At 36.2% G+C, this 57,671-nt stretch carries 49 protein-coding genes (1 of these 49 running past the window's edge); 27 read left to right on the plus strand and 22 right to left on the minus strand.

What is annotated here, in order from left to right:
* The 3 genes from AC1W31_RS08365 to AC1W31_RS08375 form a co-directional block, all read left to right on the plus strand.
* A partial coding sequence (locus AC1W31_RS08365) for a TonB-dependent receptor domain-containing protein (RefSeq protein WP_481733974.1) occupies positions 1–1,584 on the plus strand: 1,584 nt, incomplete at its 5' end.
* A gap of 146 nt (positions 1,585–1,730) precedes the next feature.
* The gene (locus AC1W31_RS08370; protein WP_481733975.1) at positions 1,731–3,251 is read left to right on the plus strand and encodes a SusD/RagB family nutrient-binding outer membrane lipoprotein; all 1,521 of its coding nucleotides are present in this window, start codon (positions 1,731–1,733) and stop codon (positions 3,249–3,251) included.
* A 28-nt stretch (positions 3,252–3,279) separates the two neighbouring features.
* Positions 3,280–4,053 (plus strand): DUF4397 domain-containing protein, encoded by a 774-nt coding sequence (locus tag AC1W31_RS08375; protein WP_481733976.1) that lies wholly within the window; start codon positions 3,280–3,282, stop codon positions 4,051–4,053.
* Between the two features lie 124 nt (positions 4,054–4,177).
* Here AC1W31_RS08375 and AC1W31_RS08380 read toward each other — a convergent pair whose 3' ends face one another.
* The 4 genes from AC1W31_RS08380 to AC1W31_RS08395 form a co-directional block, all read right to left on the minus strand.
* Entirely contained in the window at positions 4,178–5,074 is an 897-nt protein-coding gene (locus tag AC1W31_RS08380) for a phosphodiester glycosidase family protein (protein WP_481733977.1), read from the minus strand.
* Positions 5,075–5,242: 168 nt separating this feature from the next.
* Positions 5,243–7,078 carry a glutamine--fructose-6-phosphate transaminase (isomerizing) gene (gene glmS, locus AC1W31_RS08385; protein ID WP_481733978.1) on the minus strand — a complete coding sequence of 612 codons (1,836 nt, stop codon included), beginning with the start codon at positions 7,076–7,078 and terminating at the stop codon, positions 5,243–5,245.
* A gap of 274 nt (positions 7,079–7,352) precedes the next feature.
* Entirely contained in the window at positions 7,353–8,909 is a 1,557-nt protein-coding gene (locus tag AC1W31_RS08390) for a DUF4270 family protein (protein ID WP_481733979.1), read from the minus strand.
* Positions 8,821–9,630 carry a glycogen/starch synthase gene (locus AC1W31_RS08395; RefSeq protein ID WP_481733980.1) on the minus strand — a complete coding sequence of 270 codons (810 nt, stop codon included), beginning with the start codon at positions 9,628–9,630 and terminating at the stop codon, positions 8,821–8,823. The genes AC1W31_RS08390 and AC1W31_RS08395 overlap by 89 nt, the downstream gene beginning before the upstream one ends.
* Positions 9,631–10,011: 381 nt before the next feature.
* On the opposite strand from AC1W31_RS08395, the gene panC reads away from it, so the two are divergent.
* From panC to AC1W31_RS08420, 5 genes are all read left to right on the plus strand, one after another.
* Positions 10,012–10,851: a pantoate--beta-alanine ligase gene (gene panC, locus AC1W31_RS08400; protein WP_481733981.1), complete on the plus strand. Its 840-nt coding sequence runs from the start codon at positions 10,012–10,014 to the stop codon at positions 10,849–10,851.
* Between the two features lie 178 nt (positions 10,852–11,029).
* The gene (gene panD / locus AC1W31_RS08405; protein ID WP_481733982.1) at positions 11,030–11,380 is read left to right on the plus strand and encodes an aspartate 1-decarboxylase; all 351 of its coding nucleotides are present in this window, start codon (positions 11,030–11,032) and stop codon (positions 11,378–11,380) included.
* 3 nt (positions 11,381–11,383) lie between these two features.
* A complete protein-coding gene (locus AC1W31_RS08410) occupies positions 11,384–12,376 on the plus strand; it encodes a lysylphosphatidylglycerol synthase transmembrane domain-containing protein (RefSeq protein ID WP_481733983.1) in 993 nt (330 codons plus the stop codon).
* Positions 12,369–12,845 (plus strand): D-glycero-beta-D-manno-heptose 1-phosphate adenylyltransferase, encoded by a 477-nt coding sequence (rfaE2, locus tag AC1W31_RS08415; protein WP_481733984.1) that lies wholly within the window; start codon positions 12,369–12,371, stop codon positions 12,843–12,845. Before AC1W31_RS08410 ends, rfaE2 begins: the two co-directional genes overlap by 8 nt.
* A 4-nt stretch (positions 12,846–12,849) precedes the next feature.
* Positions 12,850–13,539, plus strand: coding sequence for a zinc metallopeptidase (locus AC1W31_RS08420; RefSeq protein ID WP_481733985.1), 690 nt, complete (start codon positions 12,850–12,852; stop codon positions 13,537–13,539).
* A 56-nt stretch (positions 13,540–13,595) separates the two neighbouring features.
* Here the strand turns inward: AC1W31_RS08420 and AC1W31_RS08425 are convergent, their stop codons facing one another.
* The 9 genes from AC1W31_RS08425 to clpB form a co-directional block, all read right to left on the minus strand.
* Complete coding sequence (locus AC1W31_RS08425) at positions 13,596–14,864, minus strand: hypothetical protein (protein ID WP_481733986.1); 1,269 nt, start codon at positions 14,862–14,864, stop codon at positions 13,596–13,598.
* Complete coding sequence (locus AC1W31_RS08430; protein WP_481733987.1) at positions 14,806–15,162, minus strand: hypothetical protein; 357 nt, start codon at positions 15,160–15,162, stop codon at positions 14,806–14,808. Before AC1W31_RS08430 ends, AC1W31_RS08425 begins: the two co-directional genes overlap by 59 nt.
* Before the next feature lie 138 nt (positions 15,163–15,300).
* Positions 15,301–15,738, minus strand: coding sequence for a D-Ala-D-Ala carboxypeptidase family metallohydrolase (locus tag AC1W31_RS08435; RefSeq protein ID WP_481733988.1), 438 nt, complete (start codon positions 15,736–15,738; stop codon positions 15,301–15,303).
* A gap of 28 nt (positions 15,739–15,766) precedes the next feature.
* Positions 15,767–16,090, minus strand: coding sequence for a hypothetical protein (locus tag AC1W31_RS08440; RefSeq protein WP_481733989.1), 324 nt, complete (start codon positions 16,088–16,090; stop codon positions 15,767–15,769).
* Between the two features lie 235 nt (positions 16,091–16,325).
* Positions 16,326–17,768, minus strand: coding sequence for a TolC family protein (locus tag AC1W31_RS08445; RefSeq protein WP_481733990.1), 1,443 nt, complete (start codon positions 17,766–17,768; stop codon positions 16,326–16,328).
* Positions 17,755–20,919, minus strand: a complete 3,165-nt coding sequence (locus AC1W31_RS08450; protein ID WP_481733991.1) for an efflux RND transporter permease subunit — start codon at positions 20,917–20,919, stop codon at positions 17,755–17,757. Before AC1W31_RS08450 ends, AC1W31_RS08445 begins: the two co-directional genes overlap by 14 nt.
* A gap of 11 nt (positions 20,920–20,930) precedes the next feature.
* Complete coding sequence (locus tag AC1W31_RS08455; protein WP_481733992.1) at positions 20,931–22,064, minus strand: efflux RND transporter periplasmic adaptor subunit; 1,134 nt, start codon at positions 22,062–22,064, stop codon at positions 20,931–20,933.
* Positions 22,065–22,215: 151 nt separating this feature from the next.
* Complete coding sequence (locus AC1W31_RS08460) at positions 22,216–22,545, minus strand: hypothetical protein (RefSeq protein WP_481733993.1); 330 nt, start codon at positions 22,543–22,545, stop codon at positions 22,216–22,218.
* A 237-nt stretch (positions 22,546–22,782) separates the two neighbouring features.
* Positions 22,783–25,389: an ATP-dependent chaperone ClpB gene (gene clpB, locus AC1W31_RS08465; RefSeq protein ID WP_481733994.1), complete on the minus strand. Its 2,607-nt coding sequence runs from the start codon at positions 25,387–25,389 to the stop codon at positions 22,783–22,785.
* A gap of 416 nt (positions 25,390–25,805) precedes the next feature.
* Here clpB and AC1W31_RS08470 point away from each other — a divergent pair, with 416 nt between their 5' ends.
* Positions 25,806–26,738, plus strand: a complete 933-nt coding sequence (locus AC1W31_RS08470) for a sugar phosphate isomerase/epimerase family protein (RefSeq protein WP_481733995.1) — start codon at positions 25,806–25,808, stop codon at positions 26,736–26,738.
* A 230-nt stretch (positions 26,739–26,968) separates the two neighbouring features.
* On the opposite strand, the gene AC1W31_RS08475 is transcribed toward AC1W31_RS08470, so the two are convergent.
* On the minus strand, positions 26,969–27,358 hold the full coding sequence (locus AC1W31_RS08475) for a LytR/AlgR family response regulator transcription factor (protein ID WP_481733996.1): 390 nt from the start codon (positions 27,356–27,358) through the stop codon (positions 26,969–26,971).
* A 374-nt stretch (positions 27,359–27,732) separates the two neighbouring features.
* Between AC1W31_RS08475 and lysS the strand changes: the two genes are divergently transcribed.
* Positions 27,733–29,448 carry a lysine--tRNA ligase gene (lysS, locus tag AC1W31_RS08480; protein ID WP_481733997.1) on the plus strand — a complete coding sequence of 572 codons (1,716 nt, stop codon included), beginning with the start codon at positions 27,733–27,735 and terminating at the stop codon, positions 29,446–29,448.
* A 136-nt stretch (positions 29,449–29,584) separates the two neighbouring features.
* Here the strand turns inward: lysS and AC1W31_RS08485 are convergent, their stop codons facing one another.
* Together AC1W31_RS08485 and AC1W31_RS08490 are read right to left on the minus strand one after the other, a co-directional pair.
* Positions 29,585–29,779 carry a cold-shock protein gene (locus tag AC1W31_RS08485; RefSeq protein ID WP_481733998.1) on the minus strand — a complete coding sequence of 65 codons (195 nt, stop codon included), beginning with the start codon at positions 29,777–29,779 and terminating at the stop codon, positions 29,585–29,587.
* 195 nt (positions 29,780–29,974) lie between these two features.
* Positions 29,975–30,169, minus strand: a complete 195-nt coding sequence (locus AC1W31_RS08490; protein WP_481733999.1) for a cold-shock protein — start codon at positions 30,167–30,169, stop codon at positions 29,975–29,977.
* Positions 30,170–30,595: 426 nt separating this feature from the next.
* Between AC1W31_RS08490 and AC1W31_RS08495 the strand changes: the two genes are divergently transcribed.
* The gene (locus tag AC1W31_RS08495) at positions 30,596–30,817 is read left to right on the plus strand and encodes a PspC domain-containing protein (protein ID WP_481734000.1); all 222 of its coding nucleotides are present in this window, start codon (positions 30,596–30,598) and stop codon (positions 30,815–30,817) included.
* On the opposite strand, the gene AC1W31_RS08500 is transcribed toward AC1W31_RS08495, so the two are convergent.
* On the minus strand, positions 30,818–31,825 hold the full coding sequence (locus AC1W31_RS08500; RefSeq protein ID WP_481734001.1) for a glycosyltransferase family 2 protein: 1,008 nt from the start codon (positions 31,823–31,825) through the stop codon (positions 30,818–30,820).
* Positions 31,826–32,185: 360 nt separating this feature from the next.
* On the opposite strand from AC1W31_RS08500, the gene AC1W31_RS08505 reads away from it, so the two are divergent.
* The 7 genes from AC1W31_RS08505 to mce all read left to right on the plus strand — a co-directional run bounded on the left by AC1W31_RS08505 (position 32,186) and on the right by mce (position 43,205).
* On the plus strand, positions 32,186–33,835 hold the full coding sequence (locus tag AC1W31_RS08505; RefSeq protein ID WP_481734002.1) for an amino acid permease: 1,650 nt from the start codon (positions 32,186–32,188) through the stop codon (positions 33,833–33,835).
* A 119-nt stretch (positions 33,836–33,954) separates the two neighbouring features.
* A complete protein-coding gene (locus AC1W31_RS08510; protein ID WP_481734003.1) occupies positions 33,955–36,333 on the plus strand; it encodes a hypothetical protein in 2,379 nt (792 codons plus the stop codon).
* Positions 36,334–36,651: 318 nt separating this feature from the next.
* Complete coding sequence (locus AC1W31_RS08515; protein WP_481734004.1) at positions 36,652–38,397, plus strand: GMC oxidoreductase; 1,746 nt, start codon at positions 36,652–36,654, stop codon at positions 38,395–38,397.
* A gap of 173 nt (positions 38,398–38,570) precedes the next feature.
* Positions 38,571–39,218, plus strand: coding sequence for a gluconate 2-dehydrogenase subunit 3 family protein (locus tag AC1W31_RS08520; RefSeq protein ID WP_481734005.1), 648 nt, complete (start codon positions 38,571–38,573; stop codon positions 39,216–39,218).
* An 82-nt stretch (positions 39,219–39,300) separates the two neighbouring features.
* Positions 39,301–41,757 carry a PAS domain-containing sensor histidine kinase gene (locus AC1W31_RS08525; protein WP_481734006.1) on the plus strand — a complete coding sequence of 819 codons (2,457 nt, stop codon included), beginning with the start codon at positions 39,301–39,303 and terminating at the stop codon, positions 41,755–41,757.
* A 105-nt stretch (positions 41,758–41,862) separates the two neighbouring features.
* Complete coding sequence (locus AC1W31_RS08530; RefSeq protein ID WP_481734007.1) at positions 41,863–42,273, plus strand: hypothetical protein; 411 nt, start codon at positions 41,863–41,865, stop codon at positions 42,271–42,273.
* 524 nt (positions 42,274–42,797) lie between these two features.
* A complete protein-coding gene (gene mce / locus AC1W31_RS08535) occupies positions 42,798–43,205 on the plus strand; it encodes a methylmalonyl-CoA epimerase (RefSeq protein WP_481734008.1) in 408 nt (135 codons plus the stop codon).
* Positions 43,206–43,317: 112 nt separating this feature from the next.
* Here the strand turns inward: mce and AC1W31_RS08540 are convergent, their stop codons facing one another.
* The 3 genes from AC1W31_RS08540 to AC1W31_RS08550 form a co-directional block, all read right to left on the minus strand.
* Entirely contained in the window at positions 43,318–44,295 is a 978-nt protein-coding gene (locus AC1W31_RS08540; RefSeq protein ID WP_481734009.1) for a LiaI-LiaF-like domain-containing protein, read from the minus strand.
* A gap of 114 nt (positions 44,296–44,409) precedes the next feature.
* Positions 44,410–44,868, minus strand: coding sequence for a PspC domain-containing protein (locus tag AC1W31_RS08545; protein WP_481734010.1), 459 nt, complete (start codon positions 44,866–44,868; stop codon positions 44,410–44,412).
* Positions 44,869–45,252: 384 nt separating this feature from the next.
* Positions 45,253–45,930, minus strand: coding sequence for a hypothetical protein (locus tag AC1W31_RS08550; protein ID WP_481734011.1), 678 nt, complete (start codon positions 45,928–45,930; stop codon positions 45,253–45,255).
* 106 nt (positions 45,931–46,036) lie between these two features.
* Between AC1W31_RS08550 and AC1W31_RS08555 the strand changes: the two genes are divergently transcribed.
* Entirely contained in the window at positions 46,037–46,618 is a 582-nt protein-coding gene (locus tag AC1W31_RS08555) for a nucleotidyltransferase family protein (protein WP_481734012.1), read from the plus strand.
* 388 nt (positions 46,619–47,006) lie between these two features.
* Positions 47,007–47,810 (plus strand): response regulator transcription factor, encoded by an 804-nt coding sequence (locus AC1W31_RS08560; RefSeq protein WP_481734013.1) that lies wholly within the window; start codon positions 47,007–47,009, stop codon positions 47,808–47,810.
* A gap of 183 nt (positions 47,811–47,993) precedes the next feature.
* On the opposite strand, the gene purL is transcribed toward AC1W31_RS08560, so the two are convergent.
* The gene (gene purL / locus AC1W31_RS08565) at positions 47,994–51,674 is read right to left on the minus strand and encodes a phosphoribosylformylglycinamidine synthase (protein WP_481734014.1); all 3,681 of its coding nucleotides are present in this window, start codon (positions 51,672–51,674) and stop codon (positions 47,994–47,996) included.
* 435 nt (positions 51,675–52,109) lie between these two features.
* Between purL and AC1W31_RS08570 the strand changes: the two genes are divergently transcribed.
* The 5 genes from AC1W31_RS08570 (at position 52,110) to AC1W31_RS08590 (ending at position 55,951) form a co-directional block, all read left to right on the plus strand.
* On the plus strand, positions 52,110–53,360 hold the full coding sequence (locus AC1W31_RS08570; protein WP_481734015.1) for a hypothetical protein: 1,251 nt from the start codon (positions 52,110–52,112) through the stop codon (positions 53,358–53,360).
* 393 nt (positions 53,361–53,753) lie between these two features.
* Positions 53,754–54,074: an ArsR/SmtB family transcription factor gene (locus tag AC1W31_RS08575; protein WP_481734016.1), complete on the plus strand. Its 321-nt coding sequence runs from the start codon at positions 53,754–53,756 to the stop codon at positions 54,072–54,074.
* Positions 54,071–54,571: an SRPBCC family protein gene (locus AC1W31_RS08580; RefSeq protein ID WP_481734017.1), complete on the plus strand. Its 501-nt coding sequence runs from the start codon at positions 54,071–54,073 to the stop codon at positions 54,569–54,571. The genes AC1W31_RS08575 and AC1W31_RS08580 overlap by 4 nt, the downstream gene beginning before the upstream one ends.
* A 48-nt stretch (positions 54,572–54,619) precedes the next feature.
* Positions 54,620–55,060: a VOC family protein gene (locus AC1W31_RS08585; protein ID WP_481734018.1), complete on the plus strand. Its 441-nt coding sequence runs from the start codon at positions 54,620–54,622 to the stop codon at positions 55,058–55,060.
* Positions 55,061–55,114: 54 nt separating this feature from the next.
* The gene (locus AC1W31_RS08590; RefSeq protein ID WP_481734019.1) at positions 55,115–55,951 is read left to right on the plus strand and encodes an endonuclease/exonuclease/phosphatase family protein; all 837 of its coding nucleotides are present in this window, start codon (positions 55,115–55,117) and stop codon (positions 55,949–55,951) included.
* Between the two features lie 71 nt (positions 55,952–56,022).
* Here the strand turns inward: AC1W31_RS08590 and AC1W31_RS08595 are convergent, their stop codons facing one another.
* A complete protein-coding gene (locus AC1W31_RS08595; RefSeq protein ID WP_481734020.1) occupies positions 56,023–56,211 on the minus strand; it encodes a hypothetical protein in 189 nt (62 codons plus the stop codon).
* 34 nt (positions 56,212–56,245) lie between these two features.
* On the opposite strand from AC1W31_RS08595, the gene AC1W31_RS08600 reads away from it, so the two are divergent.
* Together AC1W31_RS08600 and AC1W31_RS08605 are read left to right on the plus strand one after the other, a co-directional pair.
* Positions 56,246–57,337, plus strand: coding sequence for a hypothetical protein (locus AC1W31_RS08600; RefSeq protein ID WP_481734021.1), 1,092 nt, complete (start codon positions 56,246–56,248; stop codon positions 57,335–57,337).
* Positions 57,338–57,422: 85 nt separating this feature from the next.
* On the plus strand, positions 57,423–57,671 hold the beginning of the coding sequence (locus tag AC1W31_RS08605) for an RNA methyltransferase (RefSeq protein ID WP_481734022.1). The gene runs 285 nt beyond the window's last position; 249 of the gene's 534 nt are visible here — the first part of the coding sequence; it begins with the start codon at positions 57,423–57,425; the stop codon falls past the right edge of the window.

Below are 57,671 nucleotides of genomic sequence, written 5' to 3' on the forward strand. Positions count from 1 at the left end.
ATTGGCGATTTGAATGGCTCATTTTTGGTCGGAACTTCTTTCGAGGATAATAGAACGGAAACGAATGGTTTTTACGGAGAAAAATTGTACCTCCCAGATTTCAACAGCGTTAATAATACTGACATAACAACGCAAAGAGCCAAAACTACAATCGTTCAAAAACGTTTGCAAAGTGTATTTGGTAGTTTAGATTTGAACTATAAAGATTTACTTTATTTAAGAGTTACGGGCAGAAATGACTGGTCGTCAGCCCTTTATGGCGCTCCACGATACGATTATTTCTATCCTTCGGTGAGTGCAAGTTTTGTCTTTACCGAAATTCCAGCATTCAAAGAATTAGGATTTTTATCATTTGGCAAACTTCGTGCTTCTTACGCAGAAACAGGAAAAGACCCATACACTCCCTACAAAATTAAATCAAGTCTTGCCCCACAAACTACCACGGATGGCGGTTTTGCGTATGGTTTTTATGGGGGTAACCCCAACCTCAAACCCGAAAGAGGCGTGGGTATTGAAGTGGGAACGGATTTGCGTTTTTTCAAAGGACGTTTCGGAATTGATGCTGCTTATTATACCAATGAGCGTTCAAATCAAATCGTTACGCAACGTTTGAGCTACGGAACAGGATTTATCTTTGGTCTATTAAACGGAGGAACTTTCAGTAATTCAGGCGTTGAAATTCAGTTAACGGCTTCTCCCATCAAAATGAAAGGCTTTACGTGGGATATTAATTTGAATTTCTCAAAACTCAAAACAGCCGTAAAAAATCTTCCTGCGGAGGTAGCTGAATATTATAATTCCGATACTTGGCTTTATAATAATGCTCGTGCCAGTGCTTTTGTCGGTGATTTAACGCCTTATTTCAAAACCGTTGATAATCTTGAATATTACCAACAATGGGCAGGATCGGCCACTTCAATTGGTGGATACAGCTATTTACGCAATAAAAGAGGTGATATTTTGATAAATCCTTCAACGGGTTTACCGATTAAGAATACCAACTTCTTGCCCATTGGCGACCGTAATCCTGATTTCACGATTGGTTTACGTAACTCATTTACGTACAAATCTTTTTCACTTTCTTTCTTATTGGATATTCGTAAAGGCGGAGACGTTTTCAACGGCAATGCGATGTGGTTGTATGAAAGAGGTTTGAGCCCAAAAACGCTTGACCGTAATTCACCAGTTGTTTATAAAGGTGTATTGAGAGATGGTTATGAAAATGCTGAAAATCCTACGCCAAACACCGTACAAATAACGCCAAGTACAAGTGTGGCTCAAGGATATTATGCTTCTTTGGCGGAATCAGATTTTGTTGAACATAGCATCAATTGGATTAGAATGCGTGATGTAAACATCAGTTATAGCATTCCCAAGAAGGTGTTGAGCAATGTTAAATTTATCAAAAATGCTTCGGTTTTTGTGAGAGGAACAGAGTTATTTCTTATCACAAATTATACAGGAGCTGACCCAAGTGTAAACGGAACTACTGCAACATCTTTGGGCGTTGGAGCCGCTGGAATTGATTATGGTACAATTTCATTACCACGCACTTTCAGTACTGGTTTAAGTGTTACGTTCTAATTTAAAATCAAAACCCATTAAATCTATTCATTGGAAGAAATAAATTAAGTATTTCAGTTTTATAAAAATACTACCAACTGAATTACTGCCAATTCTTTTTCTATTGTTCTCTATGATTTCTATGTGGTTGCAAAATATACATTCAAATGAAAAAAATAAAATATATACTACTGACCCTCACAGCTTTGACCTTCGGTAGTTGCAAGGATTATCTTAACATCAACGAAGACCCCAGCAATCCACAGGTTGCGGAAGGATACGCTCTTTTGCCCGCCATTGTGGCTCAAATGGTTCGTGGAGAACAATTTGATGGTCGTTTTGCAGGACAATATGCCCAAGTTTGGTCATCTTCAGGAGGTGGAAATACGTGGGATTTGCACAGTTATGCCTCTGGTAGTGATTCAGGTGGCGAGAAATGGAGAACCCATTATTGGTCAATCGGCGAAAACGTTGATTTGATTGTGGCGGATGCCGTAGCAAAACAAAAATGGGATTTCGTAGGAGCAGCAAAAGCCATCCGAGCTTGGTCCTGGCAAAGTACGACTGACTGGCACGGAGAAATGATTTTGAAGCAAGCTTGGGAACCCAATCGTTATGTTTTTGAATATGATTCTCAAGAAGATGTGTATGCGGAGGTTCTCCGTTTATCCAATGAAGCATTAGATAATTTGAATAAAACGGGCGATGGCGTTGGTTCACTTTCACGGGGAGATAAAGTTTACAATGGTAGTTTGGACAAATGGAAGAAGTTTGTTTATGCCAATTTAGCCCGTAACGCCAATCACTTGAGTAATAAAGCGACCTATGCTCCTGATAAAGTAATTGAATATTGCGATAAAGCTTTAGCATCCAATGCCGATAATTTCAATGCTCCTCATCGTGGATTAAGCACAACGGATGGAAACTTCTTTGGCCCATTAAGAGACAATATGCAATCGTATCGCCAAACGGATTTTAGTATCAGTCTGATGGATGGTCGTGTGTTCAATGGCGTTGTTGACCCACGTTTATCTTTAATGTTTACGGCTTCAACCGATGGTGTTTACAGAGGTGTAACCCCAGGAAGTGTTGATGCCAATGCTTCACCAATTGATAATCCTAAACGTGTACCAATTTTATGGGGTGTAACATCGGCAGCTTTAGCGGGAAAATCACCCGTGGATGTTACTAAAGGGAAATATATTTATAAAGATGATGCTCCTTTTCCTATTTTCACGTATGCCGAAATGCAATTCATCAAAGCAGAAGCTGCCTTCAAAAAAGGGGATAAAGCCTTAGCTTTGGATGCCTATAAAAAAGGAATTGCCGCTCATTGTGATTTTGTAGGGGTTTCAACTACCGCAAAAAATGACTTTTTAGCCAGTAAAGCCGTAAAGCAAATAGGTACAGATTTGACGATAAGTGATATTATGTGTCAAAAATTTATTGCTTTATATGCGCACGGAAACATGGAAACATTTGTGGATGTTCGTCGCTATAAATATGACCCAGCGGTGTATATTGGATTTACTTTGCCAAAGCCTTTGGCAACCGAAAACAATGGAAAACCAGTTCAGAGAGTACGTCCAAGATACAATTCAGAATACGTTTGGAATCGGGCATCTTTAGATAAAATTGGTGGAAATAATCCTGATTATCATACGTATGAATTGTGGTATATTAAATAAACATTCAAGAATTTTAGCTAATAATTTTATGAAAAATAAACATATTTTATCCATAATTACCCTTTTAATCGCCTTCGTAGGTTTGATTTCATGTGGTGATCAACAGGACTCATTTCAAATTATTTCACCCGCAATGGGCGCTCGTGTGAAATTTATTCATGCCGCACCCGATGTGCCGGGGATTGATATTTACGTAAATGATAAAAAGTTTTCGGGCGTAAATACTTCCCCGCCAGCCGTACCAACGCTACTTACTTATGGAGGTTCATATCCATCAACGGCGGAATATGCAACCTTGTCAGCGGGTAAAGCCAAAGTAGCAGTGGTTGTTCCATCTCTGAATGTAACAGGAATTACCGCTGATTTGACCGTTGAAGAAGGGAAGTATTATTCAGTTTTTGCTACGGGTATTGCTCCAACTTATACGCCCTTGGTTTTGGAAGATAAACTCCCTGTGGCAAGTGGAAAAACTATTTTTGTAAGGGTTATTAATTTAATTCCTAATTCAACTACGGCAGATTTTACGGTAAATGGAAACGTAATTGCTTCGGGTGTAGCATTCAAAAATACGGATGATACTTTTTATTCAGTGCCAATTGATGCTTTTACAACGGGAACGATAAATGTACCTTTTACCATAAAAGTTTTAGGTGGCGTTGCTACTGTTAACATTGCAACGGTATCGCAAACAGCGGTAATTCCTGGAAAAATTTATACCGTTATTGCCAGAGGTGTGGTAACAACGGATGCAAAAAATCCAACAAAATTTGCTCCATCCACAACAATTTATGTAAATAGATAGAGAGAATTAACCATCAAAAAAGCCGTTTCAGTTTGTCTAAAACGGCTTTTTTGATGGTTTTATAAAATAAATTGCATTGTGCTTTCTATTAAATAAATGGAAATTGAATAAATACCTACTGAAATTACTTCTTCGAAATCATCAATATATTACTCACTGGTCTTTCACCAAAATGGTCAAACTGTTTATTATCACTCGGAAAATTAACTACGCCATCAAGCGGTTGTCCTTTAATGTACATTGTTGTTGAGCCTCCACCATCTAAATTTACCGCATCCTTACACCCTAACATTTTAGATAAATAAGTCAATTCGTGCAAAGTCATACCTTGTGCCATAGTATTTCTTCCATCCACTGTAATCAATAATAAATCATCGTCGTTGGTTATGCAAGCACAAGTTCGTGGGTGACGATTATTATTGAAAGGATTATTTCTTAATTCTTGCTCTTCATCGTTATAAATTAGCAAAGGTCCCGTTACTAAAATATTAGGTTGAGGCAACGATTTTTCCCAGTATAATTTCTTTTCGCCTTTCACAATCTTGAAATCATTATCATCAATTGTGATGGCTGCGATGCTGTGTTCGGGAATCAATTGGTTGGGCGTGTAAGCGGCAGAATCTAAAATCTTTTTGTTTATCTTAATAAAATCAACGGAGCCTCCTCTTTTGGTATTGAAAAAACCGCCGTTTACCGCCGCAAGGGCATAATTTTCAAAAGCAATCGTACTGGTGGGTTTCAACTTTCTGAGGGTATCGCCTTCTGGAACGTAGTTGTCGGCTGAAGCAAGCGCAAATTTTAGATTTTTATTGTTACGTTTCGTTTGAAGAATACTAACAAATTGATTGGAAGCAAATAATTCTTTCTGATTGAAATGATAACATCTCCAAGTAAGTCCGTTGCCTAAGTCCGTAGATATCCACCTGACGTAAGTGAGCATCAGTGAATCGGCATAGTTTTGAGCATGAGTCGTAAAGGAAAATACCGTAAAGCAATATGCAGTCAATAATAACCGCTTCATAAATTTTCTTGGATACTTAGGCAATGAATTGATAATTACGAAGATAACGAAAAAGTCTCCTTAGAAATTATTTTAAAGGAGACTTTTATTAAACGGTAAATACGAATTATGATTTTACATTTTATATTTAATTTTAGCGAAAATCTGAAATCTGAAATCTAAAATTTCTTACTCCACCGTAACTGATTTTGCTAAATTCCTTGGTTGGTCAACATTACAACCACGCATTACCGCAATATGATACGATAATAATTGCAAAGGAATTGTTGCCAATAAAGGAATCAACGCATCGTGAGCCGCAGGAATTTCGATGGTATAATCCGCCATCGTTGGAATTAATTTATCTCCCTCCGTCACGATAGCAATCACTTTTCCTTTCCGTGCTTTTACTTCTTGAATATTTGAAACCACTTTTTCGTAAGAACTATCTTTGGTCGCAATGAAAACAACGGGCATTTCTTCGTCAATCAAAGCAATGGGGCCATGTTTCATTTCTGCCGCAGGATAGCCTTCAGCGTGTATATAAGAGATTTCTTTTAATTTCAATGCACCTTCTAAAGCTACTGGAAAATTATATCCACGACCTAAATAAATGAAATTACGAGCATCTTTGAATTGTTCGGCAATCAGTTTTATTTTTTCATCCATCAATAAAACTTTCTCTATTTTTGAAGGAATACGCTCTAATTCAAACAATAATCTTCTGAAAGTATCTTCGTGCAAAGTACCTTTTTTGCGGGCAATTGCAATGGCCATCATGGCTAAAACTGTTACTTGAGCGGTAAAAGCTTTGGTCGAAGCTACGCCAATTTCAGGGCCAGCGTGGGTGTATGCTCCTGCATGCGAAGCTCTTGGAATAGAAGAACCCACCACATTACAAACCCCAATAATCGTTGCTCCTTTTGATTTTGCTAATTCAATTGCCGCCAACGTATCCGCTGTTTCACCAGATTGTGAAATGGCAATCAAGAAATCTCCTTCTTTGATGATTGGGTTACGATAACGGAATTCAGAGGCATATTCAACTTCAACGTTGATTCTGGCTAATTCTTCAAAAATATATTCTGCTACCAAACCTGCGTGCCACGACGTTCCGCAAGCTACAATAACAATACGTTTTGCTTTGGCTAATTTATCAATATAATCACGCAAACCTCCCAAAACTAAGTGTCCATTATCGGCACTTACTCTCCCACGCATACAATCTGCTACTGAGCGAGGTTGTTCAAAAATTTCTTTCAACATGAAATGCTCGAAACCACCTTTTTCAATGGCTTCCAATTCCATTTCAAGTGTCTGAACGTAAGGAGATTGAAGAATATTGTCAATATTTTTAACCGTCAATTCTCCATCACGAACTACCGCTAATTCATAGTCATTTAAGTAAATAACTTCGTTGGTATATTCAATAATTGGCGTGGCATCAGAAGCAAAAAAGAATTCGCCTTCTCCTACGCCAATCACCAATGGTGAACCTTTGCGAGCGGCAATCAATTGATCTGGATTGGTAGAATCCATGATCACAATGGCATAAGCACCCACCACTTCTTTCATGGCCAAACGAACGGCCTCTTCTAATAAACAACCTGTATTTTGTTGAATATCTTCAATGAAATGAATAAAAACCTCAGAATCTGTATCAGAATGAAAAACGTGACCTTTTTTTATCAAACTCTTTTTGATAGAGTCATAATTTTCAATAATTCCGTTGTGAATAATGGCTAATTTTTCATTAGCTGAATAATGTGGGTGAGCATTGGTATCATTTGGTTCGCCGTGAGTGGCCCAACGAGTGTGACCAATCCCGATGGTACTATGAAGATTTTCACCAATTAGTGTCGTTTCAAGGTCTTTTACTTTACCTTTTTTCTTATAAACATTCAGTCCGTTATTCATCAGAGCAACGCCTGCACTATCATATCCACGATATTCCAATCTTTTTAATCCCTTGATAATCAATGGATAGGCTTCACGATGCCCAATATAAGCGACAATTCCACACATAAGTTTTTAGTTATTGGTTAAAGAGTTGTAGAAGTTAATAAGTTTAGGGTTAAAAGTTAAAAGTTTAAGATTTATAAATATTAACTTCCGAAACTAATAACTTTAAACATTTCACTCGTTAACTTTTCACTCTTTCAGTAATATATTACCACAAAAATAAAGCGGAGAATTCAGATTATGAACCTCCGCTTCGGATTAATTTTATTTTAGACAATTCAATGAAATAATCATGCTAAATTAACGATGTTTCATAAAATATCCATGTACTTGCAAACTACTTGCTAACATAGGTATAATACAATTTCATTTTTATCTTTTTATAATCAAAAATTGCTCTATCGGCTTCTGAACTTACGATGCTCCTACCTGAAATGGGGCCTCTCGACGTTGATGAAGTTACAAAAGTGTCAGCTGATAACAACCAACCATTCGTTTTGTTTCTTCCCGAAAGAATATTTTGTAATGAACTGGTAACGTTGAAAGTATAAGTATTACTCTTTGATACGTAAGTGGCAGTTGACCCCTCTCCTACTACAAAAAGCAAACTTCCATCCCCGGTAGTGGTACTTCTAACGGGACGATTGGTGGGTGTACTTTCAATCAATACTAAATCAGTGGGCAATGAATAATAATTAGAGACATTGGGTTCTAAGACTAATTCTGCCTTATTTATGGCAATATCTTTTCGTTCTTTTAATTTCAACAAAGATGGAAAGTTCACTTTCACCGCCAATCCCGCACTCGATTGTAGTGCCACTTGATTATTTGACTGAGAAAATGGTAAAGCATCCGTTGGATTTACTAATTTAGCAAAAACTCCCCCACTTCGATTAGTTGTTATTTTATTAAAACGTGCATTATTTGATACGCCAGTTGAACGGGTATAAAGACCAACATACAAATCATTCGTTTTTGTCGTATCAACAGTTACTCGGATACTATCAGCTGTGTTTGCTACGTTTCTGAGCGTATATACATATTTATAATTGTAATATATCCTCAATATTGTGCGATCAGCAGCAAAACCAACGACTGCTGCATTTTTATTGCTTTCCGAAGTTACAGCAAAACCTCTAATTTTATCTTTAAATCCTGTACCAATTAATACATCATCCTTGGTCGTGAGGTCACGTTGAGATTTAATAAAATTAACAAACGTTTGCTCCACGATTGGTACTTTTAAAGTGTCAAATCGTTCTACGCCAGAAATGATATATTTATTCTTGATAGGTCTAACTTTTACATTCTGAACCTGTCCCAATACGGTTGATTTTAACGCAGGAGCATCTGTATTGCTGTAATACGTGGAAGTTGCCAATAATGAGGCATCATCCGCTAATTGGCTTACTTTAAAAGTTTGATTTTGTAAAGTATCCCCATGATAAAAACTGTATGGCAAAATAAAACGAATTGAGTCTGCCTTACTCGGGAATCTTACCCATGTAACGTCTTTTCTACCAGCCGTATCAACCACTGAACGCAACGTATCAGCATTAGCAATATGAAAATAACTACTTGCTTCTACCAATCCAAGCGTTGGGTCGATATATCGCCCTACCAAAATATTTGCGGTTGTACTGGTAACAATTGAATCTAATAAAACGGTGGACGCATCAATCGTAAGCGTATCAGTATAAAGTAAGCCAATATCTTGGACAAATACTTCAGAACCAATTTCTTGAGGATCTTCGCAAGCCGTTAGAAACAAGCAAAAAGAAAGAATAAGACCTGCAAATAAACTTTTATTCACCCACCAATTCTGTGTAGAAGTTGTAGAAACCGTCGATATCTGTTTCTGAAATGTACTTAAATGTCTTGTCAGGTAATTCATTAAAAATAGTGTTAAATTTCTCTGTAACTTCTTCGTCTGTGGTAATCACTACGTCGGAATATTCGATACCAATTTTCATAAAACCGTTATAATCCGCCGTGTCTAAACTACTTAACATATTATCTTCAACGTTTGTATTTTTTACTTTTTCATACAAACCTTCAAACTCAAATTTATTAGGAAAGCTATTATCGAAAACTGAAAACACGGTCTTTGAATCCTTGAAAATTACGTCATTTTTATAAGTAGTTTTCAAATATAATGGAATCAGAGCACTCATCCAGTCGCTACAATGCACAATATGAGGTGACCAACCCAATCTTTTAACGGTCTCTAAAGCACCCTTGCAAAAAAAGATGGCTCTTTCGTCATTATCATCGTAAAACTTGTCTTCTTTGTCCGTAAAAACGTACTTTCTTTGAAAATAGTCTTCGTTATCAATAAAATAAACCTGCAACCTTGCCAAGGGCAAAGAGGCTACTTTAATCGTAACAGGCATATCTGAATCACCCACTGGAACGGTGAAACCCGATAACCTTACTACTTCATGAAGGCGGTTTTTGCGTTCATTGATTAAGCCAAAACGTGGGACTAAAATCCTGATATCGAACCCTTTATCCTGCATAGCAGAAGGAAGTTTTCTAATGAAATCAGCGACTGGAGTCACGGCAAGAAATGGGTCAACTTCACTGGCAACGTAAAGGATACGCAATTTAGACATTGTTGTCGTAGTTAGGAGCTTTGTAGATGTTAAAAAGTGTTAAGCTAATGAAGATTAATTATTACTGATTGAAGACTGGTAAAATACGAACCTACGGATAAACTTTAGTAATTAAAATCTGCAAAATCTTATACACAATTACTCCAAAGCAAAGAAGTATTCGTGAAAATTTATGCAAAATTACGAAAAATATACGGATATTCCATCATAAATTGGTGATGACTTCTGAATTCTGTGTTCAATAGTACTATGTTTTGTAAACATTTGTTAATAGTTAACCGCTCTATGAAATAATTTAGCGGGATGTATCTTTGAAATTTTCAAATTATATTTAGAACTTTCGCCTCAGAACGAAGCATCACGTAGAACATAAAACCAAAAATGCAGATTTTTTATACTATCAATACTTTACAAGAATTCTTAAAAACGCAACGTAAAGCAGGTCATTCAATTGGACTTGTGCCTACCATGGGGGCATTACATCAGGGACATTTATCATTAATCGAAGCCTCGAAAGCACAAAATGATTTAACCGTCTGTAGCATCTTTGTTAATCCTACACAGTTCAATAACCCACAAGATTTAGCCGTTTATCCACGCACCTTAGAAGCTGATTGTGAGATGCTTGAAAGCGTAAAATGCGAGGCAGTTTTTGCTCCAAACGCCCATGATATTTATCAAACATTACCCAATTTAAAGTTTGATTTCGGCGATTTGGAGCGGGTTATGGAAGGAGAATTTCGCCCTGGTCATTTCAATGGCGTTGGGATTGTGGTGTCAAAATTATTTAATATTGTTCAGCCCGATAGTGCCTATTTTGGCCAAAAAGATTTACAGCAATGTGCTATCATTACTCGTTTGGTAAAGGATTTGAGCTTTAGTTTAACATTAAATATTTGCCCCACCCAACGAGAAGCTGACGGTTTAGCCATGTCTTCTCGGAATCGAAATCTTACGCCAGAACAACGAAAAACGGCTCCTGAAATTTATAAAGCCTTGCAAAAAGCGGTAGAACTTTTAAAAGATAAAAATCCTGCACAATCCATTAAGGGCTTTATTACCACTAATTTAGATAACATTGAAGGTATTGAAGTAGAATACTTTGAAATTTCGGACTTTGAGACACTGCAACCCATTAATGAACTTTCGGAAGGGAAAACCGCTTTGTGTATTGCGGCTTTTATGGGCAAAACTCGGTTGATTGATAATGTAATTATTTAAGTTTCCATTGTTCGATTTTCGTTATTGAACACCCGTTTAATTTGGTTAGAGTCATAAATTCTAAATACCTTTGTGATTGAAATCAGTTTCATCTAATTGATGAAAATTATTATGCTCGAAAATCCAAACATCGAACCGAAGCGACGGTCGCAACGAAAATCCAATATCAAAATATAATATGTTTATTCACGTAATGAAATCTAAACTCCACCGGGTGAAAATCACGCAAGCGGAGTTGAATTATGTTGGAAGTGTAACCATCGACGAAGACTTGATGGAGGCTGCCAATCTTATTGAAAACGAAAAAGTACAAATTGTTAATAATAATAATGGCGAGCGTTTCGAAACTTACGTTATCACGGGTGAACGTGGTTCTGGAACGGTTTGTTTGAATGGAGCCGCTGCCCGAAGAGCCCAAGTTGGAGACATTGTTATCATCATTGCTTACGGAATAATGACTCCCGATGAAGCCAAAGAACACACACCACGTTTAGTTTTTCCTGATAGTAATAATCGGTTAGTCCAATAGTTTATGAAAAAAATCATTCAGTACCTCCTTTTTTTAGGAATTGGGGGCGGATTAATTTGGTATTCTATTGCCGCTGGAATTATCAATCCAACAAAATTGTGGGAAGATGTCTCGCACGCCAATTTATGGTGGGTCGGTTTGATGGTTGTCTTAATGTTTGTTGCTCATGGAAGTAGAGCAGCCCGTTGGCAGATGTTATTAGAACCTTTGGGTTATAAACCTTCATTCATGAATGTAAATAATGCCGTTTGGTTGGGCTATTTTGCCAATAACTTAGTGCCTCGTTTGGGTGAAGTAACCCGTTGCAGTCAGCTTTATAAAAGCGATAATATTCCCGTAGATAAATCACTGGGAACGGTGGTTACCGACCGTATTTTTGATGTCGTTACTCTTTTCATTTTACTGATTGTCCACTTTATCATTGATTTTGATAGACTTTGGGCATTTGTTAATCATCAATTATCCCAAAATCAAGGTAGTGAAGGAGGACATTCAACCTTGATTTATATCCTTTTAGGAATCGTTATTTTAGTAGGAATCGTCTCGTTTATGTTTCGTAAAAGCATTTTAGAAGTGGTTCTTATTCAAACCATTATCGAAAAGTTGAAAGGACTTTTGGACGGACTTCTGAGTATCAGACACTTGAAAAATCCTAAATTATTTCTGTTTTATTCCGTCATGATTTGGTTGATGTATTGGGCAATGGGATACGTTTTGTTCTTTGCCATTCCAAAATTCGCCAACCTCCCTCCTATTGCGGGTTTGACGTTTTTAGTATCGGGTGCTCTGGCCATGATTTTGCCTTCGCCAGGCGGTGCTGGAACGGTAACTGCGATTGTTTCGCCCGTTTTAGTAACGATGTACGGACTTTCAAAAGATGATGCGGGAACATTGGCTACTTTCGTTCAGAGTTCGCAAATGTTGGTTACTTTGGTAGTTGGAGCGGTGATTTTTTTTATTAGTATTTTTGTAAAGAAGAAGAAAATAAATGACTGAAAATAAAATACATACCCGCCAAACAGCGAGCGAACAAGTTGAACAGTGGCAATCGGAAGGTAAAAAAATTGTCTTTACCAATGGTTGTTTTGACATTGTTCATTTAGGCCATATTGATTATTTAGAAAAGGCCCGTAATTTGGGCGATAAATTAGTTTTAGGACTCAATACGGATGTTTCTGTCAAACGATTGAAAGGTGAAAGTCGCCCAGTTGTGAATGAATATGCCCGTTCAAGAATGATGTCCGCCTTTGAATTTGTGGATTGTGTGGTGCTTTTTGACGAACCAACACCCTTAGAATTAATTGAAACAATCAAGCCCGATATTTTAGTAAAAGGCGATGATTATTCATTGGAAACTATTGTAGGGGCAGATTTTGTTATAGGAAAAGGAGGAGAAGTAAAAACGGTTCCTTTGGTGAAAGGTTATTCAACCACGAGTCTAATAGAAAAAATAAAAGCAATATAAGGCCATGATAATAATATTTGTAATCACATTAGTCTTTGCAGGCATCGGAATGTTGGTGCAGAGTCGTTTGAAAAGTAAATTTAAACAATACTCGGAAATTGGTTTACGAAATGGACTTTCGGGCAAAGAAATTGCCGAGAAAATGTTGCGAGATAATAATATTTTTGACGTAAGAATTGTGTCCGTTGAAGGTCAATTGACCGATCATTATAATCCATCCGACAAAACGGTAAATCTTAGTCCAGACGTGTATCAGGGCAGAAGCGTTTCAGCCGCTGCCGTAGCCGCTCACGAATGTGGACACGCCGTACAGCACGCTGTGGCGTATTCGATGTTAGGATTCAGAAGTGCGATGGTACCCGTTTTGAACGTTGCCAATAATTTCATGCCGATTGCTTTATCGGTAGGTATGATGATTTTATATTCAACGGGCAATCGTTTGGTTTTGATGGTTGGCGTAGTAATGTTTGCCTTGGCAACGGTATTCAGTTTCGTAACTTTACCCGTAGAATTTGATGCATCAAACCGAGCTTTGGCGTGGATGGAATCAAAAAATATAGTAACTCAGCAAGAACACGATGGCGCAAAAGATGCCCTTTGGTGGGCAGCCATGACTTACGTAGCGGCGGCCATGGGAATGTTGGCTCAATTGCTTTATTACGTAAGTTTGCTTTCGGGCAGACGGAATAATTAGGATATTTAAAAGCCTCTCAGATTGTTTGAGAGGCTTTTTTTATTAGAATAGTGTTTTCATTTATCAACAATTTTAGTTCCAGACCCAAAGGCAGTAATAAGGTTTAAGAATGCAAAAACATTTCCACTTTTAGAGATTGAACCATCAAAATCTTTACCAACAGCCAACGAAAGCACTATTGTTTTACTTACTTCATAATTTGCATTAAAAGCCAGTCTCAAACTCGGCTCTACTCTACTTTTTTCATTTTGCTTACTAAGAATACTACGATAGAGTAATTCAAGGTTTATGGTTGTTGAATGAATTCCTCCATTAATATAGGACGTTTTCAAGCCATAATCAAAAGTTGATACCTCTGTTTTCCCTTTCAAAACTCCTTTTTCATCAGCCCATATTTGAGCTGGGTTTTTGAAATAACGTAACATAAGTAAAAATGAAAGTTGCCCTTCTTTATTTTTATCCGCCCAATCATACCCAAAAGTTGTCCAAACTCCTCCTCTAAAACTTAATGAAGAATCAACATTATTTTGAGGATACCTATACGAAAATCCCCCTGCAATATCCATTTTAAAACCATTTCTTACAGTTTCTTTACTGGCAATATTTACCTTATCGCTATTAAATTTTTGAAGAATCTGTTGTTTTAATTTTTCTTCAAAATCAACAGCACTATTTCTAATTTTTTTAGCTTCTTCCCTCATACCTATTCCACCAAGAGAATCTGCTTTTGCATTTAAACGTACTAATGTGGCATTATTATCAACCAAATTTTCAATTAATGAATCAAGTTTTCTTGAACGCATCATGAAATCTTCAACAGAATTATTTCTCCCTCTGAATAATGAAATTTTTCCTCCAAATCCAATTAAAGAATTATTTTTATACCCTTTTAAAGCATTTGAGCTATCCCGATACGCTACTGACACAACTAAACTTTGCTTTAAATTGTCCCAGATTTTATCAGAGCTATATTCTGTATAGGTTCTACTCTTTCCACCGAAAAACCAAAACGGAGCAATATCTACGGCAAAACTCTTCGGCAATGCAGTAAAGTTTGATGTTGAATTTTGAAAAGAGGCAACAAATGCACTTGGGTCAGAGGGAGATTGAATTTCACTTGGAGAAAAGGCCAATATGTTAGCTGCGGGAGAAGATGGGGCTTTTACAAAATTAATATTAACAGAATCCTTCTTTCCCTGTGACAAACATTTAGATAATGTTATCAAGATAATTGTCGTTAAATAAAATATCCTTTTCATATAATTTTTAGACAAAGAGAATACGATATGTATAAACAATAAAACCGCCAGTTGGAATAATTTCATTTTCAGGTAGTTCTGAATCGAATATTGTAACGCCATCAGTTAATGTAAATTTAACAAATGACTTACCTGAAAGCATTCTATCTTGAATATTACATCTTACTCGTAAAACAGCATCTTTAAGTGGATTTTTAAAGTGAGTCAACTCAATTGAAAAATCACTTTCTAATGTTTCCATAATTTTTATGTTACCTAATAATACAGAAGTTCTTGAAGGTTGACCATGACCTATATGCATTTCAAGCGTTACAGGATTTCCTAAAATTGATTGATATGTATCATTAATTGTTGTATTTGCCATTACTGTAATTAAATTAAAGTCTGAATAAAATATAGTTCACTTTTAATTATCTCCAATACCCAAACCCACCAAAAAATCAATTGAAAAGTATGAATTTCAAAACCAACCAAAAACTTTATTGTTCGGTCAACCTTAATATTAAACTTTTGTATAAACCGTCCTATTCTCCCCATCCTTCCGTGCTAACATTGCTTGTCGGCGTTGAACGGGTTTGTACGACACGTGAACCCACGAACTGAATTCATCAATTACTTGGTCGTAGGGCAGGCTTGAATTTCTTATTAAATCGAATAATTCCGCTGGTGTCATGCCTTCCACGTTGATGTCGGCGGCTTCACCTTTTTTGTGTTGGCTTGTGGCTGAACCGCCTACGAGTGAATTGACGGTTGGATTCCTAAACCCTGATTGAATATTGATGGATTTATTTACTAAGGTTCGCAAAGGCTCTAAAACATTCACGCATAAATCCGTGAGTGCCTTCGTCTGACGTGCATCGGCTTTGTTGATGATTCCGTGTCGGATGGCAGTTTGACTGCGTTCCATTTCTTGGAGGGTGAAATGTGGGGAGAGATTCATGGGATTAAGGTTTAATACTATCAAAATTTTACGCTCTATTAGGACTTGGTGCCAACAATCCTGCTAATGCTCCAATAGCGGCTGAACCAATTGCCGTTAAGATGGTTGGAATGTCAGTATCTTTTACAGGAGTTCCAAAAGCAACTCGCCAAACTATTCCCAACGTGATTATTACAATTACAGAACCCAATGAACCTACAACCATTCTATAAATCCAGTTGTCTGGAACAAAAGAGGAATCCGAAAACTTATTCATGGCTGCCACAGGGTCATCTTTGAAATCCTGTTGAATTTTTGGGTCATTTTGTACAATCTCTTTTAGATTTTGTACATCCTTTACTTGTTGTTGCATCTTTAAAAGCAGTTTGGGGTAAATTAATAATTTTATCACCCAAACATAATAAAAAAAGCTAAACCTAAAAGGCTTAGCTTCAATTACTTAACACATTTTTTATTATACGGTCATTTGTCTTATTCTACACTCAAAAAATAATATTTTGCTTTAATTTTCTAATATTTACCGTTTTTTCAGACTCTATTTCAAATAATTCTATGAGTCAACTACTTCTAAGAATGCTGTTAATATATCACCTCCGCCAACCGCCACCCAAAGATTTATAAAGCCCAATGACGGAACTATATTGACGTTTTTTCAAATTTATCAGCTCAGTTTGTGACTGCAAAGCATTTTTTTGGGCGGTAATAACTTCTAAATACGTAGCTCGTCCAGACCTAAACAATTCGGAAGAAATCGTAATGGATTCTCTTAGAACATCCACTTCTTGACTTTTCAACTCATACATTTCATTCGTATTCTGAATCAAATTTAATTGGTTATAGACCTCCGTAAAGCTATTTACCACTACTTTTTGATAGTTAACGTAAGCCATTTTTTGGTCGGCTTTTGAGGCCATCAAATCGGCAATAATTTGTCGGCGATTTGCCAAAGGTGCCGTCAATCCTCCGAATGTGTTAAAAGCTAAAGAGGCAGGATTTAACAATAAAAGTGCCTTAAATGACTGAAAACCAAGTCCTCCCGTCAGGTTCAGCGAAGGGTAAAAAGCAGCTTTTGCCGTAAAAAGATTCGCTTTCGTTGCTAATAATTGGAATTCAGCTTGTTTAATGTCAGGTCTATTTTCGAGGATATTTGAAGGAATTCCAGCCGTCAATTTCGGTGGAATAACATTCGCCCAAGCCACTTTTAAACGAAGGACGTTTTGGGGATAACGTCCCACTAAAAAATTAATAAAACTTTCAACTTCAATGATTTGCTGTTTTACTTCAATTTTAAGGGATTTTGAACTCAATAATTGAGCATTTAGTAGGTTTACCCCCAACTGATTTGCCTGTCCTGCTTGTTTCAACACACGGGTAATTTCAACGGCTTTTTCCTGCAAAATGATGTTTTCTTCCAGAATATCCAACTCATTATCCAGAATCAATAACTCATAATAACCAGAAGCTATTTGAGCAACTAATTCACTGACTACCAGATTTTTGCCCGCTTCACTCGACAGCAATCTTGCCACGGCTGATGTTTTCTGACTCTTCAATTTTCCCCATATATCAACCTCCCAAGAAGACTGGACACCCACATAATAATCAGGAATAATCACGTCAGGAATCTGTTGTTTTCCATCAATATTGGTAGAAAATCGGGTATCATAATTACCCACACCATCAATGGTATAATTACCATATTTCCGTTGCCCCATCGCAACATTTCCCGTCAAATCTGGCTTACCCAGTCCTTTTGTAAATCGAACGCCCGCACGAGCCATTTCAATTTTTTGCAAGGTTATTTGTAGGTCAAAGTTATTATTGAAAGCCGTATCAATTAAGGCAATCAAGGTTGAATCCGAAAAAAATGCTTTAATCGTGGGTAATTCAAAGGTAATGGAATCAGTTTTTGCCCTAAAATCTTGCGGCATCGTCAGCATTGGGCGATTTTGTGGAATTTCTTGTTTGATTTTACACGAACCCAATAGCACTATGATAATAATGAAATGATATATTTTATACTTCGACATACGTTTCTTCAATGATTTTTTTAGTTTTTTTCTTACGTTTTACCAAGCCAATTCCCGCAAAAATGACGTATAATCCTGGGATAATAATCACGCCAAATAGTGTTCCGAAAAGCATCCCCCCTGCGGCAGCCGTACCAATGGTTTTGTTGCCAATGGCACCCGCCCCAGCAGCAAACATCAAAGGAATAAGTCCCGCAATAAAGGCAAAGGAAGTCATTAAAATTGGACGAAAACGTGCCACAGCTCCACCCACGGCGGCTTTCAGTAGCGTTTTGCCCTGTTTTCGCTGAAGCACGGCAAACTCTACAATCAGGATGGCATTTTTTCCTAATAGACCAATCAACATCACCATGGCCACTTGCGCATAAATATTGTTTTCTAAGCCAAAAAGGTACAGAAACAACAGAGAACCAAATATCCCAACGGGCAACGATAAAATGACGGGAAGCGGCAAAAGGAAACTTTCATATTGAGCGGAAAGCAATAAATAAACGAATATTAAACAGATGATGAAAACCAGAATTACCTGATTGCCTGAAAGTACCTCTTCACGAGTCATACCCGACCATTCGTAGGTATATCCACGGGGTAATTCAGTTTTGGCAACTTCTTCAATGGCTTTAATGGCATCGCCCGAACTGTATCCGTTGGCGGCTTCTCCGTTGAGCATCGCTGAAGTATACATATTGTAACGAGTCAATTGTTCGGGGCCATAAACCCGCTCGATACGGCTAAAAATAGAATAAGGTACCATTTCACCACTTTTATTCTTGATTCGGAGCTTCATAATATCCTCAGGCAAAGCTCTATATTTAGGGTCTGCTTGAATCATTACTTTATACATTTGTCCGTATAGAATAAAATTGGTGGCATAAAAACTACCAATCAACGACTGCAAATTGCTCATGGCAGCATCAACGGATATCCCTTTTTTTGCCGCCATATCTTGGTCAACGTGAATCATGTATTGGGGAAAATTTGGATTGAAACTGGTAAATGCCTCCTTTATTTCGGGTCGTTTTTTTAAGGCAGCAATAAATTTTTGCGCTATTTCGGCAGTCCGTTGAAGATTACCCGAACCCGTTTTATCCAATAATCTAACTTCAAAACCACTGGCATTTCCAAAACCTGGCACGGCAGGTGGTGGGAAAAACTGAATTTCGGCATCCTTGATGTGCTTAGTTTTGGTAATTAATTGAGCAATAATATCATCCGCCGTAGCTTTTCGTTTGTCCCATGCTTTTAGATTGATCGTACTCATACCAAAAGAAGCCCCCACGCCATCGGTCATCATACTAAAACCTGAAAGACTTGAAATGGACTCAACTTCGGTAATTTTCTGAGCAATTTTATCAATTTCATTCATTACCTCTTCCGTCCGTTCAAGGGTTGCGCCCACGGGCGTCGTCACGTTGGCATAAATGGTTCCTTGGTCTTCGGTGGGAATAAAACTGGTTGGTAAAACACTCCCAACGCCCCAAGCTCCTACGCAGAATACGACCAAAATTCCAAAAGTTATAACTCTTCGATTGGCAATGACTCTCAATAAACTTCCGTAACGAACCGACAAACGATCGTAAGCATAATTAAACCTACCAAAAAAACGAGTGAGAATATTATCTTTCTTAGTTTCTAAATGGGGATTTGTGAGCATAATAGCACACAGAGCGGGCGTTAAAGTCAAGGCGTTTATTCCCGAAATAACAATGGAGATTGCCATGGTGACGGCAAATTGTCGATAAAAAACACCAACAGGTCCCGATAAAAATGCTACGGGAATAAACACCGCCGACATCACCAAGGTAATGGCAATGATGGCTCCGCTAATTTCTCCCATCGCTTCAATAGTGGCTTCTCTGGCTTCCAGGTGCTTTTCTTCCATTTTTGCGTGGACGGCTTCCACCACCACAATGGCATTATCAACCACAATTCCGATGGCTAAAACCAAAGCAAAGAGCGTCAATAAATTAATGGAAAAACCAAATAATTGCATAAACGCAAACGTACCAATCAACGAAACGGGAACGGCTAAAACAGGAATCAGCGTTGAACGAAAATCTTGTAAGAAAAGGAACACCACCAAGGCCACTAAAATAAAAGCTTCGATGAGTGTTTTAATCACTTCGTGAATGGAAGCATCCAAAAATCTCGACACATCGTAGCTAATGGTGTAGGTCATTCCTGGGGGAAAAGTGGTGGATTTTAGGAATTCTAAACGGTCTTTAATCGTCTGAATTACCTCACTGGCATTTGAACCTGGGCGCTGTTTCAACACAATTGCTGCCGATGGTTTGCCATTTTCTTTTGAAAGTACATCATAATCGAGCGAACCAAATTCCAAATCTGCTACATCTCTCAACCGCAACATTTCGCCACTTTCAGTAACTTTGATTACCACATTTTCATACTGTTCTTTACGGGTCATTTTGCCCGTATATCGTAAAACATACTGCAAAGACTGAGGTTGACCATGACCACCCGAACTTTCACCCACTTTTCCAGGGGCAGCTTCCACATTTTGTGCTTTTAGTGCCTTAATAATATCATCGGCAGAAATCTGGTAGGCATCCATTCGAGCGGGTTTCAGCCAAATACGCATCGCATATTCTCGTGAACCCATAATATCCACAAATCCAACGCCATCAATTCGTTTTAGTTCGGCTAAGACATTGATATCAGCGAAGTTATAGATAAATTTTTCGTCTAATGATGTATCCTCACTAATCAAATTGATGTACATTAACATACTATTTACCTCTTTTTCGGTTGAAACTCCCGCCTTGATTACCTCTTCTGGCAATTCATCCAAAACAGTTGTCACTCTATTCTGAACGTTGACGGCTGCCACATTGGGATCGGTGCCAACTTCAAAATAAACTTGAATAATACTGGTGCCATCATTACCAGAAACCGAAGTCATGTAGGTCATGCCAGGCACACCATTGATCGCTCTTTCGAGGGGTGTTACCACGGCTTTGGCACAAACTTCGGCGTTTGCTCCTGTATATCTGGTGGTTACAGAAACGGCAGGCGGAGCAATATCAGGATATTGCGTAATGGGCAACACTAACATTGATAACACACCTAACAGCACAAAAAATATTGAAATAACCAGTGATAAAACTGGTCTATCGATGAAGTTCTTAAACATAATAAAAATGATTATTTTAGTGTATTGACGTGACCTAAATCTGCTTTAATCTCATTCATTTGCACAAATTGAGGTTTTATCGTCATGCCGTCTTTAACATTTTGAATGCCTTCGTAGATAATTCTGTCGTCTTTCGTAAGTCCCGAATCAACAATATAAAAATGGGGCATTCTGGTTTTAGAAGTAATAGGGCGTGATTTAACTTTATTATTATTGTCAATCACATAAACATACATTCTATCTTGAATCTCAAAAGTTGATTTTTGAGGAACAATTAATACATTTTGGTATTTTTTCAGCAACCTAACTTTTCCACTTGCCCCATGTTTAAGGATTTTATCTGGATTATTAAATCTTGCTCTAAATGCTATATTGCCCGTATTTGGGTCAATTTCACCGTCACTTGTTTCAATTTTCCCTTTAAAAGCGTGTTCTTTACCATTCGCCAAAATCAAGATTACATTATTTGATTGTTCGGTATTTGCTTTGAAATTAACGGAATAATTAAGGTATTCTTTTTCCGAAACATCAAAATAAGCAAACACTTGATCATTTTTCGAGAGGGTCGTCAGGAGCGTTCCGTCTTCAGTCAAGCTACCAATTTTATTGGGAATTCGGTTTACTATTCCACTAAATGGTGCTTTGATTTTGGTATAACTGAGTTCAATTTTAGAGAAAGATTCATTCGCTTTCGACTCCTCCACTTTGGCTTTCATTATCTCAACTTTGCTTTTGGCAACTTCCAACTCGGTATTTGAAACAACGTTCTTTTCAACCAGTCTTTTCACATTACTCAAATCAATTTCGGTTGCTCTCAATTCAGCAACGGAACTTTTCACCATAGCAGAAGCTTTCATTACCTGTTCGTTCAACTCCAAATTGTTGATACTGAAAAGCAATTGTCCTTCTTTGACAAATTTGCCCTCATCTACATAAACTTTATCCAGATAACCTTTGATTCTTGATCTGATTTCTACGTTTTGAACGGCATTTATTTCCGCCACATAATCAGTTTGGAGTGTAGTATCCATCAATATTGGCGAAGTTACCGGAAATATTTCCATAACTTTTTTTTCTTCTTTGGCTTGAATAGTACACGATAGCAGAACATACGCCATCAACATACTTAATAATAAATGTTTCATAAAATTTCTTTTGTAATAAAATTGGAGCTTTTGTAAGTATATTGAGTAAATATTAATTTCTTAATAAGTGTCTATTTAGTTTATAAAATCTAACATTAACCTATAACACCCTTTTATTCTGAGATATTTATCCAGAAAATGATTGATACAGTTATGTAAATAAGAATGAAATGGGAAGGAAATTCAGGGGAGGAGGGGGATTGGGTTCTGAGTAAATATTATACGTAATAAAAAGATACTGAGCTATCGGCTGAGTAGTAGATTTGAATGCAAAACAATTAGAATAATTTGTTACTTCAACTGGAATAAGGTCTATCTGATTTGAATCACTAATTGAATTATCATCTATATTTTCAAGCTCATTTTCAATCGCAAATTCAATATTTTTGGTCAATGAGTTATAAATAATAACTCCTCCACAAATTATTGGGGTGGTTAATATTAAAAAGAAATATATTTTCTCTATTATTTTCTTTTTCATCAACCTAAACTTCGTTTTAATTATTTTAAAAACAAATGTACTTTATATTTTGCTTAAAAAGTGATTAATTACCCTTAGAATAACCTTAGAATGCGACCAATCTATCAATTGTTTCGATGACAGTATTCTGCTCAAATTGATTTAATGAGAATTTTAATATAAATAGCGATAAATTATTCCCAAAAAAGTCAATCTGCAAGCAGATTGACTTTTCAATATTCATACAATCACTTTGATTTATATTAGAGGACTATTCGTTACAACATTCTCAAATTGTAAATTTCCATCATTACCCAATTCCATCATCACGACCGAATCTTTGGAGATATAATTTCCCAAAATCTGTTTCGATAATTCATTCAAAATCCGTTTCTGCATTACTCGTTTTAAAGGTCTTGCGCCCATGGTTGGTTCATAACCTTCTTCGGCAATGTGCAGCAGGGCTTCTTCTGTAGCTTCTAACAAAATGCCTTGGTCTTTCAAACGGTCTTTGATTTGGCGGAACTGAATTTGAACAATTTGTCGTAAATTCTCTTTCGATAGCGGTTCAAACATCACAATTTCATCCACCCGATTCAAAAACTCGGGACGAACCACTTGTTTCAACAAAGTCATTACTTCTTTTTTCGCTTCTTCCATCACAATATGATTGTTCCAACCTTCCATTTCACCCATTTTTTCTTGGATAATATGGCTACCAATGTTGGAAGTCATGATAATAATCGTATTCTTAAAATTCGCAATCCGACCTTTGTTATCCGTCAAACGACCATCGTCCAAAACCTGTAAAAGGATATTCCAAACGTCTGGATGAGCTTTTTCGATTTCATCCAAGAGAATTACTGAATACGGTTTTCTACGAACGGCTTCGGTCAATTGTCCACCTTCATCATACCCAACGTAACCTGGAGGCGAACCAATCATACGACTTACCGCATGACGTTCTTGATATTCCGACATATCAATTCTAACCATCGCATTTTCATCGTTGAATAGATAATCCGCCAATGCTTTTGCCAATTCTGTTTTACCAACACCCGTCGTTCCCAAGAAAATAAATGAGCCAATAGGTCTTCTTGGGTCTTGCATACCCGCCCGTGAACGACGTACCGCATCCGAAATTGCCTCAATTGCTTCCGTCTGTCCCGCCACTCGTAAGCCCAATTCATACTCCATGTGAAGGAGTTTTTCTTGCTCGGCTCGCATCATTTTTGAAACTGGAACGCCCGTCCATTTTGCTACAATCTCGGCAATATTTTCTGCCGTAACTTCCTCCTGCAACATCGTAGATTCGTGTTCAACACTCGATGTTTGGGCTTTGGCAAGTCGGGCTTCGGCTTCAATTAATTTACCGTAACGAATCTCCGCTACTTTTCCATAATCTCCCGCCCGTTCGGCTTGTTCGGCTTCTAATTTTAATTTATCAATATTCTCTTTTTCTATCCTCACACCGTTCAGAACGTCTTTTTCACCTTGCCACTTGGCCATTAAATTCGTTTTCTTATCGGTCAATTCTGCCAATTCACGAGTAATAATGGTTTCTCTTTCCACGTTATTTTCACGCCTGATAGCTTCTCGTTCAATCTCTAATTGCATAATTTTTCTTTGTAAATCATCAATTTCTTCGGGAACAGAATCTATTTCCATCCGCATTTTTGCCGCTGCTTCATCCATTAAATCAATGGCTTTGTCGGGCAAATAACGGTCTGAAATATACCGACTTGATAATTGAACCGCCGCAATCACCGCATCATCTTGGATTCTTACGCCGTGATGCAATTCATATTTTTCTTTGATACCTCTAAGAATTGAGATCGCATCGGTTTCGTCAGGTTCGTCCACAATTACCATCTGGAAACGTCTTTCCAAAGCCTTATCTTTTTCAATATATTTTTGGTATTCTTTCAAAGTGGTTGCTCCGATGGCGTGCAATTCTCCACGAGCCAGAGCGGGTTTCAACAAATTGGCAGCATCCATCGCCGATTCACCTCCCCCACCCGCTCCAATGAGCGTATGGATTTCGTCGATGAATAAAACAATATCGCCTTCCGAATCCGTAACTTCCTTAATAACAGCCTTTAGGCGTTCCTCAAATTCACCTTTATATTTTGCTCCCGCAATCAAAAGTCCTAAATCCAAGGTATAAATTGTTTTAGATTTTAGGTTTTCGGGAACGTCCCCCAAAACAATTCTTTGCGCAAGTCCTTCCACGATGGCGGTTTTACCAACGCCGGGTTCACCGACTAACATCGGATTATTTTTGGTTCTACGAGATAAAATCTGTAAAACTCTCCTAATCTCTTCATCACGCCCAATCACGGGGTCAATTTTCCCAGTCTTGGCAAGTTCATTTAAGTTGATGGCATAGCGTTCCAACGAACGATAGGTCGCTTCTGCATTTTGGTCTTTCACGGTTGTATTTCCTCTTAATTCTTTTATCGTTTCTTTTACTAATTTCTCTTTAAATCCATTGTCTTTCAATAAGTTAGCGACTGAATCTTTACCCAAAGACAAAGCTAAAATCAGTAACTCGACGGAAATATATTCATCCGAAAACTCTTTCATCAGGCTTTCGGCTTTGGTCATGGCGGTATGGGAATCATTAGCAAGATAGGGTTGTCCGCCACCCGAAACTTTGGGATAAGCATTCACCAAATCTTCTAATTTAGGCAGAAAAACGGCTTGATTTACCCCCAATTTTTTCATCAAAAACTGAGCGGTATTCGGTTCTTCTTCGATAATTGCCTTCAATAAATGTCCCGTTTCAATGGCTTGCTGACCATTGGCTGAGGCAATTGAAGCCGCTTGCTGGATTATCTCTTGTGTTTTTGTTGTGTATTTCATGTTTTTATAGGAAAAAGGGGGGACAAGCAGAAATGGAGGAATAAATAAATGGAAGATTTAGAAATTCCTTCATTTCTACTGTTTCCCTTTCTTCACTTGTACTTCAATATCTAAGCCAGTCCTTTTCTTCGGAAATTATGACGTGAATTATAAAATATTTATTAAAAAAATATGCCAATATGGCTAATTGAAGGCATTTTTGGCAGATATGATGAAAATATTTTGATTATACTAACTCCATAGTAAAGTCAGAATTTCATGATTAAAATTTGCACGTTAAAACACAATTTTGGTATGTCAAGATAGTATTTGTAGAATAATTTTCTAATTTGTTAGTCAAGAATCAAATTTAGACTTTATTGGAGCATTTGAAAATGATTAAAATCAAGTTACCAAAAAGATAAAATCTTAAAACCATGAATAGAAGAAAATTTATGAACAAAACAACCACCCTCGCAAGCGTAGGACTCGTCGCCTCAATGGACGATTTAACGAAACAAAGTACTTTAAATGTTAAACCTTCGGCAGGGTTTTCCTTGAAAATATTTGCGACCAATTGGGGGTTTACTGGTAGCGTAGATGAATTTTGTGCAAAAGCTAAAAGTGAAGGATACGATGGGATTGAAATATGGTGGAACACCTCTAAAACTGGTCAAGATGAGTTATTTTCTGCCTTAAAAAAACATCAATTAGCCGTAGGATTTCTGGTGGGAGGTTCTGAAAATGAGGCTATTAAACACTTTGAAACTTTCACGAAAAACTTGTTGGAAGCTACTGTTCAAACCATTCAAAAACCCACGTACATCAATTGTCACAGTGGAAAAGACTTTTTTACTTATGAAGAAAATAAAGCTTTTATTGATTTAACGACTGAAATAAGTGAGAAATCGGGATTACCAATTTACCACGAAACACACAGTGGACGAATGCTTTTTGCCGCTCATATTACCAAAAACTTCATAGATAAAAACCCGGATTTACGCCTGACTTTGGATCTTTCTCACTGGTGCAACGTGCATGAATCTCTTTTAGAAAATCAGACGGAGGCAGTGCAGGCTGCCCTCGAACGTACTGGTCATATACACACGAGAATTGGTCATGAAGAAGGTCCGCAAGTAAACGACCCAAGAGCGCCCGAGTGGAAAAATGCTGTTCAAGCACATTTGAGTTGGTGGGATAAAGTAGTAGAAATAAAAATGAAAGCGGGACAGCCCCTCACCATGCTCACCGAGTTCGGACCACCAAATTATTTACAAACACTTCCATACACAAATCTTCCCGTAGCCAATCAATGGGAAATCAATGTATATATGATGAAATTGATGAGAGAGCGATATTTAAAGAAGTGATGAGTCTATAACTTATAATTTATAACTCACAATTCATAATTACAAAAAACAGTTTCCCGAAAAATTCAGGAAACTGTCTGCTATTCACCTAACCACTAAAATAGTTTATCTTTCAAAAAGCCGAGTCTTTTAAAACCCCTTAAAAAAAGTCAAGGCTTATTTTTAAATGTATCTCAATTCTCCAGAATCGAGGTTTGTATTATTCTCGAATCAGGAGAATCAGGTTAGAATTATTTTTTCTGTTTAAAACTCCGAAACTGTTGTTGAAATTCTGTTTTTCTTCTTCTTGAAATTTCAATTCGTTGTCCTGTTTGCATTATTACCGAAGAATCACCTGACAAATCCACTTCTTTCAGATAATTAAGGTTAATGAGGTAAGACTTTCTAATCCTTGCAAAATCATTTTGACTAAACAATTCACAAAAATCTTTCAAGGTTTTGGAAAGCAAAATTTTCTTTCCATTACTCAAATGTACATACGTATAATTTCCTTCCCCTTCCAACATCATAATGTCACGAATGATAATTGATGTCTTTTTTCTATCGGTATAAATAACCGATTGAAGATTGTTAATTAAGTTGGCGGTTGGGTAAGCATAATTCTGTACCGATGTATTCATAATATTTTTAGAGATAAGATGGATAAAAGTTTGTTCATTTGAACGATACAAAGTAACAAAATCTACTTTTCTTGTTTTAGCGTAAAATTACCTAATCTAAAAAATTGGGTAGTTTTACGGTGTGACTTTTAAAACCAAAACCTGTCTATGAAAGATTAGTCGAAGAAGTAATAGTTTTGGTAACAGTTTAGAATGATTATATTCCGAAAATTATTAAATCAAAAGACAACATTAAAATCTACACTTATAAGGCTATTTATCTTAAAGTGAGTAACCTAACGGTGTAATGTAATAGTAAGCCGACCAAAAATCAGGCTCTTTTTGTTTATCAATCCGTTTGTGGGTAATTTTACAGAATAATAGCAATTAGAAAAATGATACTTTCAGAACAAGAATTACTTCGCCGACAAAAACGGGAAGATTTGATAAAATTGGGCATCGACCCTTACCCTGCCGAAATGTTTGACGTAAATGTTACGGCTGAGGATATTTTAAAAAACTACGAAAACAATAAAATAGACTATAAATCAATTTCAATCGCTGGACGTTTGATGTCTTTCCGAATTATGGGAAGTGCTTCTTTCGCTGAATTACAAGACTCAACGGGACGTATTCAAGTATATTTTCGTCGTGATGATTTGTGTCCAGACGAAGACAAAACGCTTTATAATATCGTCTTTAAAAAACTCTTAGACATTGGTGATATTATTGGAATAAAAGGCTTCGTTTTCACAACACAAGTGGGTGAAATCTCTATCCACGTTACTGAATTCAAGATTTTGAATAAATCTTTGAAACCCCTTCCTATCGTAAAAAGAGATGACGATGGCAATATTCACGATGGTTTTACTGACCCAGAAATGCGTTATCGTCAGCGATACGTTGATTTAATTGTTAATCCAGAAGTCAAAGATATTTTCTTGAAACGTGCCAGAATCGTAACCACGATGCGTTCCATGTTTGATGCAAAAGGTTGGTTAGAAGTAGAAACTCCAATTCTTCAATCCATTCATGGCGGAGCGTCAGCTCGTCCGTTCAAAACTCATCATAACACGCTGGATATGCCTTTATTCATGCGTATTGCCAATGAATTATACCTAAAAAGGTTAATCGTTGGTGGTTTTGATGGCGTATATGAGTTTGGAAAAATGTTTAGAAATGAAGGTATGGACAGGACTCATAATCCAGAATTCACCTCTTTAGAATTCTACGTAGCTTACAAAGACTACAACTGGATGATGACATTTACCGAACAAATTTTTGAAAAAGTAGCCATTGCAACCAATGGACAAACTTTGGTGAAAGTGGGTGAAAATGACATAGAATTTGGGGGAGAATTTACCAAATTGACTATTGCAGGAGCCATCGAAAAATATACGGGCGTAAATGTAGAAGGCATGGATGAAGAAACGCTTCGTGGACATTGCAAATCGTGGGGAATTGAAGTGGATGCCACAATGGGAACTGGTAAATTAATTGATGAAGTGTTCGGAGAAAAAGTAGAAGCAAACCTTATTCAACCTACTTTCATCATTGATTATCCAGTCGAAATGTCGCCTTTAACCAAAAAGCACCGTAGTAAACCAGGTTTGGTTGAGCGTTTTGAGTTATTCGTCAATGGAAAAGAAATTGCTAATGCTTATTCAGAATTGAACGACCCAATCGATCAACGTGAGCGTTTTGAAGAACAATTGAAGTTGGCAGAACGTGGCGATGACGAAGCAATGGCAATGGACGAAGATTTCTTGCGTTCATTAGAATACGGAATGCCACCAACCGCAGGGATTGGGATTGGTATTGACCGTCTAACGATGTTGATGACCAATCAAGTTTCGATTCAGGAAGTATTATTTTTCCCTCAAATGCGTCCAGAGAAGAAATCAGAAGTGGCAACCGAAGCTGAATATCAAGCTCTTGGTGTACCATTAGAATGGATTCCAGTTTTGCAAAAAATGGGTTTCATGACGATTCAATCAATAAAAGAAGCAAACCCAAACAAAGTTTTCAATGATTTGGGCGGAATGCGTAAGAAACTAAAATTAGATATTACGATCCCACAGAAGGATGATGTGATGAAGTGGTTTGAATAGTTGCGATTGAGTGAATTGTGAGTTAGTGATTTAGGACGTGCAAAATTTACTAACTCACAATTCACAAATAATATAAGCAAAAAAGCTCAACCAAATGAATGGTTGAGCTTTTTTGATGACTATATAAAAAAAGGAATTATGCCTTCTTTACATTCACAGCATTTAAGCCACGTTTTCCTTCTTGAACATCGAAAGAAACAGAGTCGTTTTCACGGATAGTTAATCCAGATAAGCCTGTAACGTGAACGAAGATTTCTTCGCCTGAATTGTCGTCAACGATAAATCCAAAACCTTTTGATTCGTTGAAAAATTTAACTTTACCAGTTTGCATAAAAAAAATATAAAAAAATTAAAAATAAAAAATTCTGATTGAAATAATTAATAATGAGTTACTAAACTCTTTGAACAAACACAGCTTTTAGGCTTTTTTCCGATAAAATCGAAATAAATAATCGAACTATTAGGTAATGAATTTCACAAAACCAATTTAAAACAAACAATTTCTGTCAAATTAAAAAACTATAAATTACAGTTTCTTAACATTATCAGCATTTAAACCTCTCTTGCCATCAACGATGTCAAAAGAAACTTTATCATCTTGACGAATGTGTGTGCCCCCCAAAGCAGTTACGTGAACAAAAATCTCTTGTCCAGATTCATCATCTAAAATGAATCCAAAACCTTTACTCTCATTAAAAAATTTTACTGTGCCTGTTTGCATGATAAAAAAAATATTAATTAAATTTTCACACTACGATTAGCAAAACGCCAATTTCGTTGTGAATTAACAGCCCAAAAGTTGAAGATGTGATACGATGAGTGTTTGATAATCAATGAGGTAGGTAAATCTGGGGGACTAACATACTATTGAAAACGGACTAATTGTACTAAAAACTTATTACTTTTCTACTATTAACCCCCAAATGTAAGTATAATTTTATACATTCCTACTTTTAAAGTAATATTTTTCTTTATTTTATGCAAAATAGTAGTATTTACTCATTATTATTTTGTGTTTTTCTAACAATTTTCTATAAATTACAGTTATATTTGTATTAACTGTAAAATGGCAAATTTTGAAAAAAGGTTAAAAAATTATACTTTTGTTATTAATCATTTGGTCTTATTCGTATACATATTTATTTCTATGATAAAGTTAAAATATTTTTTTGAACAACACGCATACGGTGTTTGCACACGTTTGGGAGAAAAATTTGGCATTTCTACGGCCAGTATTCGCCTTTATTTTGTTTATCTTTCCTTTATAACAGTTGGTTCACCCGTTATTATCTACCTCATATTAGCATTTTGGATGAATATCCGTCGTTATTTGCGTCAAAGAAATAATCCTACCGTTTGGGAGTTTTAATCACATTTCATCAAACCTTTCTTTTCCTTTTACAAAATATTGCCATACAATATTATGTGAGAACATAGGTTTTAAATCATCTCTTCTTTGTATTTTCTTACGTTTTTTATGCCATTTATAAAAATGAGCGTAGAAATTGAAATGAGCCCTTGCTACTGCCCAACAGTCTTGCCAAGAATCAAAAAGTAAGAATTTTACCCCTGCAACTCCGTCTAAAATTAATCTTGTCAGTAAAGTTCGGTACAAGCCTTTATCGGGATGATTTTTGTATAACATCACCAATCCATTTCTAAAATTCAAGAAAGTTTTATGTGGATTAGACTTTGGCAATGTACCTCCTCCTACGTGATACACTTCTGACTCCCCGCAAGCAAATATTTGATAACCAGCGTGTTTCATTCTCCAGCATAAATCTATTTCTTCCATGTGAGCGAAAAAATCACCATCAAACCCTCCCATTTCGTGGAAAATATTTGCTCTCACAAACAGACACGCACCCGTTGCCCAAAAGACTTCCACATTATCATCATACTGACCCAAATCTTCTTCCAGAGAAAGGAAAACTCTTCCTCTACAAAAGGGATATCCCAAACGGTCGATATATCCCCCCGCTGCTCCTGCGTATTCAAAGTGCGTTTTTTCGTGATAAAATTTTATTTTGGGTTGGCAAGCGGCAATGTTTGAATTAGATTCCATTAAATTAATGACTGGTTCAATCCAATTTTGGGGAACTTCAACGTCTGAATTTAGAAGAATATAATATTTATATTGGTTAATTATTTGCGCTAAGGCTTCATTATACCCTTGTGCAAAGCCATGATTTTCAAAGAGTTGAATAATTTTTACGGAAGAAAAATCTCTTTTTAAGATAATAATTGAATCGTCAGTAGAAGCATTATCAGCTACGTAAATATCAGCATTTTGAGAATGAATGATTACGGATGGCAAAAAATCAGTCAAATATTTTTGACCATTATAATTTAGAATGACTACTGCGGTTTTGTTCATATTATTATTAGCTGTGAGCAATAAGCTACGAGCTATGAGCCTAAAAATTACGTGATTAGATAATTAATTTGTCGAATATAATGCTTAAAAATAGGCAAATAAATTAGGATAATCCATTCTATTCAAGGCAGATAAGGATTTAATTTAGCTGGTTATTTTGATAATGTAAAGTTAATTTGATTTTTCCGAAAACTAAACATCTCCTATTTGCTTTCGCATTATTTGAAGTTTTTGAGTAAATTAGCTATCAGCTTTGAGCTTTGAGCCGTGAGCATTGAGAAATTCTAAAACTCATCATCCACGACTCATCGCTCCAAGCTCATCGCTCACGGCTCAAAGCTAAATAATCCATCAAACTAAATGCCAGAAAAATCTATTTTTAGACGAAAATCCATTTCCAATGTTTTAAAACAAAGCGAGGACGCACACGGTGAGTCTGGGCTAAATAAAATTTTAGGAGTCCGAGACTTAACTTCATTTGGTATTGCCGCAATTATTGGGGCAGGAATCTTTAGTACCATCGGACGTGCCAGTTTTGACGGTGGTCCTGCCGTTACGTTACTTTTTCTTTTTGTATCGATTGCCTGTGTTTTCACCGCACTTTGCTACGCACAATTTGCTTCAATGGTACCCGTTTCGGGGAGTGCCTATACCTATGGATACGTATCATTTGGGGAAATTTTCGCTTGGGTTATTGGTTGGGCATTAATCTTAGAATATGCCGTTTCCAATATGGTAGTAGCCATTTCTTGGTCGGAATATTTTGTTTCTATGCTCCGAGGATTCGGGATAATTTTTCCAGATTTTTTAACTTTTGATTACGGAACTGCTCATCGAGCGTTTTTATTAAGTCAGACTGAAAAACTGGTTGGGGGCGATATTGCAGCGGCTCAGGCATATATCAACGCTCCTGTGATTGGGAGCATCCATTTTTTGATTGATTTACCTGCGGGCGTAATTACGATGTTAGTAACAGCATTAGTTTATGTGGGTGTGAAAGAGTCTCGAAATGTAAGTAACTTCTTAGTAGCTCTAAAATTAGCCGTTATCTTACTGGTTATTTGTGTAGGGGCATTTTATGTTAAACCTGATAATTGGACTCCATTTGCGCCCAATGGTTCAAAGGGTGTTTTGAAAGGAGTTGCTTTAGTATTTTTCGCATTCATTGGTTTTGATTCTATCTCCACAATGGCGGAGGAATGTAAAAATCCACAAAGAGATTTGCCCCGTGCGATGATTTATTGCTTGGTGATTTGTGCGGTTTTATACGTGATGATTACGCTGGTTTTGACAGGCATGGTTAATTATACTGAACTCAAAGTAGATGACCCTTTGGCATACGTTTTCCAAAAAGTAAATCTTGATTTTGTAGCGGGGGTTATTTCGGTTTCTGCGGTGGTTGCCATTACGAGTGCTTTGTTGGTTTATCAGATGGGACAGCCCAGAATTTGGATGTCAATGAGTCGTGATGGATTGCTTTGGAAACGTTTTTCTAAAATTCATCCGAAATTCAAAACGCCAAGTTTTTCAACGATTGTTACGGGTTTTTTAGTAGCTATTCCTTCGATGTTTTTGGATATGGGTTTGGTGGCAGACTTAACAAGTGTAGGAACGTTCTTTGCCTTTATTGTGGTTTGTGGCGGCGTTTTATACTTGGACTATAAAGGTTTATCGAAAGATGCAAAGTTTAAAATCCCTTATTTGAATGGGCAGTATTTAGTGGGTGGACTATTGATTATTACATTCAGTTATGCAATTTACGCTAATGATTTTACTTCCGAAATAGCTTTAAAACCTCTTTTAGCTGTCTTTTGGTTGGTTTGGGCAATCTTATCAGTATTAGCTTATCAACACAAATTTTCCATTTTACCCGTCTTAGGAATCTTGACCAATCTTTATTTAATGACCGAATTAGGCGTGATGAATTGGACAATTTTCTTGGTATGGTTAGCGATTGGTTTAGCGATTTATTTCTCTTATGGATATAAAAATAGTAAGTTGGCAAATTGAGGTTTTCCACTAAAGTTAACGAAGTCAGTCTTTCCCAAGACTGACTTTTTGTTTTTTAAAATCATCTGATTATCTTAGTTATTAATTCACAATCTCCACAATTAATAATTTTACCATCAATGAAAAAAATCTACCTTTCACTTTTCTTTTCTGCCCTTTTATCTTTTGTTTTTAACACCTCATTTTCTCAAACAATTACACTTGGCAGTTTAGGGACTACTTCATTTTGCCCAAGTGGTTCATTAGCCGTTCCTTTTACTACTGATTTGCCTGCGGGGACTGTTTTTAGGGTTTATTTATCAAATTCTTCTGGAAGTTTTAGTTTTCAAACTCAGATTGGGCAAGGAATGGTTAGTCCTATAACTGTTTCATTTCCAACATATCTTTCTGCTGGAACTAATTATAAGTTAAAGATTATGAGTGCAACTCCTGCTATTACAAGTAACCTAAGTATCAATCTTGTAACAAACGGAGAACAAATGATTATTTCTGTAAAAAATATAGTTGGAAAAGAAATAGATGATGCTTTTATCTGTAAAGGGTCTTCTTTGACAAGTATTATAAATGTAAATCAAATTGGAGGTTCATACCAATGGGAAAAAGATGGGATTGTTCAAGTCAATAACCAATCATTACGAATAACCGAATCGGGTACATATACAGCCAAATGTCAAAAAATTGGGTGTAATAGTATAGTTAAATCATTAAATATTAATACAGTAAATTCCGCAAGTTCAAAAGTGGTTAGAATGGGCAATATTTATCAATGTACAGGAAGCTCAATAGTATTTAGAAATCGTTATTTTAGTGATAGTGCAAATTACCAATGGAAAAGGAATGGTTTTTTATTATCGGGGGAAACGAAAGATACTTTGATTACAAATCAAACTGGAAAATATTCGGTAAATGTGACAGATAAATGTATTGTTTTAACTGAGGATTCAACTTATTCTACGCCTCTGGATTCTGTTGTGTTTAGCACTCTTTTAAATAATCAAATTAGAACTATAAGAAATGGAAATCAATTATGCGGCTCCAAAATAGCCGGGTATGCATATAGTACAACATATTTTGATTTTAATAGTAATAATCTTGCACCTTATTCTTACCAATGGAAAAAAAATGGGTTGAATATACAAAATGAAACCGACAGCAAGCTTTATAGCATTCAAACTGAAGGCATATACACAATGGCTTTAACCCAAGGAAATTGCACAGTTTTATCAAATGCAATAAACTTTATAAAAGTGGACACTATCAAATTATCATTAGCGCTTTTTACAACAAGTATTTCAAAAATATGTGAAGGAATGCAGACATCTATCTCAATATTTAAGCCATACGAAGGCATAAATATTGACGTTTATAAGGATAATATTCTTATAAATCATAATACTATTTCCAATAGCATCAATGTAAGTAGCAGTGGGAAATATACGGTAAGAGGTAATGCGTTGGGTTGTGTTATCATTCCTTCTGATACCCTTAAAATCGACGTTGGTAATAATCTAAGCCCTTTAATACTAAAGAATGATAACTATATCTGTAATAATAATCCAGCCGTTATTCAGTTAATTGATCCATATTCAAACCTTCCTAATGTATCTTATCAGTGGTTTCGAGATGAACAATTGATATCAAATGAAACTGATAATACGATCGTTACAACAATTCCAGGAATTTATAAAATTAGAGTTTCATCCTCTTATTGTTCAGGATATTCAGATACAGTCAGCGTAATATCTTCTTTAATGTTACCTAAACCAATAATTTATGAGGTTGGAGATTTACCAATAAAATCCTTAAAAAGTAATTGCCAAAATAATGTAATAAAAGTTTATTCTGATTTAAAAATCTCATTACCCAACAATTCATTTACAAGCACACAATGGAATAGAAATGGGCAAATAATATCTACTAAATTTTTAAATGATAATGAATTACTAATACCTCAATCAGGAATATATACTGTCATAGGTAAAAAAGGTGACTGCATATCCCAAGAATCCGACCCCGTAGAAATAAAAATTGGTGAACCCATCACCGCCAATATAACAGGTTCAACATCCATTTATGCAGGACAAAAAGTTAATCTGAATCTTAATTTTACGGGTGGAAATGCTTGGTCTTATCAAACTTCTGATGTAGCTACGAGTCAAAGAACTTCTCTCTCATCTGTTACTAAGAGTGTTTCTCCCACTACTGTCAAAACCTACACAATTACAACTGTTGCCAGTAATTGTGGAATAGGAACAATATCAGGAAATGCTACAATAACTGTTTGTCAATTAGGAAAGACATCGAGTGTGCAATCTGGAAATTGGAACGTTCCATCCACATGGTCGTGCGGGCAAATACCTACCTCCGCCTACGATACCATTATTGAAAATGGACATACCGTAATTTTACCAAATGGCTATCAAGCAGAAACAAAAAAACTGGATTTAAGAGGAGAGTTGACACAAGGAACTGGCTCTGGAGTGAGAGTTAACCAATAATTATTGAAACCGATTTTTTACAAAGGGTTATCTTATTTGGTTTCAACTAAGAGATAAGCCTTTTTTTTATTTTTCTCAAAAATAATCAACACAAATATGACAAAAAAGGATATATTCGAGTAATAAAATAAAGAAATTTGATTTTAAAAGCATTAGGAAAGTATGGCTTGGTAATTTCGTTATTTTCTAAAGATTTAATCTATTCTATTCAAAATATATGCAATTTTATTCAAAAATTGACACTTCATTAAATCAACTATTTTTTAACTTTATATTACATTTCCTAAAAGAGTTTCCTTTAATTTAACCTAAAACACAATGTTTGATTTTCAGATAAAAGACCCATCTACCGTCTATGATGTCGTCATTATTGGTTCGGGTGCAGGTGGTGGAATGGCTGCTCACGAACTCACAAAAGCGGGGGCAAAAGTCTGCGTTTTGGAGGCTGGGCAGTATTTTGACCCTGCCGATCCTAAATATATTACGCAATTAAAAGCCCCTTGGGAATCTCCCAGAAGAGGTGCAAGTTCAACCCGTGCTTTTGGTGATTTTGATGCGGCTTACGGCGGTTGGGAAATCGACGGTGAGCCTTATACCACCAAAGGAGATACCAAATTCAACTGGTTTCGTTCAAGAATGTTGGGCGGACGGACCAATCACTGGGGACGTATTTCACTCCGTTTTGGTCCCGATGATTTCAAGCGTAAATCCATTGATGGTTTGGGAGATGATTGGCCCATTGGCTATGACGATGTGAAGCCTTATTACGACTATATTGATAAAATGATTGGCATTTTTGGCACGAATGAGGGAATGCACAATAACCCCGATGGGATATTTTTGCCTCCGCCAAAACAGCGTTTGCATGAATTGATGTTGCAAAAAAACAATAAGAAATTAGGCATTCCAACAATACCTTCAAGGCTTTCAATCTTAACAAAACCCATCAATAAAGACCGTGGAGCATGTTTTTATTGTAATCAGTGTAGTCGGGGGTGTTTGGCTTATGCCGATTTTTCATCGTCTTCGGTCTTGATGATTCCTGCGATGAAAACGGGAAATTTGACCTTGATTACCTACGCAATGGCTCGTGAAGTTTTGACCGACCCCACATCGGGATTGGCAACGGGGGTTTCTTACGTGGATACCGTAACGATGACTGAGAAAGTTGTGAGAGGGAAAACTGTTATTTTGGCGGCAAGTGCGGGCGAAACGGCTCGTTTACTATTGAATTCAAAATCAAGTCGTTTTCCAAATGGTTTAGCTAATTCGAGTGGTGTTGTGGGACGTTATATCAACGACTCTACGGGAGCTTCTCGCTCGGCAATTATTCCTGCTCTTTTTGATAGAAAACGTTATAATGAAGATGGTGTAGGCGGAATGCACGTTTATACGCCGTGGTGGTTAGACAACAAAAAGTTGGATTTCCCGAGGGGTTATCACATCGAATACGGTGGCGGAATGGGAATGCCTGCCTACGGTTTTGGATGGGGCATTGAAGGAATAAATGAAAAATATCCAACTCGTGAAGGTATCCAAAAGGCTGCTGGAGGTTATGGAGCGTCATTGAAGGAAGATTATAGACGTTTCTACGGAGCGTATATTGGTATGGCTGGTCGTGGTGAACCCGTGCCTGATTATAACAATTATTGCGAAATTGACCCGACCGTAGTTGATAAATTCGGGATCCCTGTCTTGCGTTTTAATTATACTTGGTCAGATTATGAAATTAAGCAAGCGAAACATATGCAGGATACTTTCGAACAAATAATTCACGAAATGGGTGGTGAAGCTTTGGGCAAAAAACCTGATGCTAAAACCAATTATGGTTTGGCTGACCCTGGGAAAATCATCCACGAAGTAGGAACGGCCCGTATGGGAAATGACCCTAAAACTTCGGTGTTAAACAGTAATTGTCAAGCACACGACGTAAAGAATTTATTTGTGGCCGATGCAGCTCCGTTTGTTTCGCAAGGAGATAAAAATGCTACTTGGACGATTTTGGCTTTATCGGCTCGTACTTCAAATTATATTATCGAACAAAAGAAAATGGGGAATTTGTAAACGAATAAATATGGAACGCAGATGACGCCGATGCTTCGCAACGCAGATTTAAGAGGATTTTTTATCCATGATACTAAATACTTTTTCATTAAGATTACTTTGAGTGTGTTAATCCCAAAACAAAAAATCTGCGTTACGAAGCATCGGCGTCATCAGCATTCCATTCTAAAATCATGAAAAAAAGAGATTTTCTAAAAAATATAGGGCTTTCATCGCTTGGAATGGCGGTGATGAGTACCGATGCTTTGGCGGGTGAAATGTTGGATGGCCCAAAACCTAAGCCCAAAGCAAAAGTAGCAGGAGGTTTGCCAAAATTAAATTATGGCAGAACCAAAGACGAAGCTGAAAGAGATGCTAAATTGATGGCAGAAAAATTTTTGACGGAACATGAATTAAAAACGATTACCGTTCTTTCGGACATTATTATTCCTGCCGACAAATTCTCTGGAAGTGCCTCACAGTCGGGCGTAACGGGTTTTATTGAGTTTATTGTGAAAGATAAACCTGAATTCAAAACGCCCGTGCGTGGTGGTTTGCGTTGGTTGGATTCAACGTCAATTAAACGATTTGGGAAAGATTTTGTTTCGCTTTCACCGAAAGAACAAATCAATATTGTGGATGACATTGCTTATCCAAACAAAGCGAAACCCGAATTCTCGCAAGGCGTAAATTTCTTTTCATTAATGAGAAATTTGACGGCAACGGGTTTTTATTCGTCCGAAATGGGGCATAAAGATATGGGCTACGTAGGTAACCGACCAAATAGTTGGGAAGGTGTACCCGATGATGTTTTGGCGCAATACAGTTTGAGTTATTCATAAGTATTAACAATATTTTGTTATCTTTAACGTCGATAAAAGGATTTTTATCGACGTTTTTGTATTTAATTCAAATTACCTAAATATGAATAGCATTACCTCTAAAAAAAAAATAAGTTTTCTGCCAAATGAAGGTGAAATGTGCCAATTAATCCAACAGAAAGATTGGCATGAAACTGCCATCGGAAATCCTAAAACTTGGCCCCAGAGTCTTCGTACAACCCTAAGTATTATCCTCAATTCCAAATTCCCCATGTTTCTCTTTTGGGGTCCTGAATTAATTTGCTTTTATAATGATGCCTATCGCCCCAGTTTGGGAAATGATGGCAAACATCCCGCCATTTTAGGTGGCCGTGGTGAAGATTTTTGGCAAGAGATATGGAGTGATATCAAACCTTTAATTGACAATGTTTTGGCAGGTCAACCAGCCAACTGGAGCGAAGACCAATTGTTGCCAATTTTTAGAAACAACAAAATGGAAGATGTCTACTGGACATTTAGTTATAGTGCCGTAAATGATGAATCTGGTAAACCCACGGGTGTTTTTGTTACTTGCTCGGAGACAACTAATAAAGTAATAGCCCTAAAAAACTTGGAAGAAAGCCAAGAACAATTGAAGTTTACTATCAGCGCAGCCAGTCTGGGAACGTGGGATTTGAACCCATATTCTCATGTTTTTATTTATAATCAGCAACTGAAAGATTGGTTTGGTTTAATACCCGAAAATGAAGTAGATGCCCCCATAGCACTTAGTAGTATTATTGAAAAAGACCGAAAAAAAACGATTGATGCCATGCAAGCGGCCATGACACGGGGGTCTGATGGAAACTACGAAATGCAACATACAGTTATTAATCCCTTTACGAAACAAGAACGCATTTTATTGGCAAAAGGCAAAGCTCTTTTTGACGAACATGGCGATGTTTATCGGTTTAGTGGCACAGGACAGGATATTACTGAACAAGTGCTTGCCCAGAGAAAATTAGAAGAGAGTGAGAAAAATTTCCGTATGCTTTCCGACCAAGCTCCTATGTGGATATGGCTCACGGATGATAACATAAATGTTTTATATGCAAATACTGAGTTCCTTAACTTTATAGGAATACCGCATTATACTGAATTTACGGGAAAAGCTTGGGAAAACATTATTCATCCTGATGATATATCTATTGTTTACGAAAGTTATAGGAATGGCGCTGCTCGACAAGAATCATTTACATTTGAATGTCGTATAAAAAATGCCAGTACGGACGCATTCGAATGGATATTTTTTAAAGTAGTAGCTCGAAAAGAAGCGGATAAATTTGCGGGGTTTATAGGAACTGGTATCAATATTCATCGTCAAAAAACGCAACTATTTGCCTTAGAAGAAAGCGAAGAAAGATTTAGAATGCTGGCGGAAACGCTTCCAGCCTTGGTTTGGGCAACCGATGAAAAGGGAAATGCGGAATATGCTTCAGGTAAATGGGAGGAATACACCGGCGTTCAACCTTTAACGGCGGAAGATTGGGCATCCATTACTCATCCCGATGATATTGAGGGTATTAACAAGGCATTTAGTCATTGTTTGGCTACTGGTGATACCTACAAATATGATGTGAGACTTAAAAGTAGAAATCAGAAATATAGATGGTTTACGGTGAGTGGTGTACCTCTTTTTGATGATAATCATAATATTGTGAAATGGATTGGCGCATTTATGGACATCCACACCGAAAAAAGTTTCTCGCAAGAATTAAAAACACAAGTTAATGAAAGAACAAAAGAGCTATCTATCGCAAAAGATAATTTGATTCATAAAAACGGTGAACTGGAAAAAATGAATAAAGAACTCGAAGCATTCGCTTATGTGTCGAGTCATGATTTACAGGAACCGTTAAGAAAAATCCAAACTTTTGCTAGTCGTATTTTAGAAAAAGAAAATGAAAATTTATCTGAAACAGGAAAGGACTATTTAAGAAGAATGAGAATGGCGGGTGAGCGAATGCAACAACTCATACAAGACCTATTGGCTTATTCACGCACCAAAACCGCCGACCGCAAGTTTGAAAGTATAGACTTAACATTAATATTAGAGGATATAAAAGAGGATTTGAAAGATGAATTTAAGCAGCATAAAGTCATCATTGAAACAAATGATTCTTGTGCGATTAAAGTGAAAGTAATTCCTTTTCAGTTCCGACAACTTATTTATAATCTTGTTAGTAATTCAATCAAATTTGCAAAATCGAATGAAGCGCCTATTATAAAATTATTCTGTGAGATTTCGGAAGGTTCGGAAATGGATTTTGAAAGATTAATCCCAAATTTGACCTATTATCATCTCACTATCTCAGACAATGGTATTGGTTTTAATTCGGATTATAAAGAGAAAATTTTTGAAATTTTTCAACGCTTACACGGAAGAGAAGAATATACTGGAACGGGAATTGGGCTTGCCATTGTGAAAAAAATCATTGAAAATCATGAGGGTTATATTACCGCAAATGGTGAATTAGGCAGAGGAGCGACTTTTGATATTTATATTCCTACAAATTTATAAATGAAGAATAAACTCAAAACCTAATAACTTGAAGTCTTAAATGAAGAATAAAATGAGCGTAAAAACGATACATGAAAGTATAAACTTTTGAAAGGTGGCGGAGAAATGGGCGAACTTATTCATTTAAAAGATTGGAAGAAATCAATGATAAGAAATCCAGAAAGTTGGCATCAAAGCCTTCGCAGAACACTCAGTATTATTTTGAATTCCAAATTTTCCATGTTTCTCCTTTGGGAATCTGAATTAACTTGTTTCTACAACGTAACTTTTCGCCCAAGTATAGGTAATACTGGCAAATATCCACCAATTTTGAGAGAACCAGCCTCTGAATTTTGGAAAGAAATATGGAGTAAGATAAAACCTCTCATTGATAATGTATTGGCAAGAAATGAAGACAATTCGAGCGGAGACCAATTATTACCCTTTATAGAAATAATAAAATGGAAAATATCTATTGGACTTTTAGTTATAGCCCGGTACATAATGAATTGGCGGAGATACCGGGTGTTTTTGTAACCTGTGTGAAAACTACCAAAAAGTTGAAGCGATTGAAAACTTAGAAAAAATAAAAAAACTTACATTCGCCATCGATTCCACCAAATTAGGAATTTGGAGTTTCAATCCACTCACCCCTCGACCTGTTTGTGTGTAGTAATCGTTTAAAAGAGTGACGAATAAGTAATTACTCGCAGAAAAGAAAGAATATTACGTTTTTGCCTTGGATGGCAAGAGTTTAGGTTATTTTGGTTCATATTCCCAAGATGATATTTTCAATTGGTCAGATTAAACAAAGGAGCTTTTTGGTATTTTACCCTATACCCTAATTTCTATTGCTGACATCAGTATTGGTATCAATTCGGATAATAAAGAAAAAATCTTTGAAATATTCCAAAAATTACACGGCAGAAAAGAATATTCAAGAATGGGCATTAGGCTTGCCAACGTGAAATAAATTATTGATAATTACTGCCGAGGGAGAATTGAATGTAGGGGCAACTTTTAATATATATCTTCCATCAAATCCACTTAACTAACAAATAATGCAACACATTGAACACATCGGTATCGCCGTTAAAAATTTAGAATTTTCAAATAATTTATTCACAAAACTCTTAGGAACAGTACCTTACAAACAGGAAGGCGTAGAATCTGAGGGCGTAATGACTTCTTTTTTTCAAACGGGACAAACCAAAATTGAATTATTAGAAGCCACTAATCCAGAAAGTCCAATTGCGAAATTTATTGAGAAAAAAGGAGAAGGCATCCATCATATTGCGTTTGAAGTAGCGGATATTTTAACGGAAATGGAGCGCTTGAAAAACGAAGGATTTATACTCTTGAACGAAGTGCCAAAGAAAGGAGCAGATAATAAATGGGTATGTTTTTTACATCCAAAAGGCACAAATTCGGTTTTGGTGGAATTGTGTCAAACTATGAGAAACGATTAGACCACGGATGAACCCGCAACGGAGTTGGGATTTTACAGGTTTACACGGATAAAATTTTAAAATCCGTGTAAATCTGTATCATCTGTGGTCTAATTTTGGTGCATTAAAAAACCTAATACCTCCTAACTTTCAAAGACTGCAAACCGCCGTCAAAATTAAGCGAAATTTTCTTGGTAGATTTGTCATAATTTGGGGTTTCCCAATGACCATTTTTCTGAATAAATCCATCAAAATCTTTGTCATTCAAACCACCGTTAATGTCTATACGACAACCCACCGACTCAGGAACTTGAAACTCAATGTCGGTCAATCCTGATTCAATTTTTACGTCTAAATTATCAACTTTATCACCCAATTTCACGTCCGTTTCTGTCAATCCCGTTTTGATAGAAAGATTTTTGACTTTATATTCACTCAAATCAAAGTCAGCTTTACCCGCTCCAAATTCAAACTTCATATCCCACAATACCGAAGAATTCAATTTTAAGTTAATTTTATTGTCATTATCATCGCCAATATTAATATTATTTTTCTTTCCTCTCAAAGCAAAATCCACCGTAGGATTGATCGAATCACCCGTTTTTTTCAAAGAAATATTGCCAAAAGTTAGATTTGCATCCGCTTCCACTAAATCTTTTGAAGTTCCAGCAATTACAAATTCTGCCGCACCTCCCGAAAAATTGAAAGTAGCGCTTTTAATTTCCGCACTCATCGGTGAATTCAATTGCTGATTTGAGCCTTTGAAACTCGTATCTTCATCGTTGTCATCGTTGTTGTCATTATCATCCTGATCGTCATCGTCATCCATGTCAATATGAATACCATTTTTGTTGAAAGCAGTACCCACTCTTTCTTGGCAACTCCTCACTAAAACCGTAGGAATGGCGATGCACAAAAGTACAATTGTGATAACCGTCGCCGAACTATTACTTTTTCCCAATAGGGCAATTAGACCAAGATATATCAACAACAACGGCCATAAACGGGATATTTCGTGCCAATTGATGTGAAACCAACCCCATTCTTTTCCCAAGAATAAGATACCAAGCAGGATTAAAATCCCGCCCGAGAAGAGACTTTTTGAGTTCATTTTGTATTGGTTATCAGAGATTAGTTATTGATTAATAGTTATCATTATATCCTATAAAATTATACTTAGAATACCCAAATACGAATCACCAATAACTAATTACTAATAACTGATTTAGAGGTTATTTGTATCTTTATTATTAAAATCAATTTTATCCTTGTCTCTAAAGATGATATAACCACCCACAGCAATCAGGATTAAAGGCCAGAATTTTCCAAAATCAAAATCTGGAATCCATTCGTCTAAAAGGAAAATTGTACCGAGGACTATTAAAATAATCCCCCAAACCTTGTTTGAATCTTTTTTCATGTTCGTTAGTGTTTCGTTAAAAGTTGAATCGTTATTAGCATCAACCGAAGCTGTTTGCCATCGGGCTGCGAACAGCGAATGTTGTACGGGCAATGATGCCCACAAGATAATATAAATCCAGAGGAAAATACCGTGTGTGAATATTAATCCAAAAAATAAGAGCACTCTCATCACGGCAATATCAATGCCGAAACGTTCTGCTAATCCTGCGGCTACACCTCCTAATTGTCCTTTTGAAGGTATGCGATACAATGTCTGACTCATGGATTCTGTTGTTTAAATTTTGTATAACTAATTGATTTAGAGAAATTTATATTATATATTTTAATCTTTTAACTTCTAATAAAGATTGGCGGAAAACTACTCTTTAATACATAGTACCTTGTTTGGTGTCTGAAAGATATCACGAGTTTCACGAACGGCAATTGGGAAATAAATGAACGGTAAGTAGGAATTAAGAATGGCAATTTTAGATTATAGAGATTTTATGTACCACGATTCTCCAGAATCGCAAATTATATAAAACAACTCTTCACATTATTTACGATTCTGAAGCATTGTGGTACACAAAAAAATCCTTCATAAGTAAAACTCATGAAGGATTCTGATAAATATAAATTTTACGATTCAGGAGAACCGTGCTACATACTACTGCTTTGGAACTTTGGCTTTTGCTTCTTCCACTTTCTTCATTTGAACATTCACATTTTCACCCATCGAAATTTGGTCTTTTTTGTTTTGTTCCACATCGGTCAACAATTTTTCTAATTCTATTCTATTCTCTTCAATTCTCTTTAAAAGTTTCTCTTTGTCTCTTTTATTATCCTCAATAGCACGAACTAATTTATCGCCCGTTTTGATGGTTTTCTTTTGTTTATCCGTAACATCTTCCATTACTTTTTCTTCGGTTCTTACCCCTTCTTGCAGGTTAATTACTTCCACAAAATCATTCAAAATTTTCTCAGCAGCGGCATATTTAGGATGCGTTCCACCCACGTAAACCTCCTCTCCTGTACCAATCGACATAAATATTTTAGTACGTCCTTTTTCAGTTGTTATTCTACTTACTAACATCACTGGGTCGCCTGAGATGGTTGGCATGATGACATTATTAACTCTGTAAGCCCCACTTTTACCCGATTCCACTTTGCCGTATTTGGCTAATTCTGTTTGCCATGCCTGTTTGACGTATTTATCGTCAACGGCAACGGATGTGTAAAGACCTTCTTTGTTGGCTTTCTCTACTTCCTGCGTACCCGAGAAAACTTGTGCATTAACCGACCGAAAACCAGTCAGTAGTATAGCCGCTAATAATAACTTTTTCATAAAATATTTTAGTAATTTAGATTGAAATTTAAACGTGTTTCGTTACAAATTAAGCAACAATGGTATGACTACCAAAGTTTCTTAAAGTAACAGAAAAATATTCGAGATGAGACTTTCCATTTTAATCCTTGCGGCTGGGAATTCAAGCCGATTAGGCTATCCCAAACAACTAATTGAGTTTGAGGGCCAAACCTTGATTGAAAGAATTACCGAAATTGCCTTAACAGTTTCAGAAGATATTTTAATTATTTTGGGGGGAAATGCCGACATGATTAAGCCAAAACTTGAAAGATTTGAGGATACAGTTTCAACTGTTTTTAATCCTGATTGGCAACAGGGAATGGGGACTTCAATCCGTGTAGGAGTAGAAAAATTAGCCGACAAATCAGATTTAATCCTAATTCTTTTGTCTGATCAACCATTTATTTCAAAAGTTCTTTTGCAAAATATGATGCAAGTTTTTGCAAATTCGCAGAACCCTATTGTAAGCTGCGTATATAAAAAAGCGTTAGGAGTACCAATGTTATTTGATAAAACTATGTTTCCAGAATTGCTGAATTTGAATGGAGAAAGAGGAGCTAAATCGTTTTTAAGCCACTATAAAAATAGTATTTCTATGGTTGATTTCCCACAAGGTGTTTTTGACATTGATACAATTGAAGATGTAGAAAAATTGAAAAGACCTTGATTGTAAGCTATTTACAAACAAGAAAACCGAAAATTTCTTCTCGGTTTTCTTGTGAAAGCTTTAAAGATTTACTTGAGAAGTGGCAATTGAATGCGATTTCAAAGTAAAAAAATAAATGAATCTTTCTTGCTTAATTATAAATTGTGGTTAAGTTTTAAAAAAGTGGTTAATATTATTGTGTGATTAAGTATTTAAGAAATTAATGTAACAACATATAAATAATTATCTGAAAACATTTATTTCTACACAAAATTGAGTAAAACATTAAAAAAAACAAATAGCCAATTTGGCTAATTTATGACAATAATCATTTAATTTTGAAGCGCTACTTGATACAACAACTGGTTTATTTATGGTAACGTTTAACACAATTGATTATTAGTATTTCATGCAAAATCAACCTCAATATTCATTAGAACAACTTTTTCGTAAATGCTTAGAAGCAGTTAATCAAATTTCAGGCGAAACTTCAGAGAAGTCGGCCGAGAAATATTTGCAAGAAATTGGATTCTTCAACAAAGACACTACTTACCTAAATGCGGTGTATGGAATTATGGACATGACTGATTTATCCTTCAAATATATCACTAACACGGACGTCGCTTTGGGGATTCCAGTTGAAGCATTTATACAAAAAGGATTCAGTGAATTTTTAGGTTCAATGACTCCCGAAAAGGAAAATATGTCTTCAATTCCTACCCTTTTTAAATATATGATTGATTCTATTAGAGAAGCTCCACAAGAGATTAAGAAAAACTTTGTGGCGTATGGCTACGGAATGAAGCATTTTCGCCCAAGTGGAAACCCTTTCCATACAATGGTGCAAATTTTTGGATTAGAGTTTAACGAAAAAGGTTACCCAACTTTGTGCTTTATAGTTGACCAAGATATTGACCATTTAATTAAGCCAACTGATCAATATTGGGGGCGTATGAGTTTCAATAATGGACAGTTTGTAACAACGTTTTCTTCTAAAGAAAAAGTCTTGAAAAAACAGGATATTTTTACGCTCAGAGAATTGGAAGTTTTGAAACTATTAATGAAAGGCAATGAATCGAAACAAATTGGTGAAAAGCTTTTTATAAGTTCAAACACCGTTGACAATCATCGCAAAAATATGATTCGCAAATTGGATGCCCGTGATACTACTGCATTGGTTCAGTTAACGAAACAATTGGGTATTCTCAGATAAAATTTCACTAACACACACAAATATATTCCCTCAACCTGTTTAACAAAAAGTCGGTTCTCTTCATGAAAACCGACTTTTTTGTTGCTTTTTTATTTCAGAATTAAGAACAAGGAATGGAGAATTTAGAAGTAAAAAAACACTTTTAAATTCTCCATTCCTTGTTCTTAATTCTGACTTCTTTAATTATTTCCCCTCCACCCATTTACGAGCGTTTACGAAGGCTTCCAACCACGGACTTACTTCGTCTTGATGATTTTCTGGATAATTTGCCCAGTTCCACGGAAAAGTTGAGCGTTCGATGTGAGGCATCATTACTAAATGTCTGCCCGTTTTGTCACACATCATCGCCGTGTTATAATCCGAACCATTTGGATTGGCTGGATAGTTTTCGTAGCCATATTTCCCAACAATATGATAATCTTCTTCTGAATTTGATAAGTTAAATTTCCCTTCTCCGTGCGATACCCACACGCCTAAAGTAGCTCCTGCCAAAGTAGAAAGCATGACTGAATTATTTTCTTGAACCTTGATTGACGTAAAAATACTTTCGTGTTTATACGATTGATTATGGTGCAATTTACCGTGAATTTCATGTTCAGGATTAATCAATTCTAACTCCATAAATAACTGACAACCATTACAAATTCCTACCGACAGCGTGTCTTCTCTTTTGAAGAAGTTTTTCAACGCTATATTGGCTTTTTCATTGTACAAAAATGCACCCGCCCAACCTTTTGCCGAACCCAAAACATCCGAATTTGAGAAACCACCAACCGCACCAATAAACTGAATGTCTTCCAAATTTTCACGACCGTAAATCAAGTCTGTCATGTGAACATCTTTTACATCAAAACCAGCCAAATACATCGCATTAGCCATTTCTCGTTCAGAATTACTACCTTTTTCACGGATAATTGCAGCCTTTGGTCTTGATTTTGTTGGGTCGATTATAGGTTTTTTTCCATCAAAATGAGCAGGGAAAGTATAAGTTAATGGTTGATTTTTGTAGTTGTTAAAACGCTCCAATGCCATGCCATTTTTAGACTGTTTAGCATCTAAAAGGAAGGAAGTTTTGTACCACGTATCTCTCAATTCTGATACCTTGAACGTAAAATTATCTTCGTTATTTATAACTGAAACATCCTCACTTTCCACCACTTTTCCAATGTTGAAAATCTCAATATTATTTTGTGCAAAAATTGCTTCTACCGTTGCATCAGCTTGGAAAATGATACTAATATTTTCGTTGAAAAGTGCTTTAACAGTATCACTTTCACCCAAAGCACTCAAATCATATTCAGCCCCTAAATTGACCTCGGCAAAACACATTTCTAATAAAGTCGTAATCAATCCACCACTTCCCACATCGTGTCCGGCTTGTATTTTATTGTCTTTTATTAAATCCTGCAAAAGATTAAAAGCATTTTTGAAGAATTCAGAATTGATAACGGTAGGCACTTCCTTTCCAACTTTATTCAGAATTTGGGCAAATGAACTTCCTCCTAATTTAAACGAATCTTGCGACAGGTTCAAATAGTAAATATTCCCGCCGTTTCTTTTCAACACAGGTTCAACGACTTTCGTAATATCCGAGCAATTTCCACCTGCCGAAATAATGACCGTTCCAGGAGCAATAACTTCATCGTTCGGATATTTTTGCTTCATCGAAAGGGAATCTTTACCCGTTGGAATGTTGATACCTAATTCAATCGCAAAATCTGAACAACCTTTTACTGCTTCGTAAAGTCGGGCATCTTCACCCGCATTTTTACAAGCCCACATCCAGTTTGCCGACAACGAAACTGACTTTAAATTATCTTTTAAAGGAGCAAAAACAATGTTTGAAAGCGCTTCTCCAATAGCAGTTCTTGAACCCGCCACTGGGTCAATCAAGGCAGAAATTGGTGAATGTCCGATACTCGTAGCGATGCCTTCTTTGCCTTTAAAATCCAATGCCATTACACCCACATTGTTCAATGGCAACTGCAAAGAACCTGCACATTGCTGTTTGGCAACTCTTCCTCCCACGCATCTATCCACTTTATTCGTAAGCCAATCTTTACACGCAACTGCTTCTAATTGAAGAACTTGATTTAAATATTCTTGAATATTTTCGACAGAATAATTTAATTCTGTATAATTTCTTTCGATGGTTTTATCCTCCATAATTACTTTAGGAGAACTCCCAAACATATCTTCAATTGCAAAATCCATCGGTTTCAATCCCGTTGATTTTGATTGAAAAGTGAAACGGTGATTGTTCGTAACGTCACCCACGATATACATTGGCGAGCGTTCACGGTCGGCAATGCGTTGGAGGATTTCCAAATCTTTTTCACCAATCACCAAGCCCATTCTTTCCTGCGATTCATTGCCAATAATTTCTTTGGCAGAAAGGGTTGGGTCGCCGACTGGCAATTTATCCAAGTCAATCAAACCGCCCGTTTCTTCAATCAATTCCGAAAGACAGTTCAAGTGTCCGCCCGCACCGTGGTCGTGGATTGAAACAATCGGGTTATGGTCAGCTTCAACCATGCCACGAATGGCATTAGCCGCCCTTTTTTGCATTTCTGGATTGGAACGTTGAATCGCATTTAACTCAATGCCAGAACCTAAAGCACCCGTATCAGCCGAAGAAACGGCCGCTCCACCCATGCCAATTCGGTAGTTTTCACCCCCTAAAATCACCACTTTATCGCCTTCGCTTGGTTTTTGTTTGATGGCTTGATTTTCCTTTCCGTAACCAATACCTCCCGCCAACATAATCACTTTATCGAAGCCTAATTTACGGGCTTCTTCTTCGTGTTCAAAAGTCAAAACTGAACCTGCAATCAAAGGTTGCCCAAATTTATTCCCAAAATCAGACGCACCATTGGAAGCTTTTATTAAAATATCCATCGGCGTTTGGTACAACCAATCACGTTCCGACATTCCATTTTCCCAAGGGCGATTTTCCTCTAAACGAGAATACGAAGTCATGTAAACTGCCGTTCCTGCCAATGGCAAAGAACCTTGTCCACCCGCCAAACGGTCACGAATTTCACCACCCGCACCCGTAGCAGCACCGTTAAAAGGCTCAACGGTTGTGGGAAAATTATGAGTTTCTGCTTTTACGGAAATGACAGAATCAAATTCCTTTTCAGTATAAAAATCGGGCTTATCAGCGGTTTTTGGGGCAAATTGAATTACTTTTGGCCCTTTGATAAAGGCAACATTATCTTTATAAGCAGAGATAATATCGTTAGGATTTTCTTGAGAAGTTTTCTTGATTAATTTGAAAAGCGAAGAATCTTTGGTTTCGCCGTCAATGATAAAAGTACCGTTAAAAATCTTGTGGCGACAGTGTTCTGAATTTACCTGCGAGAATCCAAATACTTCCGAATCGGTTAATTTTCTTGCTAATTTTACCGATAAATTATTCAGATAATCCACCTCTTCGCTACTCAATGATAAACCTTCTTTTTTATTATAAGCCGCAATATCATCAATTTCGAAAATCGGTTCGGGCTGAACGTTGATGGTATAAATTGACTGATTGAGTTGCGAATATTTTTGCGAAAGCATCGGGTCGAAATTCGTAAAATCTTCCGATACTTCGGTAAATTCTTCAATTCTGATGATGCCCAAAATACCCATATTTTGCGTAATTTCAACGGCATTGGTACTCCAAGGCGTAATCATGGCCGCCCGTGGCCCAACGAAAAATGAATCAAGCGATGATTGATTGGAATTAGTAGAAGTATGCTTATTTTCAGACGAGCTATTGAATAACCAATACAGTTTTTTGATGTCTTCTTGTGAAAAATTGTCTTGCTTTTGGACGGCAAAAACTGTGTTGGAGCTACTTCCGAAGAAATGAATCATTATTTTGCGATTTGATTGGTTTTAAAATGCAAAATTAAATTAATTAAATGGTTTATGCGAGAGAATTGTGTTTGGATTTGGATGGGACAAGATTTTGAGGATTACCATTTAATAAATTGGCTTGGTTTTGGAGAAGAAGTTTTGTGAATTTACCCGTGGTCAGTGAAGACGCTGACCACAGGTAAAGCATTAGAAAATTAGAAGGTTTGAATGACAGATATCTAATAAAATTACTCTCTAATACTTAATAGCCTTTAAACTACTTTACTTAAAAAAATAGCATATTAGAATTAAAGTTCTACTTTTACTTTAAAATATGCACTTGCCTATTTTAACCGTTATTAGCGCAATAATCCACAAATTGACAGTTTGTAGATGAGCCAAAAAGATAATACGCATTCAGCATACTTTACACACACTAAACGAGAATCAATAATGAATGATAAAAAAATAGTTAATATTGGAATTGGATTTGTTACAGGTCGATTACTATTTCAAAACGTATTAAAAACTTACATAAACAATTGGCTCGAACACGGGCTAATAGAAAATAAAAATGTTAGAATTCATGTCTTTGTCTCTTACGACTTGCGTTATAAAAATACCAATACCAACGACTATAAGAAAGTACCAAAAGAATTAAAAGATTTAGTGGATTCCATTCATTTTTATGGAGTAAACGAAGTAAATAGCGAAATTGAGCAATTGGCTCTGACTGATAATAATACGATTAGTGCCGAAGACTGTAATTTGCTTTTTGGTGAAGGTTATGCTAAAAAAAGAAACATTATAACCTACTTTGCCATAAAACAAAAAATGGATAAACTCCTTTTCATTGACGATGATGAATATCCGTTGGCTACCTACCAGAATAATAATGGCAAATTATTATGGATGGGTCAAAGTATTTTAAGCACACATCTAAAATTCAATGATGATGCTGACATAACTCATGGCTTGCATTGTGGTTATATTTCGCCAATCCCTTATTTGGAGTTTAACGATATTCTTACCGAAAATGATTTTAAATTGTTTATTGAAGCATTAAGCAACGATATTATTACTTGGGATAAAATGAAACAAGTGATTATAAACCATAAGGGAGTAACATATTCAGATGAAACTATTTTGAATAATCCGATTTCTTACGAAGTAAATGAAACCAATGGAATGAAGTTTATTTCGGGTGCAAATCTCTGTTTTAATTTAAAAAATTATCACAAGTTTCCTCCATTTTATAACCCACCAGGTGCGAGAGGCGAAGATACTTTTATGAGTACGGCATTGACCAATTTAAAGGTTGTAAAAGTTCCTTGCTATGCATTTCACGATGGTTTCTCTATGTATAATAATTTATTAAATGGCGTATTACCCGTTGAATTAAAACCCATAGAAAATACAAGTAATGAAATACTGATGCGTTTTATAAATGCCACAATTGGTTGGGTAAGGTATAAGCCTTTGTTAGTATACACAACAGACAGAGAAAATTTTGAAGTAATAATGACGACAATGAAAGTAAGTTTAAAATACACAATTCCAAAATTATGTGCTTACTTTAAAACGGAAGAATTCCACAAAATATTAATTGAATTTGAAAAATATAGAAAAAATGTAACTAAGCATCATAATGACTTTGAAAAAACAAAAACTACTTGGACAAGATTACTAAAAAATGCCATTTAATGATAGAATTAAAAGAAGTCGCTTAAAGCCGTGGGGGTTGTGTAAAAAGTATAGCGTTTAAAGTATTTTGCGCCAAATAATATTCCGAAATATTCTTTTAGAATTTATTTGGAAATATATTATTTGGAAATTTCTTGTTTTACGAAATGATATTTCTGCTTAAAATTTTTGACTTATAAACCTTTAACTTTTACACAACCCCCACGGGTAAAAAACACTATTACGCTTCGACCCCTGTGAAACACAAGCCACGGAAATAAAAAGACCCTTCCTCCAACAACCAAAAAAATTCCCGACATTTTACCTCGACAAAAATAATTGCCAATAAATTTGCGCAACTAAAAAGTTGCACATATATTTGCAACCTATTAGTTGCGTAATTAATTATTAAAAATGAAACAAGATATATTCCAAGCCATAGCTGACCCAACACGTAGGGCTATTTTAACTTTAATTGCTATTCAAGCATTAACGCCAAATGCCATGGCAGAAAAATTTGATATGAGCCGACAAGCAGTATCAAAACATATTAAAGTATTACAGCAATGCGAATTGATTAAGCCTGAGCATGCTGGTAGAGAAATTTATTATCACTTTAATGCCCCAAAAATGCAAGAAATAGACAATTGGTTAGCCCAATTTAGGAAAATTTGGGAAACTCAATTTAATCAACTTGACAATGTATTAGCAACAATTAAAGAACAGAAAAAATGAAAAACAATTTGCTATTTGATTTTACCGCTGACAAATCGACAAAAATGGTTGTCATAACCAGAGAATTTGCGGCCGAACTTTCGTTGGTTTGGGATGCCTTTACCAAGCAAGAAATACTTGACCAATGGGTTGCTCCTAAACCTTGGGAATCCAAAACAAAATATATGAATTTTGAAGTTGGTGGAAAAAGATTTTATGCAATGGTAAGTCCTGAAGGAATAGAGCGTTGGTCAATTCAGGAATATACTTCCATTACCCCAAAAACCAATTTTAAAATGTACAATGCTTTTGCCGACAAAGATGAAAACCCTGAATTGCCAGGGTCTGATTGGGATTATAATTTCAGCGAACAAAACGGCATAACAAAAGTGGTTATTACTATTTACAATGAATCCCTTGCCCGCTTAGAGAAGATGATTGAAATGGGCTTCAAGGAAGGATTTACGATGTCAATGAAAAATTTGGAAGAAGTATTGGCAACTTTATCGCAAAAATGATTTTTGCTTTCAAAAGAAAGAGTGTAAACCATTTAACAAATAAAAATTATGGCAATTATCAATCCTTACATTCACTTCAACGGGAATGCCGAAGAAGCATTTACCTTTTACAAATCAGTATTTGGCGGGACGTTCGCAAAAATTATGCGTTACAAAGACCTATCAAGTCCTGAATATCCAATACCAGAAAATGATGCCAATAAACTTATGAACATTGCCTTGCCAACCGGTAAAAGTAGTGCGTTAATGGGTAGCGATGTGATCGAAATTATGGGACAAGTAACGGAAAATGACAACCGAAATACCATTTCAATTAATGCAGAAAGCAAAGAAGAAGCCGATAAATTATTCAACGGACTTTCAGAAGGCGGTAAAGTTGAAATGCCAATAGCATACGGCCCATGGGGTAATTACTTTGGAATGTTTGCCGACAAATTTGGGGTTCAGTGGATGGTGGACTTTGACCCAAAATACAACGAAAAGGTATAAACCGACAGAAATACCAGCTAAAATTGATAGTTTTGTTGAAAAAATCGACAAATTATGAAAAGAACATTTTATCTACTATTACTTTTATTAAGTACAACTTTCAGCAGTTTCTCTCAGCAAAAAACAACCATTATGACTTTTAATATCCGAATGGAAACCATTCAGGATGGAGAAAACCAATGGGCTAAACGTAAAGAAAATCTTAGCAGTATGCTTGAGTTTTACGAAGCGGATCTTTGCGGAATGCAAGAGGTTTTGGTGGGACAAATCAGAGATTTAACCAAACTTCTTCCCAAGTATGCGTACGTAGGCGTTGGGCGTGATGATGCCAAAGAAGGCGGAGAATTCTCGCCAATCTTCTACAAAAAAGATAAATATACGGTCTTGGAAAGTAATACTTTTTGGTTGAGTCAAACGCCCGAAAAGCCCAGTAAAAGTTGGGACGCCGCTTTAAATCGAATTGTTTCTTATGCTAAATTTAAGGACAATAAAACGAAAAAGATGTTTTACGTTTTCAATACGCATTTCGACCATATTGGTCAAGTGGCTCGGCGTGAAAGTGCTAAAATGTTGGTGGCTAAAATTAAGGCGATTAATCATAAAATCCCCGTAATTTTAACAGGAGATTTTAACAGTACTCCCCAAGAAGAGCCAACAATCATTATTAACGAAGGATTAATTGATGCTCAAAAAGTAACAAAACAGCTCCATTTTGGCCCAATAAGCACTTTTAATGGGTTTGAGTCTAAAGAAATTGCAGGCAGATTGATTGACTATATTTTCTTGAATACCGATAAAATAAAGGTGCTTAAGCACGCCACCTTGAGTAATACTTGGGGCGGTCGTTTTGCCTCCGACCTTCACGCAGTATTAGCGCAACTTGAATTTTAAATATTCTATTCTTTTAAATAAAAATAGCCGAACAGTCAGACTGTTCGGCTATTTTTGTAGATAGTAATGCTCTAATCAATCAATTTATGTTTCTCGTTGTAAGCAAAAATAAAAATTATTATTTCTCCTAAAATACCTACTATGGCGGTGAAAGTATCGCCCAACCATATTAAAAGAAATGAGAAAATAAGGAACATAATCACCAATTGTGCGGTTGAAAGTTCGTTACTATCGTTGTGTTGTTCTTGTGATACTGACATAATTATTACGTTAAATTTTAATTTGTAACAAGATATGAATAAATATAAAAAAAACACGCATTTTTTGATTATTCTGTCCATATTTTTTTGTAAGTCATCCCTCCTATTTGCCCAATATACAGATAAATGGATATCGTTGAAATATGAATCTGTCAGGCATAAACCCCATAATTTTTACTTTTCAAATGTGATTGATGAACGAAAAGATAAAGCTAAAATTGGAGTAATTTATGGAGAAAATCAAACCGAAAAAAGCTTAAAATTGAGTGGAGGAACGCTTAAATCAGTGCAAAATTATTTTTCAAAATCAATCATTAAAGACTCATCCGATTACCCTATCACCTTTAAAATCAAAGAGTTGTCAATTATTGAAAATCTGACAACTGTAAAAATTACAGGAAAATGCAGAATCAGGGTTTCGTATAGTTTCCAGCGGGATACAACGGAGATAGAATTAACTGATTTTCAAACGGCCATAACCTTCAATCGGACGCAGGGAGATTATAATAATTACGAAACTTTATTGAGCAAAGTAATCGAAAAATCAGTCATGTATTTTGATGAATGGATGGAAGAAAATTATGACAAAAATTCCAAATTGATAAAAGCAGTAAGATTGGTTGTCAATTCGGATTATCAAATTGAAAATCCTGAAAAGGGTGATACTATTTTTTGGTCGCCTATTCGCAAAATGACGTGGTCAGACTTTACAGGAATAATGCCAAAAACATCAAAATACTCAGCCCAAATTTTCAATAACTTTGAATACATTGCGCCATTGCATTTAGAAAATGGCATCTTAACCATCAATCTCCAAATGAAGGCTTATATGCTAAAAAGTGGCTCTTGGACCTCATCAACCAGTCTTTCTGACTACAGCATCGCTCATGAACAAGTGCATTTTGACTTGACAAAAATTGTGGTAGAACGCTTTAAACAAAAAGCAAAATCGATTTTAACAGTTGATAATTACGACAGTGAATTGCAGATACTTTTTATCGAAATGTACCGAGAAATGAACCGTTTACAAAAGGAATATGACGATGAAAGTAATCACAGTGTTAATGTTGTGGGACAACAAAAATGGCAACAATTTGTTGATGGGGAATTGAAGGGATTAAGGTAAAATGAAAATATAATTACAAATGACGGAAGTCGTGCTTTTGAAGGCCGACTTCCGTTTAATAAAAAGCAGAAACAATAAAATTTAGATGAAAAAACTATCAATGGACGATTTGAATCGTCTTTCCACGGAGGAATTTAAAGAGGTTGAAAAATTCCCGTACACCTTAATTTTGGATGATATTAGAAGTATGAATAACATCGGTTCGGTATTCAGAACGAGTGATGCTTTTAAGGTTGAAAAGGTTTATTTGTGCGGCATCACAGCAACGCCTCCGCATCGAGAAATCCAAAAGACGGCTTTGGGTGCGGATGAAACCGTTGTGTGGGAACACGTG

Source organism: Arcicella sp., assembly GCF_964672035.1.

What these genes read in the sequence shown, in the direction of transcription:
- AC1W31_RS08370 (WP_481733975.1), top strand. Translation starts at nt 1,731, where the DNA reads ATGAAAAAAATAAAATATATACTACTGACCCTCACAGCTTTGACCTTC.
- AC1W31_RS08375 (WP_481733976.1), top strand. Translation starts at nt 3,280, where the DNA reads ATGAAAAATAAACATATTTTATCCATAATTACCCTTTTAATCGCCTTC.
- AC1W31_RS08380 (WP_481733977.1), bottom strand. Translation starts at nt 5,074, where the DNA reads ATGAAGCGGTTATTATTGACTGCATATTGCTTTACGGTATTTTCCTTT.
- glmS (WP_481733978.1), bottom strand. Translation starts at nt 7,078, where the DNA reads ATGTGTGGAATTGTCGCTTATATTGGGCATCGTGAAGCCTATCCATTG.
- AC1W31_RS08390 (WP_481733979.1), bottom strand. Translation starts at nt 8,909, where the DNA reads ATGAATTACCTGACAAGACATTTAAGTACATTTCAGAAACAGATATCG.
- AC1W31_RS08395 (WP_481733980.1), bottom strand. Translation starts at nt 9,630, where the DNA reads ATGTCTAAATTGCGTATCCTTTACGTTGCCAGTGAAGTTGACCCATTT.
- panC (WP_481733981.1), top strand. Translation starts at nt 10,012, where the DNA reads ATGCAGATTTTTTATACTATCAATACTTTACAAGAATTCTTAAAAACG.
- panD (WP_481733982.1), top strand. Translation starts at nt 11,030, where the DNA reads ATGTTTATTCACGTAATGAAATCTAAACTCCACCGGGTGAAAATCACG.
- AC1W31_RS08410 (WP_481733983.1), top strand. Translation starts at nt 11,384, where the DNA reads ATGAAAAAAATCATTCAGTACCTCCTTTTTTTAGGAATTGGGGGCGGA.
- rfaE2 (WP_481733984.1), top strand. Translation starts at nt 12,369, where the DNA reads ATGACTGAAAATAAAATACATACCCGCCAAACAGCGAGCGAACAAGTT.
- AC1W31_RS08420 (WP_481733985.1), top strand. Translation starts at nt 12,850, where the DNA reads ATGATAATAATATTTGTAATCACATTAGTCTTTGCAGGCATCGGAATG.
- AC1W31_RS08425 (WP_481733986.1), bottom strand. Translation starts at nt 14,864, where the DNA reads ATGAAATTATTCCAACTGGCGGTTTTATTGTTTATACATATCGTATTC.
- AC1W31_RS08430 (WP_481733987.1), bottom strand. Translation starts at nt 15,162, where the DNA reads ATGGCAAATACAACAATTAATGATACATATCAATCAATTTTAGGAAAT.
- AC1W31_RS08435 (WP_481733988.1), bottom strand. Translation starts at nt 15,738, where the DNA reads ATGAATCTCTCCCCACATTTCACCCTCCAAGAAATGGAACGCAGTCAA.
- AC1W31_RS08440 (WP_481733989.1), bottom strand. Translation starts at nt 16,090, where the DNA reads ATGCAACAACAAGTAAAGGATGTACAAAATCTAAAAGAGATTGTACAA.
- AC1W31_RS08445 (WP_481733990.1), bottom strand. Translation starts at nt 17,768, where the DNA reads ATGTCGAAGTATAAAATATATCATTTCATTATTATCATAGTGCTATTG.
- AC1W31_RS08450 (WP_481733991.1), bottom strand. Translation starts at nt 20,919, where the DNA reads ATGTTTAAGAACTTCATCGATAGACCAGTTTTATCACTGGTTATTTCA.
- AC1W31_RS08455 (WP_481733992.1), bottom strand. Translation starts at nt 22,064, where the DNA reads ATGAAACATTTATTATTAAGTATGTTGATGGCGTATGTTCTGCTATCG.
- AC1W31_RS08460 (WP_481733993.1), bottom strand. Translation starts at nt 22,545, where the DNA reads ATGAAAAAGAAAATAATAGAGAAAATATATTTCTTTTTAATATTAACC.
- clpB (WP_481733994.1), bottom strand. Translation starts at nt 25,389, where the DNA reads ATGAAATACACAACAAAAACACAAGAGATAATCCAGCAAGCGGCTTCA.
- AC1W31_RS08470 (WP_481733995.1), top strand. Translation starts at nt 25,806, where the DNA reads ATGAATAGAAGAAAATTTATGAACAAAACAACCACCCTCGCAAGCGTA.
- AC1W31_RS08475 (WP_481733996.1), bottom strand. Translation starts at nt 27,358, where the DNA reads ATGAATACATCGGTACAGAATTATGCTTACCCAACCGCCAACTTAATT.
- lysS (WP_481733997.1), top strand. Translation starts at nt 27,733, where the DNA reads ATGATACTTTCAGAACAAGAATTACTTCGCCGACAAAAACGGGAAGAT.
- AC1W31_RS08485 (WP_481733998.1), bottom strand. Translation starts at nt 29,779, where the DNA reads ATGCAAACTGGTAAAGTTAAATTTTTCAACGAATCAAAAGGTTTTGGA.
- AC1W31_RS08490 (WP_481733999.1), bottom strand. Translation starts at nt 30,169, where the DNA reads ATGCAAACAGGCACAGTAAAATTTTTTAATGAGAGTAAAGGTTTTGGA.
- AC1W31_RS08495 (WP_481734000.1), top strand. Translation starts at nt 30,596, where the DNA reads ATGATAAAGTTAAAATATTTTTTTGAACAACACGCATACGGTGTTTGC.
- AC1W31_RS08500 (WP_481734001.1), bottom strand. Translation starts at nt 31,825, where the DNA reads ATGAACAAAACCGCAGTAGTCATTCTAAATTATAATGGTCAAAAATAT.
- AC1W31_RS08505 (WP_481734002.1), top strand. Translation starts at nt 32,186, where the DNA reads ATGCCAGAAAAATCTATTTTTAGACGAAAATCCATTTCCAATGTTTTA.
- AC1W31_RS08510 (WP_481734003.1), top strand. Translation starts at nt 33,955, where the DNA reads ATGAAAAAAATCTACCTTTCACTTTTCTTTTCTGCCCTTTTATCTTTT.
- AC1W31_RS08515 (WP_481734004.1), top strand. Translation starts at nt 36,652, where the DNA reads ATGTTTGATTTTCAGATAAAAGACCCATCTACCGTCTATGATGTCGTC.
- AC1W31_RS08520 (WP_481734005.1), top strand. Translation starts at nt 38,571, where the DNA reads ATGAAAAAAAGAGATTTTCTAAAAAATATAGGGCTTTCATCGCTTGGA.
- AC1W31_RS08525 (WP_481734006.1), top strand. Translation starts at nt 39,301, where the DNA reads ATGAATAGCATTACCTCTAAAAAAAAAATAAGTTTTCTGCCAAATGAA.
- AC1W31_RS08530 (WP_481734007.1), top strand. Translation starts at nt 41,863, where the DNA reads ATGGGCGAACTTATTCATTTAAAAGATTGGAAGAAATCAATGATAAGA.
- mce (WP_481734008.1), top strand. Translation starts at nt 42,798, where the DNA reads ATGCAACACATTGAACACATCGGTATCGCCGTTAAAAATTTAGAATTT.
- AC1W31_RS08540 (WP_481734009.1), bottom strand. Translation starts at nt 44,295, where the DNA reads ATGAACTCAAAAAGTCTCTTCTCGGGCGGGATTTTAATCCTGCTTGGT.
- AC1W31_RS08545 (WP_481734010.1), bottom strand. Translation starts at nt 44,868, where the DNA reads ATGAGTCAGACATTGTATCGCATACCTTCAAAAGGACAATTAGGAGGT.
- AC1W31_RS08550 (WP_481734011.1), bottom strand. Translation starts at nt 45,930, where the DNA reads ATGAAAAAGTTATTATTAGCGGCTATACTACTGACTGGTTTTCGGTCG.
- AC1W31_RS08555 (WP_481734012.1), top strand. Translation starts at nt 46,037, where the DNA reads ATGAGACTTTCCATTTTAATCCTTGCGGCTGGGAATTCAAGCCGATTA.
- AC1W31_RS08560 (WP_481734013.1), top strand. Translation starts at nt 47,007, where the DNA reads ATGCAAAATCAACCTCAATATTCATTAGAACAACTTTTTCGTAAATGC.
- purL (WP_481734014.1), bottom strand. Translation starts at nt 51,674, where the DNA reads ATGATTCATTTCTTCGGAAGTAGCTCCAACACAGTTTTTGCCGTCCAA.
- AC1W31_RS08570 (WP_481734015.1), top strand. Translation starts at nt 52,110, where the DNA reads ATGAATGATAAAAAAATAGTTAATATTGGAATTGGATTTGTTACAGGT.
- AC1W31_RS08575 (WP_481734016.1), top strand. Translation starts at nt 53,754, where the DNA reads ATGAAACAAGATATATTCCAAGCCATAGCTGACCCAACACGTAGGGCT.
- AC1W31_RS08580 (WP_481734017.1), top strand. Translation starts at nt 54,071, where the DNA reads ATGAAAAACAATTTGCTATTTGATTTTACCGCTGACAAATCGACAAAA.
- AC1W31_RS08585 (WP_481734018.1), top strand. Translation starts at nt 54,620, where the DNA reads ATGGCAATTATCAATCCTTACATTCACTTCAACGGGAATGCCGAAGAA.
- AC1W31_RS08590 (WP_481734019.1), top strand. Translation starts at nt 55,115, where the DNA reads ATGAAAAGAACATTTTATCTACTATTACTTTTATTAAGTACAACTTTC.
- AC1W31_RS08595 (WP_481734020.1), bottom strand. Translation starts at nt 56,211, where the DNA reads ATGTCAGTATCACAAGAACAACACAACGATAGTAACGAACTTTCAACC.
- AC1W31_RS08600 (WP_481734021.1), top strand. Translation starts at nt 56,246, where the DNA reads ATGAATAAATATAAAAAAAACACGCATTTTTTGATTATTCTGTCCATA.